The sequence below is a fragment of the Pseudoalteromonas sp. SR41-8 genome (assembly GCF_014163915.1).
GTDB classification, from domain to species: domain Bacteria; phylum Pseudomonadota; class Gammaproteobacteria; order Enterobacterales; family Alteromonadaceae; genus Pseudoalteromonas; species Pseudoalteromonas rhizosphaerae.
Map to the genome: position 1 here is coordinate 1 of NZ_JACJEE010000018.1, position 57,671 is coordinate 57,671.

52 protein-coding genes (1 of these 52 running past the window's edge) are annotated in these 57,671 nt (G+C 40.4%); 31 read left to right on the forward strand and 21 right to left on the reverse strand.

Annotation, left to right across the window (positions count from 1 at the left end; translation table 11 throughout):
* Positions 1-650: 650 nt before the first annotated feature.
* The 8 genes from dkgB to H5162_RS13060 all read left to right on the forward strand — a co-directional run bounded on the left by dkgB (position 651) and on the right by H5162_RS13060 (position 10,969).
* A complete protein-coding gene (dkgB, locus tag H5162_RS13025) occupies positions 651-1,478 on the forward strand; it encodes a 2,5-didehydrogluconate reductase DkgB (protein WP_145241103.1) in 828 nt (275 codons plus the stop codon).
* A 55-nt stretch (positions 1,479-1,533) separates the two neighbouring features.
* Positions 1,534-1,821 (forward strand): putative quinol monooxygenase, encoded by a 288-nt coding sequence (locus H5162_RS13030; protein ID WP_149982864.1) that lies wholly within the window; start codon positions 1,534-1,536, stop codon positions 1,819-1,821.
* Between the two features lie 434 nt (positions 1,822-2,255).
* Positions 2,256-4,958 (forward strand): TonB-dependent receptor, encoded by a 2,703-nt coding sequence (locus tag H5162_RS13035; RefSeq protein ID WP_182778717.1) that lies wholly within the window; start codon positions 2,256-2,258, stop codon positions 4,956-4,958.
* 76 nt (positions 4,959-5,034) lie between these two features.
* A complete protein-coding gene (locus H5162_RS13040) occupies positions 5,035-5,811 on the forward strand; it encodes a family 16 glycosylhydrolase (RefSeq protein ID WP_145241097.1) in 777 nt (258 codons plus the stop codon).
* Between the two features lie 49 nt (positions 5,812-5,860).
* Complete coding sequence (locus tag H5162_RS13045; RefSeq protein ID WP_182778719.1) at positions 5,861-8,383, forward strand: glycoside hydrolase family 3 protein; 2,523 nt, start codon at positions 5,861-5,863, stop codon at positions 8,381-8,383.
* A 61-nt stretch (positions 8,384-8,444) separates the two neighbouring features.
* On the forward strand, positions 8,445-9,500 hold the full coding sequence (locus H5162_RS13050; RefSeq protein ID WP_246175609.1) for a sensor histidine kinase: 1,056 nt from the start codon (positions 8,445-8,447) through the stop codon (positions 9,498-9,500).
* Positions 9,497-10,288: a LytTR family DNA-binding domain-containing protein gene (locus H5162_RS13055; RefSeq protein WP_145241093.1), complete on the forward strand. Its 792-nt coding sequence runs from the start codon at positions 9,497-9,499 to the stop codon at positions 10,286-10,288. The genes H5162_RS13050 and H5162_RS13055 overlap by 4 nt, the downstream gene beginning before the upstream one ends.
* A gap of 105 nt (positions 10,289-10,393) precedes the next feature.
* Positions 10,394-10,969 (forward strand): hypothetical protein, encoded by a 576-nt coding sequence (locus H5162_RS13060; protein WP_182778721.1) that lies wholly within the window; start codon positions 10,394-10,396, stop codon positions 10,967-10,969.
* 90 nt (positions 10,970-11,059) lie between these two features.
* On the opposite strand, the gene H5162_RS13065 is transcribed toward H5162_RS13060, so the two are convergent.
* From H5162_RS13065 to H5162_RS13075, 3 genes are all read right to left on the reverse strand, one after another.
* Positions 11,060-12,031: a glutathione S-transferase family protein gene (locus H5162_RS13065; RefSeq protein ID WP_182778723.1), complete on the reverse strand. Its 972-nt coding sequence runs from the start codon at positions 12,029-12,031 to the stop codon at positions 11,060-11,062.
* A gap of 21 nt (positions 12,032-12,052) precedes the next feature.
* Complete coding sequence (locus H5162_RS13070) at positions 12,053-12,895, reverse strand: pirin family protein (RefSeq protein WP_182734950.1); 843 nt, start codon at positions 12,893-12,895, stop codon at positions 12,053-12,055.
* Between the two features lie 71 nt (positions 12,896-12,966).
* Positions 12,967-13,947 (reverse strand): YihY/virulence factor BrkB family protein, encoded by a 981-nt coding sequence (locus H5162_RS13075; RefSeq protein WP_182778725.1) that lies wholly within the window; start codon positions 13,945-13,947, stop codon positions 12,967-12,969.
* Positions 13,948-14,101: 154 nt separating this feature from the next.
* Between H5162_RS13075 and H5162_RS13080 the strand changes: the two genes are divergently transcribed.
* Positions 14,102-15,172 carry a mechanosensitive ion channel family protein gene (locus H5162_RS13080; protein ID WP_409076815.1) on the forward strand — a complete coding sequence of 357 codons (1,071 nt, stop codon included), beginning with the start codon at positions 14,102-14,104 and terminating at the stop codon, positions 15,170-15,172.
* A gap of 334 nt (positions 15,173-15,506) precedes the next feature.
* Positions 15,507-16,379, forward strand: coding sequence for an MYG1 family protein (locus tag H5162_RS13085; protein WP_145241081.1), 873 nt, complete (start codon positions 15,507-15,509; stop codon positions 16,377-16,379).
* Positions 16,380-16,438: 59 nt separating this feature from the next.
* Here the strand turns inward: H5162_RS13085 and H5162_RS13090 are convergent, their stop codons facing one another.
* Complete coding sequence (locus tag H5162_RS13090; protein ID WP_145241079.1) at positions 16,439-17,956, reverse strand: DUF3360 family protein; 1,518 nt, start codon at positions 17,954-17,956, stop codon at positions 16,439-16,441.
* A gap of 329 nt (positions 17,957-18,285) precedes the next feature.
* Positions 18,286-18,690: a YkgJ family cysteine cluster protein gene (locus H5162_RS13095; RefSeq protein WP_145241077.1), complete on the reverse strand. Its 405-nt coding sequence runs from the start codon at positions 18,688-18,690 to the stop codon at positions 18,286-18,288.
* Positions 18,691-18,874: 184 nt separating this feature from the next.
* On the opposite strand from H5162_RS13095, the gene H5162_RS13100 reads away from it, so the two are divergent.
* A complete protein-coding gene (locus tag H5162_RS13100; RefSeq protein ID WP_182732204.1) occupies positions 18,875-19,465 on the forward strand; it encodes a LysE family translocator in 591 nt (196 codons plus the stop codon).
* A 10-nt stretch (positions 19,466-19,475) separates the two neighbouring features.
* Here H5162_RS13100 and H5162_RS13105 read toward each other — a convergent pair whose 3' ends face one another.
* Together H5162_RS13105 and H5162_RS13110 are read right to left on the reverse strand one after the other, a co-directional pair.
* Positions 19,476-20,312, reverse strand: coding sequence for an AraC family transcriptional regulator (locus tag H5162_RS13105; protein ID WP_149982853.1), 837 nt, complete (start codon positions 20,310-20,312; stop codon positions 19,476-19,478).
* 199 nt (positions 20,313-20,511) lie between these two features.
* Positions 20,512-21,447, reverse strand: a complete 936-nt coding sequence (locus H5162_RS13110) for a LysR family transcriptional regulator (RefSeq protein WP_149982852.1) — start codon at positions 21,445-21,447, stop codon at positions 20,512-20,514.
* A gap of 94 nt (positions 21,448-21,541) precedes the next feature.
* Between H5162_RS13110 and H5162_RS13115 the strand changes: the two genes are divergently transcribed.
* The 6 genes from H5162_RS13115 (at position 21,542) to H5162_RS13140 (ending at position 24,408) form a co-directional block, all read left to right on the forward strand.
* Positions 21,542-21,976, forward strand: a complete 435-nt coding sequence (locus H5162_RS13115; RefSeq protein WP_145241069.1) for a DMT family transporter — start codon at positions 21,542-21,544, stop codon at positions 21,974-21,976.
* Positions 21,977-21,985: 9 nt separating this feature from the next.
* The gene (locus H5162_RS13120) at positions 21,986-22,447 is read left to right on the forward strand and encodes a DMT family transporter (protein WP_145241067.1); all 462 of its coding nucleotides are present in this window, start codon (positions 21,986-21,988) and stop codon (positions 22,445-22,447) included.
* A gap of 244 nt (positions 22,448-22,691) precedes the next feature.
* Positions 22,692-23,108, forward strand: a complete 417-nt coding sequence (locus tag H5162_RS13125) for a tetratricopeptide repeat protein (RefSeq protein ID WP_182734977.1) — start codon at positions 22,692-22,694, stop codon at positions 23,106-23,108.
* A gap of 37 nt (positions 23,109-23,145) precedes the next feature.
* Entirely contained in the window at positions 23,146-23,586 is a 441-nt protein-coding gene (locus H5162_RS13130) for a GNAT family N-acetyltransferase (RefSeq protein WP_182758240.1), read from the forward strand.
* 7 nt (positions 23,587-23,593) lie between these two features.
* Positions 23,594-23,812, forward strand: a complete 219-nt coding sequence (locus tag H5162_RS13135; RefSeq protein WP_145241061.1) for a DUF6500 family protein — start codon at positions 23,594-23,596, stop codon at positions 23,810-23,812.
* 74 nt (positions 23,813-23,886) lie between these two features.
* Entirely contained in the window at positions 23,887-24,408 is a 522-nt protein-coding gene (locus H5162_RS13140; protein WP_182732200.1) for a YgjV family protein, read from the forward strand.
* Positions 24,409-24,448: 40 nt separating this feature from the next.
* On the opposite strand, the gene H5162_RS13145 is transcribed toward H5162_RS13140, so the two are convergent.
* The 4 genes from H5162_RS13145 to H5162_RS13160 all read right to left on the reverse strand — a co-directional run bounded on the left by H5162_RS13145 (position 24,449) and on the right by H5162_RS13160 (position 28,933).
* Complete coding sequence (locus H5162_RS13145) at positions 24,449-26,419, reverse strand: RICIN domain-containing protein (protein WP_182778729.1); 1,971 nt, start codon at positions 26,417-26,419, stop codon at positions 24,449-24,451.
* Between the two features lie 879 nt (positions 26,420-27,298).
* On the reverse strand, positions 27,299-27,778 hold the full coding sequence (locus H5162_RS13150) for a YchJ family protein (protein ID WP_182734944.1): 480 nt from the start codon (positions 27,776-27,778) through the stop codon (positions 27,299-27,301).
* Positions 27,779-27,818: 40 nt separating this feature from the next.
* Positions 27,819-28,253: a SulA-like leucine-rich domain-containing protein gene (locus H5162_RS13155; RefSeq protein ID WP_145241055.1), complete on the reverse strand. Its 435-nt coding sequence runs from the start codon at positions 28,251-28,253 to the stop codon at positions 27,819-27,821.
* A gap of 224 nt (positions 28,254-28,477) precedes the next feature.
* Entirely contained in the window at positions 28,478-28,933 is a 456-nt protein-coding gene (locus H5162_RS13160) for a sel1 repeat family protein (RefSeq protein ID WP_145241053.1), read from the reverse strand.
* 127 nt (positions 28,934-29,060) lie between these two features.
* On the opposite strand from H5162_RS13160, the gene H5162_RS13165 reads away from it, so the two are divergent.
* Positions 29,061-30,353 (forward strand): NCS2 family permease, encoded by a 1,293-nt coding sequence (locus H5162_RS13165; RefSeq protein ID WP_145241051.1) that lies wholly within the window; start codon positions 29,061-29,063, stop codon positions 30,351-30,353.
* Between the two features lie 343 nt (positions 30,354-30,696).
* Here H5162_RS13165 and H5162_RS13170 read toward each other — a convergent pair whose 3' ends face one another.
* A complete protein-coding gene (locus H5162_RS13170) occupies positions 30,697-31,455 on the reverse strand; it encodes a hypothetical protein (protein WP_145241049.1) in 759 nt (252 codons plus the stop codon).
* A gap of 317 nt (positions 31,456-31,772) precedes the next feature.
* Here H5162_RS13170 and cysB point away from each other — a divergent pair, with 317 nt between their 5' ends.
* Complete coding sequence (cysB, locus tag H5162_RS13175; RefSeq protein ID WP_145241047.1) at positions 31,773-32,750, forward strand: HTH-type transcriptional regulator CysB; 978 nt, start codon at positions 31,773-31,775, stop codon at positions 32,748-32,750.
* Positions 32,751-32,808: 58 nt separating this feature from the next.
* Here cysB and H5162_RS13180 read toward each other — a convergent pair whose 3' ends face one another.
* The 3 genes from H5162_RS13180 to pabB form a co-directional block, all read right to left on the reverse strand.
* The gene (locus H5162_RS13180; protein WP_145241045.1) at positions 32,809-34,185 is read right to left on the reverse strand and encodes an L-serine ammonia-lyase; all 1,377 of its coding nucleotides are present in this window, start codon (positions 34,183-34,185) and stop codon (positions 32,809-32,811) included.
* Positions 34,186-34,284: 99 nt separating this feature from the next.
* Entirely contained in the window at positions 34,285-34,878 is a 594-nt protein-coding gene (locus H5162_RS13185; protein ID WP_310736242.1) for a CoA pyrophosphatase, read from the reverse strand.
* 5 nt (positions 34,879-34,883) lie between these two features.
* A complete protein-coding gene (pabB, locus tag H5162_RS13190) occupies positions 34,884-36,230 on the reverse strand; it encodes an aminodeoxychorismate synthase component I (RefSeq protein WP_182778731.1) in 1,347 nt (448 codons plus the stop codon).
* Positions 36,231-36,395: 165 nt separating this feature from the next.
* Between pabB and H5162_RS13195 the strand changes: the two genes are divergently transcribed.
* The 7 genes from H5162_RS13195 to H5162_RS13225 all read left to right on the forward strand — a co-directional run bounded on the left by H5162_RS13195 (position 36,396) and on the right by H5162_RS13225 (position 48,822).
* Entirely contained in the window at positions 36,396-37,922 is a 1,527-nt protein-coding gene (locus H5162_RS13195) for a fumarate hydratase (RefSeq protein ID WP_145241038.1), read from the forward strand.
* A gap of 401 nt (positions 37,923-38,323) precedes the next feature.
* Complete coding sequence (locus tag H5162_RS13200; protein WP_182734943.1) at positions 38,324-39,364, forward strand: Glu/Leu/Phe/Val dehydrogenase; 1,041 nt, start codon at positions 38,324-38,326, stop codon at positions 39,362-39,364.
* A gap of 93 nt (positions 39,365-39,457) precedes the next feature.
* Entirely contained in the window at positions 39,458-40,093 is a 636-nt protein-coding gene (locus H5162_RS13205) for a CatA-like O-acetyltransferase (RefSeq protein ID WP_182732310.1), read from the forward strand.
* A gap of 175 nt (positions 40,094-40,268) precedes the next feature.
* Positions 40,269-43,163: a ligand-binding sensor domain-containing diguanylate cyclase gene (locus H5162_RS13210; RefSeq protein ID WP_182732311.1), complete on the forward strand. Its 2,895-nt coding sequence runs from the start codon at positions 40,269-40,271 to the stop codon at positions 43,161-43,163.
* 169 nt (positions 43,164-43,332) lie between these two features.
* A complete protein-coding gene (locus H5162_RS13215) occupies positions 43,333-44,565 on the forward strand; it encodes a M23 family metallopeptidase (RefSeq protein WP_182778733.1) in 1,233 nt (410 codons plus the stop codon).
* Between the two features lie 142 nt (positions 44,566-44,707).
* Positions 44,708-45,532: a M90 family metallopeptidase gene (locus tag H5162_RS13220; RefSeq protein WP_145241028.1), complete on the forward strand. Its 825-nt coding sequence runs from the start codon at positions 44,708-44,710 to the stop codon at positions 45,530-45,532.
* Between the two features lie 107 nt (positions 45,533-45,639).
* Positions 45,640-48,822, forward strand: coding sequence for an amidohydrolase family protein (locus tag H5162_RS13225; protein ID WP_182778735.1), 3,183 nt, complete (start codon positions 45,640-45,642; stop codon positions 48,820-48,822).
* A 46-nt stretch (positions 48,823-48,868) separates the two neighbouring features.
* Here H5162_RS13225 and H5162_RS13230 read toward each other — a convergent pair whose 3' ends face one another.
* A complete protein-coding gene (locus tag H5162_RS13230) occupies positions 48,869-49,450 on the reverse strand; it encodes a TetR/AcrR family transcriptional regulator (protein WP_182778737.1) in 582 nt (193 codons plus the stop codon).
* 99 nt (positions 49,451-49,549) lie between these two features.
* Between H5162_RS13230 and H5162_RS13235 the strand changes: the two genes are divergently transcribed.
* Positions 49,550-50,023, forward strand: a complete 474-nt coding sequence (locus H5162_RS13235; protein ID WP_182718429.1) for an HPP family protein — start codon at positions 49,550-49,552, stop codon at positions 50,021-50,023.
* 33 nt (positions 50,024-50,056) lie between these two features.
* Here H5162_RS13235 and H5162_RS13240 read toward each other — a convergent pair whose 3' ends face one another.
* The gene (locus H5162_RS13240) at positions 50,057-50,428 is read right to left on the reverse strand and encodes a hypothetical protein (protein WP_145241020.1); all 372 of its coding nucleotides are present in this window, start codon (positions 50,426-50,428) and stop codon (positions 50,057-50,059) included.
* A 150-nt stretch (positions 50,429-50,578) separates the two neighbouring features.
* Here H5162_RS13240 and H5162_RS13245 point away from each other — a divergent pair, with 150 nt between their 5' ends.
* On the forward strand, positions 50,579-51,331 hold the full coding sequence (locus H5162_RS13245) for a Nif3-like dinuclear metal center hexameric protein (protein ID WP_149982830.1): 753 nt from the start codon (positions 50,579-50,581) through the stop codon (positions 51,329-51,331).
* Between the two features lie 34 nt (positions 51,332-51,365).
* Here the strand turns inward: H5162_RS13245 and H5162_RS13250 are convergent, their stop codons facing one another.
* Together H5162_RS13250 and H5162_RS13255 are read right to left on the reverse strand one after the other, a co-directional pair.
* Positions 51,366-52,130 (reverse strand): ElyC/SanA/YdcF family protein, encoded by a 765-nt coding sequence (locus H5162_RS13250; protein WP_149982829.1) that lies wholly within the window; start codon positions 52,128-52,130, stop codon positions 51,366-51,368.
* Positions 52,131-52,182: 52 nt separating this feature from the next.
* Positions 52,183-53,070: a LysR family transcriptional regulator gene (locus H5162_RS13255; RefSeq protein WP_145241014.1), complete on the reverse strand. Its 888-nt coding sequence runs from the start codon at positions 53,068-53,070 to the stop codon at positions 52,183-52,185.
* 289 nt (positions 53,071-53,359) lie between these two features.
* Between H5162_RS13255 and metE the strand changes: the two genes are divergently transcribed.
* Entirely contained in the window at positions 53,360-55,633 is a 2,274-nt protein-coding gene (gene metE / locus H5162_RS13260; RefSeq protein WP_182778739.1) for a 5-methyltetrahydropteroyltriglutamate--homocysteine S-methyltransferase, read from the forward strand.
* Between the two features lie 38 nt (positions 55,634-55,671).
* On the opposite strand, the gene H5162_RS13265 is transcribed toward metE, so the two are convergent.
* Together H5162_RS13265 and H5162_RS13270 are read right to left on the reverse strand one after the other, a co-directional pair.
* Positions 55,672-55,818 carry a DUF2897 family protein gene (locus H5162_RS13265; RefSeq protein ID WP_145241011.1) on the reverse strand — a complete coding sequence of 49 codons (147 nt, stop codon included), beginning with the start codon at positions 55,816-55,818 and terminating at the stop codon, positions 55,672-55,674.
* 54 nt (positions 55,819-55,872) lie between these two features.
* Positions 55,873-56,415 (reverse strand): acyloxyacyl hydrolase, encoded by a 543-nt coding sequence (locus H5162_RS13270; protein WP_182778740.1) that lies wholly within the window; start codon positions 56,413-56,415, stop codon positions 55,873-55,875.
* Positions 56,416-56,653: 238 nt separating this feature from the next.
* Between H5162_RS13270 and H5162_RS13275 the strand changes: the two genes are divergently transcribed.
* Positions 56,654-57,250 carry a phospholipid-binding protein MlaC gene (locus tag H5162_RS13275; RefSeq protein WP_149982826.1) on the forward strand — a complete coding sequence of 199 codons (597 nt, stop codon included), beginning with the start codon at positions 56,654-56,656 and terminating at the stop codon, positions 57,248-57,250.
* A 260-nt stretch (positions 57,251-57,510) separates the two neighbouring features.
* Positions 57,511-57,671: the beginning of an ankyrin repeat domain-containing protein gene (locus H5162_RS13280; protein WP_182778743.1), read on the forward strand. Its footprint extends 1,177 nt past the window's final position; the window shows 161 of its 1,338 coding nt (coding positions 1-161); it begins with the start codon at positions 57,511-57,513; its stop codon lies off the right edge, out of view.

A 57,671-nucleotide genomic window follows, 5' to 3' on the forward strand; every position in this document is an offset into this window, starting at 1 on the left:
GCGATAACGCAGCATCAATGCCAAACACGCGCTGCCCTTAGGGTTCTTCCTAGGGGCGATTAACTCTTTGTTGCTCGATTTTTACTTAGCCCACTAGGTTACAAATCTCGCGCCGCCATTAAATCGCCCCTAGAGTGAACAAATTTTAATCCACAAAGGTCAGCACGCCCTAAAGCGCAGTAGAATAAATCGACTTTGAGCCACTACTTTCAGCGCTAACAGTGTTGAAAATAGCGGCCTTGAGAGATGCACTTTCAATTTTTTTAAAGCAGCCATTTATAAATATAATTATTAGGTTCTAGGGCCGGTTAACCTCTCTGGTTGAAGATTGTTTAATTTACAAGCTATTTAATCACCATGCTAGGTTTGTAATCTGATGGGTTAAGTAAAAAATTAAGTAAAACTTCCGTACTTTATTCAGGCTCTCTACCTACATTAATAATTCCTTATCTAAAAACCAAACATACGGATGTAAAAGTAACTGTGAAAGATAAACAGGCTCTAGCCCTTGAAACTAAGGTTAATGGCCTCATACCTTTTACGAGGTCAAAAATTTTAAATGAACAAAGTAACAGGTGTATTTCGAAAAACTTAGGTTAGAAATCTAATAAGTTTGTATTTAAACCGATTATTTTTATAAGGATAAAGTTATGACACAACGTGTAATTGAAATGCCAGACTTAGGCATGGGGACATTCCGCTTAGAAGGAAAAACAGCTTATGAATCTGTAAAAATGGCATTAGAAGTTGGCTTTCGCCATATTGATACCGCACAGATTTATGGCAATGAAGAGCAAGTTGGCCAAGCGATAAAAGACAGCAATATCCCTAGAGACGAGCTATTTATTACCACCAAAGTGTGGAATAACAAACTGAATAAAAGCGATTTTATCGCCAGTGTGAAAGAGTCTCTTAACAAGCTGCAACTCGATTCTGTCGATTTATTGTTGATCCATTGGCCTGCGCCATCAAACGATGAACCAATGAGCGAGTATTTAACTGAGTTATTAACGGCAAAGCAGCTTGGATTAACTAAGCATATTGGTGTATCGAACTTCACTATTGCGAATTTAAAAGAAGCCATGCAAACACTGGACTCACGTGAAATATTCACCAACCAAATAGAAGTACACCCTTATTTAACCAATACCAAGTTACGTGCTTTTTGTCAGCAGCATGACATTCATGTCACCGCCTATATGCCATTTGTGGTAGGTAAAGTGTTAAACGATCATACCATTATTGATATTGCTAAGAAGCATGATGCAAGCCCTGCACAAGTAGTTATTGCATGGGTAAACGCCAAGGGTATGACGACCATTCCGTCATCAACTAAGCGTAAAAATCTTGAAGATAACTTTAATGATAAAGCCGTAAAACTTGATGAAGAAGACATTGCGCGTATTGATGCTCTCGATTGCGGCGACCGTCAAGCAACCCCAAGTTTTGCACCGCAGTGGGATCAAGACACGTTTTAAGCGTGTTCAATATAAAGTGCAGTGAGTCTGCACTTTTTAATGCAAAGGAATAACTATGTTAACCGTTATAGCAATGCTGTCATGTAAAAACGCTGATGCAGCTACGTTACTTAGTGCACTTGATAACTTACAAAAGTTATCGCGCAAAGAAGTAGGGTGTTTACGCTACGAGCTGGCTGTGAAAAATAATGACACGCAAACAGATTACATTGTAACTGAACAATGGGCTACAAATGAGCACTTTGAAGAGCATAAGTTAGCGCCACATTTTAAAACGTTTGGTGAACAGGCTGGTGCTCTACTTACTCACAGTAATATTGATGTGTATAAAACGATTGGTTAATAATATAGGGGCAGTGTTTAAAGCCACGTATTTTATATCGAGCTTAGCATGTTAAGCATGGCTTTAATCACGCCTTAGCATGTGACAATGAGTGAGCCTTGATAACTTACCTAATGTATTGACCTGCGTTTTTGGGTATATAAAGTTATGCCATGGTATTTTTCATCGCTCACTGATTATATCTGCTTTATTTGTGTTTATGGCATCGGTGGTCAGTTTTACTTTCATGCAATAAATTTTTAAGTTTTTTGACTGTTGATACTAAATCAAGGAGTCAGTTTATTTATTGTCCAAGATTTAATTTCGGCTTGTATTATATCTAACTCGCCTTAGCGTATTTGACTAGTAATCAAAAAAGACCCTATGGATACTGTGAGACTGTTAAATAAAAGTAACAAAGCTTAACGTTTTACACACACATCAAAAGGTCGAATATGCACACAATAAATAAAAAAGCATTATCAATTGCCGTAGCATTAGCTTGCTCATTCCCGTTACATGCCCAACAAGCTGCTACGAATAATCCAACAAATACTAATGAAAGCAACACTGCGCAAGAACAAAGTACCTCCTTAGAGGTTATCTCTGTAACAGCAACCAAACGTAAAACAAAGTTAATGGAAACCCCTGTTGCTATTACAGCATTAACGGAGGCTGAGCTCAGGCAAAATGGCGTAAATAGTGTTAAAGATATTGCTAATCTAGTGCCAGGGTTAGATATCTCCACAGCGACGGATCAATCAGCACCTGTTATCTCGATGCGTGGCGTACGCTCTACTAATATTACCGAGCTTGGCGACCCTGCTGTTGGCGTTCACCTTGACGGTATTTATTCGCCAAGAATGCAAGGAGCGCTAGCTCTGATGTATGACATTGAACGAGTTGAGGCATTAAGGGGGCCACAAGGCACGCTATTTGGTCGAAACTCTACAGTTGGTAGCATTAATGTTATCTCAGCAAAGCCTGAATTCACTCATTTATACGGTAATGTGAACGTTGAAGCAGGAAAATACAACAGCAAAAATATTGATGGCGTAATTAATATTCCAATTAATGACGAATTTGCAGTACGGTTTTCTGGCAAAGGATTAAAACGAGATTCTTACCTTGAGGGTTACTACGATCCTAACCAATACGACTCAAGACGATTAAGCGACGATATTCTCAATGCTCCTGTTATCTCAGAGGATTCTTATCAAGGTATTGGTCAAACAGTCACGCAGCGAGAAAACTGGTGGATAGATGGCGCAGGCACAAATCCAGAGGCGCAAAAAGTTCGCCAATTAACCCCCGCAGAAAAAGACGACTTTTATAACAACGCTGATGAATACTCTTTTAGAATTAGTACGCTTTGGGAGCCGTTAGATGGTGGCTTTTCAAATCATACCGTTTTTCAAAAGTACGTTAATAACAGCAATAACAATCTCGATTTAGTTAACTGCGATAAAATTCGCGGTAGAAGTGAAGAGCTGGGCGGCGATTGCACAAACTTTTTACCCAGTGATAATACATATCAAGCTGTTGTGAATGTGCCTGGTAAGCTTAATTTAGATATCACCTATCTTAGAAATACCCTTAACTACGATATAAATGATGAATATTCGCTTGTGTGGCTACTTGGCTATGAGGATATGGAACGCTCTTCAGCACAAGATAGCGAAGTCGGCCTCGATCCTTGGGATGGGGCAACGTACTTTTTAGATGGCACTGGTGCTGAATCTTTTTCTACAGAAGTGCAATTACAATCTGACGAATACGGCGATTTTATTTGGATTGTTGGTGCTAACTATTTCCACGAAAAAACCACGACCTTAGGTTATTACGATAACCCAATGGACGATAAAGCCTTTTGGGATCAACCTGATCGCTCTACAGACGCATTCGCTTTGTTTGGCCAAGGTACATACAATTTAACTGAAAAATTACATCTAACACTTGGTTATCGTTTTAGTGATGAAACGAAAGAAGATAAAGGAGGCAAAACATACCGCTGCTCTAATGCCGATGGTTGCGCTGTTGGTTGGTTAAATAGAACAGATCTAAATAACTTACCAGTTGATTACTACGAAGATCCTTCAATTTATGCGTCATACTTTGCAAACGATAATAAAGGAAGTTGGCAGCATCATGACTTTCGTGTTGGTTTAGACTACGACATTTCACCTGAAACGATGGTTTATACCTATCTTGCCAGTGGTTTTAAAGCCGGCGGAATTGGTGATGTATATGAAGTCGTAAATGATAGAACCGGCGACGTAACACGCTTTGAAACTAAGTTCGACCCAGAAGAAGTACTTACATGGGAGCTTGGCGCTAAATCGAGCTTTTTTGATAATTCATTAAACTTAAAAGCCGCGTTTTTCTACACAGATTACACCGACATGCAATACGCATCAGTGGGCTCAATCGGTAACGTAGAACGTTTATCTGTGGTAGAAGATGAAGATGGCTCTCCCGTTTTAGATAGCAATGGCGAGCCTGTACTTGATTTTCAAAACAAGCCTGTGATTGCTTATTACACACAAAATGTTCCTAGTTCAACAATCAAAGGTATTGAGCTTGAGTTTGATTGGAAGCCATATCCAAGCGGGCGTATCACCGGTTATGTAACCTGGACCGATGCCAAAGTGACGGACGATTGGAATACTAAGTGGGATTACGATGCTGAGTATCTTTTTGATATTTCTTATGAGGAATCAAAAAATCCTGAAAATACACTGCTATCAACCAATCTTAAAGGCAATAACCTAGCGATGACGCCTAAGTTCACGGCAAACATCAGCTACACACATACATTTGATTTAGGTGAATATGGTTTTATCCATAGTTGGCTTAATGCGAGCTGGAAAGATGAATCGTACTCAACAGTATGGAATGTTGATAAACACTTAGATGATATGGACTTTAGCGTGTCGGACGAGGCGACAAAATACATTGACGATAGCCGAGATGCATTTGCAGTCTATAACGCGTCAATTAAATATGAGCCGCAAGGACAAAGCTGGTACGCAGAAGTATTCGTTAATAATGCCTCTGATGAAACTATTCAATATTGGAATAATACTAGCAAAGGAATTCCAAAAGGCAGCTTTGGCATGCCAAGGTATTACGGTGTAAGAGCTGGTTTTTCATTCTAGATAACCTAACCACAATTAAACTTCCCACAGTCAATATACCACTGTGGGAGGTGTACAATTTAAATAAGGATCAATAATGAAAACTAAGCTTATTAGCTCGTTAGTTGCAGGTTGTGTGTTTATCTCACCTTTTACATATGCCAATTATTTTAAAGATAATTTTTCATGGGGTTACGATAATACCATTTGGAATGCGCGAAGTGGCGACAATGGCTCGCCTTTTGGCTGTGAATTTGCCCCTGCAATGATTAACCCAAGCCAACAGGGGATCACGCTTTCATTATCACAAGGCGCATGTGCTGAGCTGCAAAGTAATAATTTCTATGGCTTTGGCAAGGTGCAAGGCAGTGTTAAGTCAGGGAATACGCAAGGCACTGTGTCTTCCATTTTTACTTACACATCGTGGTGGGATTCACCCGGCAGAGCATGGCAAGAGATAGATATTGAGCTTTTACCCTCCCTTGGGAACGTTGTTCATACCAATGTGATTTATCAGCCGCAAGGTGGCACTTATCAAAGCTGGGAAAAGGACATCGACTTAAGTCAATACGGACTTGATTACAGAGAAAACTTATTAACTATTGGCTTTGATTGGTCTAGCAACTCGATTCGTTGGTACCTTTACGACGCTCAAGGAAATGAGCAAACATTAAGAGTGCTCTACAAAGACAATGGCGATGGTCATTTAGCTGAAAATGAAATTCCCGCGTATGCATGGCCGATGGATAATACAAAAATAATGATTAACCAATGGAATGGTGATAACTCAACCGAAGGCTATTACTTCCCTGGTCAATACTATGGCAGCCCTTCGTGGGCGTACTATGATTTTATTGAGTACATTCCCCAATAAAATTAAGAAGTTTGTATCTATAAATAGAATTTAATCTCGAAGGTTTTTAATGTCTCAAATCAAATATTCTAAATTATTATTTTGCTTATTGCCCGTAGTTGGGGCGCTTACTTGTCAATATTCATTCAGTGCAGAGCGTGAGCAAGTCAACTGGCCTTATGTAAACACTAAACTTAAACGCGATCCCGCTGTAGAAGCGCAAATTGAACAACTACTGGCAAAGATGACCATAGAGCAAAAAGTGGCGCAAATGATTCAGCCCGAAATTGGTTATTTAAGTGTTGAACAAATGCGCAAATATGGGTTTGGTTCATACCTAAATGGCGGTAATACAGCGCCCTATGGCGACAAACGCGCTGATCAGGCCACATGGTTAAAATATGCCGATGAAATGTACCTAGCATCAATGGACTCAACGAAAGACGGTATTGCAATACCGACTATTTGGGGTACTGATGCCATGCATGGACATAGCAATGTGTATGGCGCTACGTTATTTCCGCACAATATTGGCTTAGGAGCTGCGCATGATGCCGACTTAATTAAGCGCATAGGCCAAGCAACAGCGAAAGAAGTCTCAGCCACTGGGATTGAATGGAGTTTTGCTCCTACTGTCGCTGTAGTCAGAGATGATCGCTGGGGCAGAACCTATGAAAGTTACTCAGAAGACCCTGAATTAGTTAGGCTGTATGCAGGTAGTATGGTGACAGGTATTCAAGGTGATATAGGCGCTGACTTTTTAAAAGGCAGTAACCGTATTGCAACCGCAAAACATTTTGTGGGCGATGGTGGTACAGAGCGAGGCGTTGATCGCGGAAATACGCTTATCGATGAAAAAGGATTAAGAGATATTCACAGCGCAGGTTATTTTTCGGCTATTAATCAAGGTGTGCAATCAGTGATGGCATCCTTTAATAGTTGGAATGGCAAACGTGTACATGGCGATAAACATTTATTAACGGATGTACTTAAAAACCAACTTGGTTTTGATGGGTTTGTAGTCAGTGATTGGAATGCTCACAAGTTTGTAGAAGGCTGCGATTTAGAGCAATGTGCGCAAGCAATTAACGCCGGCGTTGATGTGATCATGGTACCAGAGCATTTTGAAGCGTTTTATCATAATACTGTTAAGCAAGTGAAAGACGGTGTAATAGCCGAATCAAGAATTAACGATGCCGTTAGACGTTTTTTAAGGGCTAAAATCCGTTGGGGTGTTTTTGTTAAAGGAAAGCCATCTTCACGACCTGAATCACAACACTCACAGTGGTTAGGTGCCTCCCAGCATCGTACGTTAGCAAGAGAAGCGGTTAGGAAATCATTGGTTTTATTAAAAAACAACGATAACGTCCTGCCAATCAAAGCGAGTAGCCGCATCTTAGTTGCCGGCAAAGGCGCGAACGCAATTAATATGCAAGCGGGTGGCTGGAGTGTTTCTTGGCAGGGCACAGACAATACCAATAGTGACTTTCCAAATGCGACCTCTATTTATGCCGGCTTAAAATCGCAAGTATTAAAAGCAGGCGGTGAAATAAGCTTAAGTGAGTCTGGTGAGTATAAAACCAAGCCAGATGTAGCCATTGTTGTTATTGGTGAAGAACCTTATGCAGAATGGTTTGGTGACATCGAGATGCTTGAGTTTCAGCATGAAACTAAACATGCACTTGCGTTATTAAAGCAGCTTAAAGCTGATAATATTCCTGTAGTAACGGTATTTTTAAGCGGCCGCCCGTTGTGGGTTAATAAAGAGCTCAATGCATCGGATGCCTTTGTTGCTGCTTGGCTACCAGGCTCTGAAGGTGAGGGCGTTGCAGATGTACTATTAACTAATAGCCAAGGTAAAGCCCAGTTTGATTTCAGCGGTAAGTTGAGTTTTTCATGGCCTAAATATGATGACCAATTTACGTTAAACTTAAACGATGCTGACTATGATCCATTATTTGCTTATGGCTATGGCTTAACTTATCAGGACAAAATAAATGTGTCTGTTTTGAGTGAGAAAACCAGCCCTAAAAAAATGGTTAATAGTGACTCACATCCGCTGTTTGTAAGAAACTTAGCCAAAAATATGACTTGGCAACTGGCAGATACAAGCACAGAAAAGGTGTTAGCCAGCGGTGCATCAGCAACCAGTGGCGATAAACAAAGTTTACTTATGCAATCAGTCAATTTATCTTATCAAGAAGATGGCCGTGGCTTTAATTGGCGCGCACAAGCCGCTGTTAGCTTGAGTTACCTAGAGCCTAAACAGCTAGATAGTAAATTTAGTGCAGGTTACCTTGAATTAAAAATGCGTATAGATAAAGCTCCTGAACAAGGAGCAAACTTGCAAGTCATGTGTAGCGAAAATCATTGCTTAAGGAATATTGATTTTTCATCGTTTTCACAATTAATGACAGACAAAAGTTGGCATACTCTAGCAATCCCTTTGCACTGTGGTGATAGCGGACTTGCTGAGCAAAAAATAACAGACGCGCTGCGCATTACCAGTCAAAATTTAAGTTTAGCAATTGCTGATGTGGCGTTGACTATAAAACCGAGTAATGACTCATTATCATTAACGTGTGCAAAGTAATACCCTATGGCTGTTGATTAACGTTTATTAATCAACAGCCTATAACATTGGATTTAATAATGTGAATAGTAATAACCCTAGAAGTCAGTTGTTCTGGTTATTCCAAAGTTGTGGTTGGATTGTCTATGCAATGCTGACCGAATTAATGATAAAAATACCAAGCGAAGAGCCATGGACAATACATATACCGCATTTAATTATTGATGTAGCGTGTGGCTTTTTGATCACTTTAACGTTAAGACGATTTTACAACTGTTTTAGTCAGCAAGAGCTCAAAGTTAAAGTCGCGTTACGTATTATGCTGCTTCTAATTGCAACATTACTCTGGACGCAAATTAAATGGATTTCCTTGCAGTGGTTATATGGTAACTGGTGGCTTTCAATGTCATGGTTTGACTTTGGTACATGGACGTCAGCCTCGTTAACCATGCTTTCAACATGGACTGCCTTTTATTACGGGATCAAAATTTATTTAGATAATCTTGAGCAAACTCAAAAGGCCGCAGAAGCAACCCATTTAGCGAAAGAGTCACAGCTAAAAATGCTTCGATATCAGCTTAACCCGCATTTTATGTTCAATAGTATTAACGCCATTTGCACGTTAATATTGAAAAAAGAAAGCTTGCAGGCAGTAAACATGCTTGAAAAACTATGTGACTTATTGCGCCATAGTTTATATACCGACCCACTTGAAAAAGTAGCTATCAAAGAAGAAATCGCAATGTTAAGAACCTACCTAGATATTGAACAATGCCGATTTGCTGACAAGCTAGAGGTTAATATTAGCGTTGATGAACCATGCAACGATTTATTAATACCTTCTTTATTAATTCAACCATTGGTAGAAAACGCGTTAAAACATGGTATGCGAGCAGATCAAAAAATGGTGATCACAATTAATGTTGAAAAAACAAAATCCGCATTGCTCATTAAAGTTGCTGATACTGGTAAAGGCTTTGATGATAATAAAAAAACCAAAAGAGGCATCGGCTTGGCTAATTGTGAGCAACGCTTAAAATTAATATATGGTAATAGTCACCGAATTGAAAAAGGCAATGCGACTACCGGTGGTGCGTGGTTTTGTATCTCTCTTCCAATTAATGGTTTGCAATCATGATTCAATTAAAAACGTTACTCGTTGATGACGAATACAGTGCTATTGAAGGTTTGCGTATTCGCTTAGAAGCCTTTGCTGAAATTGAAGTGATTGGCAGTGCACAAAGTGTTGATGAAGCAATTAAAGTACTTAACGAATATGATGTAGATTTAGTGTTTCTAGATATAGAAATGCCAACAAAGTCAGGTTTTGAATTAATTAAACATTTTCAACCAGAGAGCTGCCCTGCGGTTATCTTTGTTACGGCATTTCATCAACATGCTGTTAAAGCTTTTGAGGTGAGGGCGCTGGATTATTTACTTAAGCCCGTTAAGTTAGCTCGCCTTGCAGAAGCCATTGAAAGAGTTATTAAAACAGAAAAGCTAAACAGAAAAACCGAACTTATTGAAGTGCACCAATCGCTGGTGATCAATGAATCGCAACCACTTGAAGTGGCGGGTAATTCTGACTATAAGTTTGAAGCTGAGAATTTAGTTATTCAAGATGCTAAAAACCCAATTCAAATTATTCCGTTTAAAGATATTTTATGGATTGATGCGGCGGGGGATTATATGTGTGTACACACACCTGCTGAAACACACGTAATGCGGGCGCGTTTAAAAGAGCTTGAAAAAAACACCTTGCCTGAAGATTTCCTGCGAATACATAAATCAACGATTGTAAATTTAAGCCATATAAAGCAACTTAACCCACTTAGAAACTCTGAATACACGGCTGTATTACAAAGTGGTAAAACACTTAAAGTCAGTCGTACCTATAGTAAAAATTTAAAGAGTTTGTTCAAATAATAAATATATTAATATTGAGAGTATTAAACTATAACTTTAACAGTTTGTATAATAGGCATTTGTTACGCTATCTCAGGTCATAATTTATAAGGATTTTAAATTTCTATGGCAAAACCTCAGCTTTTTTGGATTATTTTAATATTATTGATTACCTGTTTTATGCCTTGCGGTTTTTTCATCTGGTATGAAAGTGTGGATCCCGCATTTATCCCTAATGCTAATTACAATTTTATTTTAAAATGGGTTTTACCTTCGCTGACAGTGCTGACGATTGGTTACCTTTTTAGTCAGTATAAGAATTTTGCTCAAGTGAAGGAAAGCTTAGATGAGCATTTTATTGCTGAGGGACGTTTAGTTAAGTATTTTACGCTGCTTTTTAGTCCAGTGTTTATTTACTTTTACTTTTGGACATTCATTAATATCCCAATACAGTTATGGGCAAATTATCAATTGGCTGAGTATTGGTCGCAAGAATATTTATTAGTTGAGGCAACAACATGTAGTAGTGACTATGAGCCGCACTGCGTAGAATTAAAGTTTTCCGATTTAGCAAGTGAAGAAACACATTCAATAAGATGGTATTTAGATAAAGCTGAATTATTAACGCTCAAGAATAAAAGAGTAAATCTGGTTGGTGAAAAAAGTTATTTTGGTTATATTATCAATACAATACAGTGGTGAACAAAGCTTTAAAAGGCATTATTGTGATTTGTGGTGGTTATAAAAAGGCCTAAACTACCCCTGCCATTTTGCAGGGGTAGTATAAATTGGTTAACCGCGATTATGCTCGCGAGCGTAATCAATATTGGGCCCTTTAGGGACGATTTGCGTTGGGTTGATCATGGTATGACTAAAATAATAATGTCGTTTGATATGATAAAAATCAACGGTTTCTTTAACGCCAGCAACTTGATAAAGCTCACGTAAGTATTCACTCAGTGCCGGGTAATTTTCGATAGTACGCAGATTACATTTAAAATGCCCAACATACACATTGTCAAAGCGTATTAGAGTGGTAAATAATCGCCAATCTGCTTCGGTTAGGGTGTTGCCCACCAAATAGCGCTGCTTGAGTAAAATACTTTCGACTTTGTCTAATGCAGTGAATAAGTCATTAAATGCCTCTTCATAGGCTTTTTGAGTGGTCGCAAACCCAGTACGATACACGCCATTATTAATGTTGTTGTACACCAGCTCATTAATTGCATCGATTTCAGCGTGCAAGTTATTTGGGTAAAAGTCTAGTTTATTGCCAGTTAAATCATTGAAGGCGCTGTTAAACATGCGAATGATTTCAGCAGATTCATTACTGACTATTTTATTTTGCTGTTTATCCCAAAGCACAGGCACAGTTACTCTTCCGGAATAATCTGCTTTATTTTCGGTGTATATTTGATGCATAAATTGCTTATCAAAAAGTGCATCTCCAGTGCTGTGGTTGTTTTTATCAAACGTCCAACCATTATCTAACATATCTGGGCTAACCACAGAGACATCAATATAGTCTTCAAGGCCTTTTAATTTTCTAAAAATCAAGGTGCGGTGCGCCCATGGGCAGGCTAATGAAACATATAAATGATAACGGCCTTTCTGTGCCTTAAAGCCCGCCTCACCAGTTGGGCCTGCGCTGCCATCTTTGGTTACCCAGTTACGTAATTGTGCAGACTCGCGTTTAAACTCACCATCGCTTTTATCGGTGTCGTACCATTTATCTTGCCATTTACCGTTGACTAGTAATCCCATAATTGACTCCTATATCGTGTTTTAAAAGCTACCAAATTTACCGCTTTGGTAATCACTAATTGCTTCTCGTAATTGATCTTGCGTATTCATCACAAACGGGCCCATGTGAGCAATAGGTTCATTAAGCGGATCACCGGCTAAAATAAGTACCCCAGCGCCGCTTTGCGAGCTAAATTTAATATCACTACCGGGCTCTAAAATAAGTAGGCTGCCAGCCATTACTGGACCACCTTGTTCGGTGTTGATTGAGCCGGTATGAATATAAATCATCACCTTGCTTTGTGTCAGTGGTGGATGAGCAAACTCAGTGCCTACAGGTAATGTTACATCTGCTAGCATGCCATTGGCTGCTAGTTCTTGTAGGCTTGAAACCTGAGTTTGCTGGTCAAATTGCCAATTGCCAGCCAGTGCTTTTAGTTCAACACCTTGACTATTTTTATGTTCAGGTGCAGGGTGCTCAGTAGTATCTTGATATTTCGGTGCTCTGAGCTTTTCAGTGCTTGGCATATTGAGCCAAATTTGAAAGCCATGCATCCCCTCAATCGCATCGGCAAGTGGCATTTCGCTATGGATAACGCCAAAGCCGGTACTCATCCATTGCACATCACCTGCGCGAATAGCTTTTTTATTGCCCATTTGATCTTGGTGTTCAAAGCCGCCTTTAATAATGTAGGTAAAGGTTTCGATACCACGATGCGGGTGGGCAGGAAACCCACCCATAAAGTCACTGTGATCGTCGGATTTTAATTCGTCGATCATTAAAAAAGGATCTAAATGCTTACCATCAAAGCCTGGTATCCGGCTAATATTTACGCCATCACCATCTTGGGTTGCATGGCTATTGAGTTGTTTTATTACTTTCATTGCTTTGCTCCGAATCTTGTATGGTATTATTTAAACACAATAAAATTAAACAACCATGGGTAAAAATAGCACTATTCATTCGTTTTAACAGAACGTTCTGATTTTTGTTTTTTCGTTAGGTTATCCACTACAAAAGCCCCGCGATTGCCAGACTGATGTGCAGGTCCTACGGTGCTATCAACCATGGTTTGTTGTTCGGTGCTGGCATTAATCGCAGCGCCAAAAATAATGATATAGGCGCTGATATACAACCACATCAACATGATCACCACACCACCAAGTGAGCCATACGTTTCATTGTACGAGGCAAATTGTGATACATAATATGAAAACCCTAATGATGCGATGATCCAAAGTCCTGTCGCCATTACTGAACCAGTTGTAACCCAACGCCACTTTGCCGCTTTTCTATGGGGTGCATAACGATATACAAAAGCTAAAGAAAAATGAAAAGTCGCTGCTAGTAATAGCCAAGTGAGTAATTTGATCACCGTATCGATACTGTTTTCTAGACCAACAATATTGAGTGCGATAGGCAATATACCAATGATTAATAATGCGATTACTGCGACCAATATAGCGCCAATAGAGAATAGAAAGCGCACTAAAAGCGCTTTGAAAAACTGCCTTTTGGTTTGCTCATGGTAGGTAATATTGCAGGCTGTGATCAGTGCTTGGCAGCCCTTACTGCTACTCCATGTGGTTAATAACAACGTGCTTATTGCACTAACACTTAACACTTTTTGTGATTGTTGGGTAACTTCAGATACCTGTTGTAGAACGATTTCTCGGCTGCTTGGTGGCAATAAAGTAATAAACTTACTAATCTGTTCACTAACATCCGCCGTAGAGGCGAAATAAGCATACAGCGAAACACAGGCTGCCAGTGCTGGAAAAATAGCGAGTAATGCGTAAAAGGCGACACCAGCGGCAACAAAGGATAAGTTATCTTGCGACATACTTTGGTATACCCGCTTGCTGATATCCCACCAGCCCAGCAAGGGGATCTCGGTTGGTTTATCTGCTGTGTAGCCACGTGGTTTATGTGCCATATTTTATTCCTTGCTGATGGTTATTAGTCACTATTTATTAGAAGTTAGGGTGCAAGGTGCTTGCCAGCTTAAGTTGGCGTTTAATTTGCTTCTACAGAATTAATGGTTTCATCAATAAAGAGCGCATGAGTTACATATGGAAATAATGAATAGTATTAATAATCAAATTATTAGCGCATTAAAAATACAAACAACGAGTACCAACGCGGATCCTTTAGCGCCAGTATCTTGGCAAGGTATAAACTCACAAATTGTGCATTTTTTACAAAGTGCTTGGCAAATGTTACCCGCTCTCACTTTAGGTATAGCAGCAATAATCGTGTGCTATTTTTTAGCAAAGCCTGTGTCTTATTTATTAGTGAAACCTATTGGCTATGTAAGTGAAAGGCGGTTATTGCATGTTGTTGCTCGTCGCTTTATTAGTACTGTGATCATTTTGTTTGGAGTTTATTTATTTTTACGCTTAGCAGGCTTAAGTGAATTTGCCGTGGCGATAATGAGCGGTACTGGATTAGTCGGGCTAATCTTAGGTTTTGCATTTCGTGATATTGCAGAGAACTTTATATCGAGCATGCTATTAAGTGTGCAACGTCCTTTTCGTATTGATGATGTTATTGAAGTCGATGGCTGCTTAGGGGTAGTAAAAAAGGTCACTGCGCGGGCGACCACATTAGTTGATTTTGATGGTAATCATATTCAAATACCTAATGCGACTGTTTATAAAAATGTGATTAAAAACCTTACTGCTAATCCGAAAATGCGCGGTCACTATAAAATAGGCATAGGTTACGATAACGATATACGTAACACTCAGCAGTTAGCGCTGAGTTTAATGGATAAACAAGCTGCTGTGCTAAAAGATCCGGCCCCACAGGTGTTACTTGATGAATTAGGCTCAGCCACTATCAATCTCAGTATTTACTTTTGGGTTAATAGTGAGCAAAACAGCCCGGTTAAGGTAGCGTCGCAATTGATGCGTGAAATGGTTAATAGCTTTAACGCGCATGGTATTAGTATGCCTGATGATGCTCGTGAACGGATTATTTTAAATGCACCAAGTGAGCAAGCACAAAAGACTCCGGAACAACCCACTACGCAAGATCAAAAAGTCAAACCGATTGCGCATCTGGATGCTGGTATTGATGATGTGAGCAGTGATGCTGATGAAATTCGTGAACAAGCTGAGCGCTCTCGCGATCCTGAGCAAGGCAACAATATTATTTAACTTGCTCTTTAAATAATATACTTAGTTTAATGGCCGTGGGTTCGGCAATTTTATTTAGCAAAGACTGAGGTATCGCTCGAGGAGAAAGTTTTACTGAAGACAGTTCATGTATAGATTGGTTATGTTTTTACCATCAATCTACTGTTGCTTTGTTATTACTGTAGCTTATCTTCCTCTAGACGATTAATTACCACAAAGTGGTTCACTGTTTTTGTGGGCTGCTCGCCGATAGCGTATACTGTTGTGCTTGTAATTTTGACTTATCTATTTTGTGCTAACGGATCAGTTTAAATTTCGCCGTCTTCTTACTCCTTTCTAAAATGATATTAAATAAATGAATGATATAACAGTAGCAACTCATAACGGTAATTTTCATGCGGATGATGTGTTTAGTATCGCCGCACTTAGGCATATTCTTCCTACTTTTAAACTTATACGTACCCGTGATTTAGAATTAATCGCGCAAGCTGACATAGTGATTGATGTTGGCGGCGAATATGACCCAGCTGCTGGACGTTTTGATCATCACCAACGTGGCGGTGCCGGTGAGCGTGAAAATGGCATCCCATACTCATCATTTGGTTTAATTTGGCAAAAATATGGTTTAGAGCTGTGTCAGGGTGACCAAGATGTTGCGCATGCAGTTGATGCCGGTTTGGTATCGACCATTGATGCGATTGATTGCGGTCATGTTGAAGGTGTATCGAAAGGGATCAGTCTTAGCCAAACAATTTCAATGTTTAACCCAACATGGCAAGAGGAAAGTGACTTTGATCGTTGTTTTGATGAGGCGGTTGAATTTGCATCGCGTGTTTTAACACGTTTTATTGCAGCAGCCAGTGGCGGCATTAATGCTAAAGCAATCGTCGCTAAAGCGATTGATAACGCAGATGATGCAAGAGTGATTGTATTAGAGCAATACACGCCGTGGAAAAAAACCGTGCATGCTTTATCGCAAGAAGCGTTATACATGGTTTATCCATCGCATTCAGGCAAATGGATTTTGCAAACGGTGCCTGTTGAACCGGGTTCATTTGAAGACAGAAAGTCACTACCAAAAGCATGGGCTGGTTTATCAGATGCTGCATTTCAAGCGCAAACGGGCATTGATGACGCAATGTTTTGCCACAATGGCTTGTTTATCGCAGGCGCAGAATCATTTGCAAGTACCATGAAACTTGCTGCAATGGCGTTGCAAGACGAATAAAACGAAGTCACGGTTATTAAAAAGGGGGGAGCGCTGTACTGGCTTCCCCCCTTTTTGTATTAGTGCCTAAAGTTTTCTAGCAACGCTGGAATACCTGGCAGCATGCCCACCATGGCCATAACACTGGTCAATAATACAAACATAAACAGCGGAATGATCCAGCGACTCATATGGGTCAGCTCAGAGCTGCGCTCTTTACAGCCAATTAAGCCTAAGTTATCGAGCAGCATGGTCAGTGACCAGCCAAACGCTGGGTTTACTAACGTTGAAGCAAATACCACAATAGCTGCTGATTGCGTGGTTTTACCTTCGCGAGTCATTTCCATACCCGCCTCAAGCAGTGGGATAAATACACCCACTATTAACGCCACACACAGTACCGGTTGCCAAATGGCGAGATCCATTGGATAACCCCATATACCTGCAATTACACAAAAAAGTGCGGTTAAAATTGCACCCGCTGGAATAGGGCGCTTAGCAATCGCGGCAGGCACAATATACGTGCCCCATGATGAGGTGAAGTTAGACCCACCTAAAATAGAGCCAAAGGTTTGCCTAACTGATGCACTGAGCATAGTATCGTCAATGTTCATTTGCACTTTTTCAGTGCGTTTTGGGTAGCTGATCTTTTGGAATACTTGATGGCCTAAAAAGTCTGGCGACCACATGGCCACTGCCAGTATGGCAAAGGGCAATACGACTACAAAGCTTTCAAGAGTCGGCAAACCTAACATCCAACCGGTGTTTTCACCCCACCAATACATAGGGTTCATATTTGGTAACCCGGGGGCGGTTTTAAATTCAAACGGCGCACCTAAGGCAAAGGCCGTTAAACCACCAATAAGGCAGCTGAGCGGCACAGCTAACCAACGTTTTTTAAAATGTTCGAGTAGCGCGTACAGTAAAATAGTGGCCAAAATAACGATGAAGGCAATGTGGGTCATTTGAATTTGTTCAGCCCATGCAAACAGTTTCTTTACTTGCGATATAGTGCCTATGAATCCTAAGTAAAGTAATAATCCGCCGCACACCCCTTTACTGGTTAGTCGTGCCAACAAACTGCCGCCTTTACTGATGGCAAGCAGTAACCCTAAGGCGCCAATGAGTAGCCCGAATGCCATTGGGTGTCCGCCTGCTGCAACAACAATGGGAATTAATGGAATGAGTGGTCCGTGGGTTCCCGCTAAGTTAGCAGTGGGTAAAATAAAACCTGAAAACAAGATGATAAAAATAGCCACTATGAGTAACTCATAGCGTACGTTTTCTAACACAAAGGCGTCACTTAAACCAAGCGGTGCGGCAAAGGTGGCGGCAATAGCGCCTACCATAACAACTTTACCAATTGTCCCTGCCATCGCGGGAATTGTGTCTTCAAATTCGAAGCGGTAATCCCGAAAAGGCAAGTTAGGACGCCAGCGCTTTGGCTGCATAATTTGCAGTTCATGCTCGAGATAATCGTCTCGACTGGCAAACTCAGAGCTTGGTTTATGAAGATTTTTATAGCTATCGGAAACGGTTTGAGTATCGCTTACCTGCTCAGCTTGAGATGACGTGTCATCTTTTGGCGTGGTTGTCATGAATTCTCCTGCAACATTGTTGCTAACTCAAAATAAAAAAACAGCTTGTATAAAGCAATGAATATTGAATCGATAGAATAAAGTAGAGGTTTATCAATTACGATTAGGCAAAGGTCGAGCATGACGGATTAAAGTAGCTTGGCGCAGGTATAGCCAGCAGAGAAGAAAATATTCAAAAGTTAATTTCTATTGTTAATAATCAATACCTTATTTTCATATTTGTTGTTTATTGCTTTAAAAAAGCCAGTTATACGGCACGCATTAATGAATTACTGGGTGCTAAGTCTTTAGTCTAATGGCTAGGAGCTCACTCAAAGCTAAGCTCTGTTTTATTCTGTATAGCCGCCAGGGCGACTGTCTTGCATTAATAGATCAAGTTTTCTTTGTGCTTTTTTATAGTTATCTAAATCGATTACTTCAATCATTTCGCATTCGTCTCTTACCATTTCGGTGATAAGGCTAGGATAGTGGCGGCAATCTTCAGGGCGGTCTAAATAAATACTGCAGGTATATTTATTTGCGGCGAGGGGATTTATTTTTGGTGCTATTTCAAGAAAAGGGCATTGGCTTAGTTTTACTCCCGATTGTGGGTCGTGCCATATTTGGTTATTTTTAACGAACTCAAAGATTTCGGGGTTAAATATCTCCCATAGATCAATCTCTTCTTGCGTGGCGCTCAGATCGCCACCACCGTATTTAATACAGCATTTACCACATTGATTACATTCTTTCATGGTTCGCTAATTTGTAAGATGGACTAATTCTAGTGTATCACCGATTGTTTTTAGTGCAGCTGTGTTTTTGCAGGGGTAATTTGTCAGATGCTATTTTATTTACAACAAGGTCAATTTTGTTCAATACATGGCTTATTGCAACAACAGATAATAAACGCCACTTTAAATAACCTAAGTATACATTATGACTTTATCAGTGATCATCTCAATGGCACTATTTGCCTTGGCGGCGTCTATATCACCCGGGCCAGTTAACCTTGTTTCGTTAAGTAGTAGTGCGCGATATGGGGCAAAAAGAGGCTTAATATTTGTGACTGGTGCTACCTTTGGTTTCATTGCATTATTTTTGTTTATTGGTTTTAGTTTGCATTATCTCATTGCGCAATTAGCCTGGATCACTGGTGTATTACAGTGGCTCGGTATCGCTTTTTTACTTTATCTCAGTTATCAATTATTTATCGATGATGGCGGCCTCACAGCTGACGCTAAGCAAAATGCCCCTACCTTTATGACAGGTGTGATCATGCAATGGCTTAACCCTAAAGCGTGGTTGGCTTCTTTATCAGGCATTGCAGCATATAGTCCAGGGGCGCAAGGATTTGAACTGGTTACTTTTGCAAGTTTATATTTACCTATTTGTTGGTTATCACTTGGCTGTTGGGTTTGGCTAGGTATACGGCTCGGGCAGCATTTTCAAAGCCCAGCTAAAATGCGAGTGATGAATAAAATTCTTGCACTATTACTGGCTGGCAGCTGCTTTTTATTATTGATTTAGTGGTTTTAATTTACAGTGATAAAGTACGGCGATATTGCTCGGGAGTTGCCGCTACGCGTTGTTTAAAGACCCGCTGAAAATGCGCTTGATCACTAAAACCTGCACTGTGAGCGATACTTGCTATTGGCTGGCCTTGTTTTAGTGCTTGCTGACCTAATTGAATACGACGATTTAACCGATAAGCGTGCGGAGTCATATTAAAATGACGTTTAAAAGCGCGCACTAAATAACTGCTGCTAAAGCCAAAAAGTTTACTGATTGTGTTAATTGATTGGTCTTCAAAACAGTGCTCATTCAGGTAGTTCGCTACTTGATATAGCTTATTTTCAGGTAATAACGTTTGCTCGTGTAATGGCTCAACGCAATCAAGGTACGTAAATAATTGTACGAAGTAACTACTTAGCAACGTGCGCTTTTGTGCTGCGGTAAACGTATTTGTCATTAGGTTTTGGCACAAGATAACAAAGTCCTGATAAAGCTGTGGTAGTAGCACTGTATCCAAGCGACTTCCTTGCCAGTTTTGTTGCTTTGTGACGCCAGACTCGAACAATAACGCTGCTAACCAATTTTTATCTATATGCATCATGTAATAAGCCCACGCTGAGTTTTGCTTTGGATTACAGGCGTGGACTTCATCAGGGTTCATTAATACTAAATTACCATGTGTTACTTGATGTAGACGATCTTCACAAATGAATTCACTTTGCCCCGCTAAAATTGCGCCAATTGACCATTGCTGGTGGGAGTGGGGAGCATAAGTGACTTTGCGGCCATCTAATACTTGGCGCAGCTCGACAAATGGTAACTCGGGGTCGCGCCAAAAAATAGGGTGTGTTGTTGGGAGCATACTATTTTCCACAATTGAAAACCTATTTCCAGTATACCCCTAGTTGTAGTGTATAAATCTACTCTCAGAGTAAATTATTCACCAAAAAATCAGTGAGTAACTGCGTCACTTAGCTGCATGCAATTGTGTGCTGAGCGGGTGTGTTTTTTTAGGTATCACTATTGGTCTGTTTGCACCCGTTAGAGCATAACGTAGATACTTAATTTTGGTATTTCCAGTACGGCGGGTTGCCATAAACTTCACTAAAGTAATCAATACATACTCGAACATTTAACGGTGGTTGTCGTGTATTAGGGTAAATTGCAGTAATGTTTTGTGGTCCTGTTTTTATTGTTGGCGCAAATTCACTTAAGAGTGAAACAAGAGCGCCTGTTTTTAAGCTTTCACCAATTAACCAATCAGGGAATAATACAATTCCCATGTCGTTCAAAGCCCCGATAAACAGCGTTTCAGCATTGTTAGATACTAAAGTCGGTATTACACTTTGCTGCTGCCATGACGAATTAATTTTGAATAACCAACGATTTTGCCCCGATGAACCGCTATAAATTAAGCCCTGATGCTGACTAAGATCAGCCGGCACTTTTGGTGTGCCATATTTTTTCAGATAAGCAGGGGATGCGGCTAAATGATAAGTTTGCAGTCCTAATGTTTTAGCATGTAACGATGAATCTGCAAGAGATCCGATACGAAAAATCACGTCAGCGGCATCAATATGCGGATCGATAAAATCATCGGTTTGAGTCAACTCTACTTGAATTTTCGGATAGCGATTTAAAAACTCACCAAGCCAAGGCGCTATGTGTTTTTGTCCGAAAAAAACCGGCGCATTAATTCTTATTAACCCTTTGGGTTGAGTTGCTCTATCTTGCAGCTCGTTACGTACTTCGTTGAGTTGCTCGGTCATTGAGCGCGCATAATCATGAAAAATTCGGCCCGCTTCGGTTGGCATTATTGCTCTTGTGTTACGGTAAAAAAGTTGCTGACCAAGGGCATCTTCAAGTTGCAAAATTACTCTAGAGACCATAGAAGGCGATACATTTTCATGTCGAGCAACAACAGAAAAGCTTTTACATTTATACACGGCGATAAAAAATTTTAACGCTCTGATATTGATCGAACTGAAATCATTCATTTGTGCAAATCCTGCAAAAGTGTTTCTTATATAATCCCATTTTTCGCGTTAAAGCTCTAGGTTATTATTTATTCCTTATTAATAGGAGATTTGCATGCAGTTTATTTTGATTTTAATTGTCGTTATGGGAGGAATGGGGCTGTCTGTAGAAGCAGGCTTATTGGGCCCTTTAGGTGGTGAGGTTGGAGAATTATGGGCCACATTTAGTGTGTTTGGTGTTGGTGCTGCTCTTACCTTTATGTTGATGCTATTTTTTAGTCCTCGGAATAGCCCATCTTTTTTCAAACAACCATCATGGACATTGTTAGGTGGCGTGTTGGGGCCTGTTTATGTCGTTATATTGACGTTCACAGCACCTGTGATAGGTATTGCTATGACGATGATCAGTATCTTGATGGGACAAATAGCGAAAAGTTTGCTGATAGATCATTATGGTTTATTTGGTAGTCAACATCGCCAGATTGACCGTAAACGGCTTATGGCACTATTTTTTATTGTCATTGCATTAATTCTGATGGCACAAGGTTAGGGGACGCTAATGACTATAATTATGATAATTCTGGCGGTGATTGGTGGTGCAACCTTGAGTATTCAGGCTGCCATTAATGGCCAATTAGGAAGTAAAGTAGGTGTTTTTCGCTGCGCATTTTTAACCTTTTCGGTGGGTGCGTTGATCACCGGGTTACTTATCTTTTATTTTGAACCTAGGCATGCGCTAACCCTGTTGGATGTGCCAAAGTGGCAATTATTAGGGGCAATGTGTGGAGTACCCTATATCGTGATAATGGTGTTTGCTGTGCAGCGAATTGGCACCGCAGTCGCAACGGTTGCGGTAATATTCGGTCAATTATTTATGAGTATGTTAATTGATAATTTTGGTTGGCTTGGTAACGATGTGATTGCTTTTTCGCCAAGTCGTATTGGCGCTGTAATATGTTTGGGTATTGCGCTGTATTTTATTCATGCAAGTGGTAAAGATACAGCAAAAACTGAGAGTTAGCCTTGAAACAATAAAAATTTGGCTGAGGTGATAACTTGTAACAGGGGGGTATCACCTGATTTGAGCTGAGATTTTTCCCCCGCCTTAGGCTTGATACGCTTTAGAATGAATCATTTTAGTCTCGAGTGTATTAGAATAGTACGCTCTCGGCCTTGTATTTTCTTTCGTTTCGCTTTGAGTTGTTGTTCTTAGCCATGCAAGATAGTTAATTTGGCTGTAATTTCTAACAAAAGGTAATGAAAGAATAATGAATACAAAACTGTATAAATCAGTATTGAACTTAGCCGGTGAGCTAATGAATGCTGCACAGCAGCAAGATCAAGTCACGTTCGATTCACTCTATGGGCAGCTAAAAGCACTGTGTATTGAGCATGAAAATACTGAGAAAGATCATCCTGTACAGTGGGAAACGCTCGCTGATTTTACCGATGAGTTTGCCGATGCGTTGTTGATCTATGAAAAAGCATTAGCTAAAGCTAACGCCATCAATGCGAAAGATTATATGTCGTCAATTGGTTATGCGATGGCAACTATGCATGTTGAACTAGGGCAAACCGAAGCTGCTATCGTAAGTTTACAAGCTGCGCAGGTTAGCGCAAATAAAATTCCTGATAAAGCGCTGAAGGCTGAAATAGCTCAGCTACTACAACAATTACAGTAAAATTAGCTCGTTGATTATGTTTAAGAGGTCACAATAAATGGATGTTACGCTAGGCACTAGCCCTGAACTGATTGCGCAAGCGCATGCTATTCGCCACCAGGTATTTGTGATCGAACAAAGTATTCCTAAGCAGTTAGATTTAGACGGTTTCGACGAACGAGCTGTGCATGTGGTGGTAACAGATGGCGGTGCTTTAGTCGCTACTGCGCGGTTAGTGAAACGTAATCGACGGTGTGGCGTTATGGCAAGGATTGCAGTGTTAAAGCAATACCGAGGATCCGGCATTGCTAAATTGGTTATTAATGCCTTGTTATCACATGCTGGTAAAATTGGCCTTGAGATCATTGAAATTCATGCACATGCCTATTTGCAAGGCTATTACGAAAGTTATGGTTTTAAATATATTAAAGATGTTGAAATAGTTGGCGAACACCAACTTATTGAAATGCAATGCAGTTTAAAAAGTGAAGTGAGGTAACGCCGTAATGCGCGACGAATTAAGGACTAAGATCATTCAAGTTTGCGACAAAAAAATAGCGGCGAAGGGAGATAATGTTGGGCTGTCGTTTTATGCTTTTTTTGCCAACAAAAATGATGATCCAGAATTACTTATGGAAGCTGCGACATGGTGGATACAAACCCACCAATTAGATCACTTTGTTAAAGCGCGGATCATTAAAACCATGATTGAAAATAATCTGTAATAGCGTGTAGATGTTTGATTGTATATTAACCACAACAGCGGTTGAGATATTTATTTTAGTGAGGTGTAGTGCTGGTGGTTGATAGTTGGATTGCCCAAGGGTTTGGTTTACTCAGCTTTGTTTTAGCATTGGTGTGCTTTTATCAAAAGGATGATCGTCGTTTAAAAATAATGATGGTGGTGATGAATCTAAATCATGCACTGCACTTTTATTTACTCAATGCTATCACTTCATCATTGTGCTGTTTATTTTCAGCGGGGCGTACAGCCGTATCAATGCGGGTAAAATCGGTGTGGATAGCAGCCATTTTTATTATTTTAACCGTGGTTATCGGTTATCTAACAGCCCAGCAATGGACGGATTACCTTGCGATTGTTGCCGCTTGTTTGGGTTGTTTTGCACTATTTTGCTTAACGGGCATCAAAATGCGTGTTTTGCTGTTTGCAGGATCGTGCCTATGGTTGGCAAATAATATAATTGTTGGATCTATTGGCGGCGTGCTATTGGAAGCGACTGTAATTGTTATTAATATATCGACTATCTATAGACTACATAAACAACGCTTTACCCGTGAGGCGCTGACTGAACACGGTTAATAATGAAGAGCTTAACAAAGCCCTTCACAGTAAATGTTAGTTATTGTCTGGTTAACTCAAACATTTGATTTTCTGCTCCTGAGGTACATGTCCATTGCAGAATATTAGCATCATCGGCAGTTTTGCTGCCTGCGACGTCTAAGCACAACTCACTATTTCGGTTGATGATACGCCACTTACCAGAGCCGGCACTTTGCAAACGAAACTGCTGGTTATAGCTCCCTGTGTATGTCCAGATATTGATATTTTCACCCGCTGTAGTTGAATGCGTATAGACCTCTAACCCTTTAGAAGGAGCATTGACTGGTGAAATACGATGCCACACCCCATCGACTGTTGAAATATTAAATTTTTGGCAATCATTATTAAGCCAAGACCACTGCCTAACATTTGCCCCATCTTCACTTTGACAGTTAGCAATATCTAATGATGCACCACTGTGTTTTGGGGTAATGCGGTAAGTACCATTGACTTGTGTATTGGTTGGGTTGCCATTATTGCCGTCGGTATAACCATTGTAGATTTCAAACTCTGCAATTTGCGGTACGCCATTGGCGGAATGAATCACAAAACTTACTTTGGATAAGTTAGTGTTAGAAAAAGTGATTACATTTGGCACAGCACCACCGTTAGTAAGTGTTACACCTGTATCGTAGTTCACTAAAGACCAAGCTGTAATGCTTCCTTTACTGGCTGGGGTTTCAATTATTTTAATCGCATTTATGGTGGTGTTAAGGCTTTTAATATTGATCGTGCCCGTGGTAGCTGACGGTGACCAGTAAGTTGACATATCGCCGTCGTTCACATTGCCATAACTCGAGCCACTGGCTTTAGAACTGCCATCAACACCGGCACTGATAGCAAGATTTTCCCCTGATGGCGTTGGCTCAGGTATTGGATCTGGATCCGGTGTTGGATCAGTTGGGGTAGTCGAGCCACATTGGCCATTCGATGTTTGCAAGCCTTTGTTCGCGCCAGCCGTTGCTGCAATGATGTTGGGTATACACTGTGCATTATCAAGTTGATAGTTATAAGGAATGTTGATTGTTGTGGTTGAGGTCGGATTAGGGCCTGCTGGGTGAAGCTTGTTTTCTTGTTCAGACCAATCGATATTATCCCAAACATTGCCACTGACTTGCCAGTAACCCATATCATTTGTATAAAAAGTACCGAGTGGATCTTTGGAATTTTTAAAGTAGTTGTTTTCGGCGCGCATTTTACCGCCAATTCGTGGATTCATGCCCGATGACACGAGTCCATAGTAGTAGTTGTTGTAAGCATGCGCTGTCGCGTGTCTTAGTAAAGGCGTGCGAGAATTAATATTTTCATAGTAATTGTGATGAAAAGTAACAGGGCCGTTAGTATTGTCACTATCACTTGAGCCAACGAGACCACCGCGTCCAGAGTTGCGCAAAATACTGTAAGATAATGTCACGTATTTGGTATTACTCTTCATATCGAACAAAGCATCATATCCTGAACTTTCGCCACCACTGGCCTCAAGTGTAACGTGATCGACCCAAATATTTCTGACGTTTGACTCCATGCCAATCGCATCACCGCCGTTGGAGGTGGGGGAGCCTGATTTTTTGACGTTTCTAACGTGAACATTTTGAATAATGATATTTGAAGATGAACGAATATGGATGCCTAATTGGTCAAAAAGAGCACCGCTACCAACACCGATAATAGAAACATTATTAATTTCTTTTAGTTCAATTAGATCTGGCCCAGTATTGCAACTATCTCCAGATACTTTACTGGTGTTGCCATGATTTATGGTGCCTTCAACGTGGATGATAATTGGTGTGTCACTTGATGCTCGGTTACATAAAGCCTGGTGAATTTGGGTTCCAGTTGTTGCATAAACAACATCGCCACCAGCACCACCGGTTGTACCACCATTCGTTGCGGCAAAGCCTGACGCATTAGCAAGTGCACTGTTTCCATATATAGCAGTTGTTATGGCCAAAGCATGCAAAGAATATTTAAATAACGTACGTTTATTCATTGGTTGTTCCTAATTATTGTATGTTCAGATCAAAACAATCAAATAAATTAATTGTTAAAAATGTTAACACAATCAAGTCCTGTCTATGCTTGCACTGCAGTGCTACCGGTGGCATTATTGCGCTAAATATGACTTTCTGCAATGCTAATTACTGATTGATTAGTTTTAATTTCATTATTTAGTTTTGTTTTTATGCGTTTTAAATAAATATATTTAATTAAAATTAATAGGTTAGGCTTTGTTTTAATTATTTTAAAAAAATATAAAAATAATAACGATTTATTTTCTAGTTTTTATTATAGTGTTTTTTTGATACTTGAAATTTATTTAACATTTGTTCCTTTATTGTTTTTTGATATGACTAGATCTTAGCATGCTACGGGGTTGGTTCTAACGCAGTATATATATGTTTTATGGATGAGTTAGTTGTTTATAGGTGTTGTTGTGAAGTACTAGAGCATGTTGACCTTTCAGAATTAAAATTTGTTTAATCTAGGAGTGATTTAATCATGACAAGAGGTTTGTAACCTAGTTGGATCGATAACTGCTACCGCGTTATTCTACTGGCGGAAGTAATCTGAGCTTCGGATAATAAATCCATCTCCAGCGGCTATTTTTCAATGTTAACTGCGTTAAATTTACTTGTAATAGGCATGCTATTGACGCGTAAATTCGCCTTATTTTCCCTGAAAATTTCGGCTGGAGAGTAAAAGTAATATTAGTGCTTTAAATCAATGCGTTAGAAAACACATTAACCAAAATTTAGGTTAAGCAACAAATAGTTAATCGCACTTAGACAGACCACGTTGGGTCGCGATTTTTTTGAATTTATGATTATTTATAAAATACTTACGGTAAAAACTACACTCTAAGAAAGTGTTATACGCTGTGGCATTTTTTATATTTTTTACCGCTACCACACGGGCATTCATCATTGCGGCTAATTTTTATATCTGCAACAGGGAAGATATCACCATCGAGATAACGCCACTGCCCATCTTCTTTTATGAAGCTTGATTTTTCATGTAGTTGGCAAAACAAGTTTTGATAAAAATAGCTAACACAAAATTCAACACAACCAGTGTATTCTTGCTGGTCTGCACTGATCACGGCTAATTTTATAAAGCGGCAACTATTAGCAAAATCAGCAATTTCTTTGATTGGGTTTGCTGCTTGTTTTTCTTGTGCATAAGTTTGGTAAATATACTTAGCATTTTTTAAAGCATAAGCAACAAAGCGAGAGCGCATTAGTTGCTCTGGGCTTGTTGCTTGTATATTGCCTGAGTGCAATTTTTCACAGCAATCGCTATAGCTTTGTTCGCTGCCACATAAGCAAAGACTGTCAGTGAGTGAGGTCATAATTAAAATACGCTTTATTAAAAAACGGCATTTTAACAGCTTATTGTGCTAATGCTATCTCTGTAGCTTGTTGGGTTTTAGTAAAACAGTATAGTTTTGCACTCGCTTGGTCTAACTTTAATGACAGGTTAGCTATTTGATTGTCTTTCACAATGTCTGTCCAGGTGATCACCGCTGCAAAGTTACCGTTATGTAGTGCTGAATTTAGTACATACTCTAAATTAACCAGATGCTTTTGCCTAATCACTAATAGTTTACTGGTATCAATAGAACATGAATCAAGTAAAGCTTTACTTGGTACGTGATCCGGTGCAATCAGTAACGTCCATGCGTTTTTATTATTGTAATGGTGTAACACCTTTAGAAGTTCAAAAGTTGCAGAGATCTCATCTTCTATCTGAATCAAATTTACTGATGCGCTTAAATTATCTTGTTGATAGCTTTTAACTGTTCTGATGGTAATTGGCTGTAACATAAGTTTCACTCACTGGTTGTTTATACAGTACTCATATACAGTAGTTTATACAGTGTTTGTGTGCAAGTGTTTTTTGCTATCTTTTTGAACGATTTTTAAATTTATTTGATACCATCAGCTTTGAAAATGTGCAGAAAATTAAATAATACTATACAAAACAATGTATTAATTATTTAAATTGAGGTGGCAATTGATTTTAACGAAAAGGGTAGATTAGTCCCTTTTCAAGGTGAGTTGGGGATCAGGTGAGCAAACTGCTGTTGGTGTATTTGTTCATACAGTGTTGCAGCATAACACTGGGCATCTTTAAAGCGGCGGGTGGCTAGATGTTTACGTAAATCAGTTAAGGCGGTTGTTGCAGGCTCATAGCCTTGGCTACTGGCTAAACTTAGCCATACTGCGCCATGAAAAACACTAGTAGGTACGCCTTGGCCTTTGATAAAAAATAATCCTAGATAAAATTGGGCTCGCTGATTACCTGACATTGCAGCTAAGCGCATCCATTTAGCAGCGAGAGGAGGTTGATCATTTTTTAAATAATACAGGGCTTTATTAACAGTGTTATCAGGAGTATCAGCTTTAACCGCACTGTGTGGGGCTTTGCTCGGTTGGGTGATAAACGATAATACGTTTTCTAACTGTTGTTCTAAATCTAAGCCAATTGGCGAGGTATCTGTCATAGTGCCACACATATTATTGTTGTCATTTACCTGCTCAGTTTAGTCTAATATCAGGTTAATTGTCCTGTTATTCTTGAAATATATGATAAAATCACGCAATTATTGTCATCTAAAATGAAACTCACTTATGCTCGACGCGTTATTTAAAATTAGCGACCACAACTCGACTGTGCGCCGCGAATGTATTGCCGGCCTCACTACCTTTATTACTATGGTTTATATTGTGTTTGTCAACCCTGCTATGTTGGCTGAAGCTGGTATGGATCAAGGTGCTGCGTTTGTGGCAACTTGTATTGCTGCGGCTATTGGCTGTTTTATCATGGGCTTTTGGGCAAATTATCCGTTAGCTTTGGCTCCTGGTATGGGGCTTAATGCCTTTTTTACTTATGGTGTTGTGTTAGGCATGGGCTATACCTGGCAAGCAGCATTAGGGGCTGTGTTTATGTCGGGCTGTATTTTCTTGTTCCTGAGTTTGTTCAAAGTCAGGGAGTGGATAATTAATGCTATTCCATTGGTGTTAAAGCAAGCCATTGCAACAGGAATTGGAGCGTTCTTAGCGTTAATTGCGCTTAAAAATGCCGGGATCATTGTGGCCAGCCCTGCAACATTAGTGCAACTGGGTGATATAACGGCTGCCGGTCCATTGTTGGCTATTTTTAGCTTTTTTGTTATTGCAGCGCTACTTTATCGTGATTTTAAAAGTGGTGTTTTGATCAGCATTTTATTAGTAACTGTGATCGCGCTAAGTCTGGGTTTGGTAGAGTATCAAGGCGTGATATCTATGCCTCCTTCAATTGCGCCTACTTTTATGCAACTTGATTTTTCAGCGGCGTTTGAGTTGTCAATGCTTAGCGTCATTTTTGCATTGTTGTTCGTTGATTTATTTGATACATCAGGCACCTTAGTTGCGGTAACTCAAAAAGCAGGTCTTGCTGATGAACAAGGTAATATGCCTCGTTTAGGACGAGCATTAAGTGCTGATAGCGCCGCAACCATTGCCGGTTCAGTATTGGGCACTTCGACCACAACCTCATATATAGAGTCAGTTGCAGGAGTATCTGTGGGTGGCAGAACCGGACTTACAGCTGTGGTTGTAGGAATGTGCTTTTTATTGATGATGTTTTTTGCACCCTTGGCGAAAATGGTGCCAGCTTATGCAACTGCGGGAGCTATTTTATATGTGTCGGTGCTAATGCTACAAAACCTCAAGTTTGTAAATTGGGATGATATGACAGATGCCATTCCAGTGAGTGTGGTATTACTGATGACGCCGCTAACATTCTCCATTGCTCATGGCATTGCACTGGGCTTTATTTCTTATACAGTCGTTAAAGTATTGTGTGGTAAACGAGAACAAGTAAGCATCAGTGTGTGGATATTGACTGCGATGTTTGTGATCAAATTTGCGTTTTTATCTTAATGAGTTACTAGGGTCTGTTGACTTTTCAAGGTTAAATTTGCAGCAGTCTGTTTGGTATTTAGGCAAGGCAGAACCTATGTGGTGTGGTCATTCCCCATAAATAGGTGATAACGCAGCATCAATGCCAAACAGGCGCAGCCCGAAGGGTTCTGCCTAGGGGCAATTAACTCTTTGTTACTTTGGATGTAAGTAAGGGGCGTGAGCAGGACGCGGAAGCTTTGCTCGGTTTTCACTTAGCCCACTAGGTTACAAACCTCGCGCCGCGATTAAATTGCCCCTAGTTTGAACAAATATTAATCCGCAAAGGTCAACAGACCCTAAGTTAATACAAAGAAAAAGTGGTTTACCACTTTTTCTTTGGTGCAAAAAGTACGTCTAAATCGTCTTGTTCTTGCTCTGCTTTTTTCTTCAGTGCTGTTGCATTAGATGCTTTAAGCTCTGTGCTTATTGCTTCTAAATAACCTTCGAGCTCTTGGCGTTTAGTGGTTATATAGTCATCGCTATAAGCGACTGCAGATACAGTAGCGTAGGCTTTTTCAAAGTATTGGCGTGCAGAACCGACCATATTCGCAGAGCGTGCGGAGATACCTCGTTTAATCTGGCTTTCAATATTAATTCGTAATTGGAGTTTTTCTAAGCGCTTGTCTTCAGCAATAAAAATTTGGCTGTCTACTTTCCCTTTGCCATGCTCTGAACGAAGTACTGCGCGTACTTTCTTAATACCTTGGATTAGTGCTATTAATTGCTTGTCGTTATCGGGTAACACTAAATTTTCTAAGTTAGTGGTGTCGATTGAGTCTCCTAAACGTTCTTTTGCTTCCTTTAAGCGATTCTTTAACTCTTTCGAATTGGGTGATAGCTGCACCATAGCGACTAAAGCATCATGAATACGCCGTTGTAGAATACGTAAAATATGTTCTGACATAGGGATGTTTGCGCTATTTAATAGAACGTCTTCTGATTCTTCAATGATTTTTTTTTGTTTGGTTAAGTCTTTGCGGCGTTCTGTTTCTTGTTTCTCTTTATGCTGTTGTACCGCACTGACCCAGAGGGCAATGACAATCAGTGCAACAATCAACATAATAATAATAGAAACGATCATGGTTTAGGTCTCAAATTTCACAAACTAATAATTTTAATCTTACATTAAATATATGCTAACAGGATAGTTTTGCGCGGCTTATGTAAAAAAGAATTCACTTTCTCATCATTTATTACTATCTGCGTATGATATTTTTTCATTTTGAGCATCAGCTTAAAAGATGGCTACCTCAAGGCGAGGGATTATGCTAGCCTAAGCAGATAACCTTATAAATACGATTCCAGACAGCCTTTTTCTATTGTTAATCAGAAAAAACTTGGCTTGACGCGATGTAGCATTTATAAATAAGCAGTATAACTACACTAAAAAATGCAGCCATGAAATTACAACAACTCAGATACATCGTCGAAGTCCAAAATCATAAACTTAATGTTTCAGCAACCGCTGAAAGTTTGTTTACCTCACAGCCAGGTATTTCTAAGCAAGTACGTATGTTGGAAGATGAGTTGGGCGTGCAGATTTTTGGGCGAAGTGGAAAACACTTAACCCATGTTACCAGCGCGGGCACTGAAATAATTAATATTTCCCGTGAGATCCTTTCTAAAGTAGAGGGTATTAAAGCGGTTGCAAATGAGCATACACTACCTGATCAAGGTAAGTTGAATATTGCCACCACACATACCCAAGCACGGTATGCACTGCCAAGTGTGATCCAAGGATTTATGAAAAAGTACCCTGCGGTGTCATTGCACATGCACCAAGGTACGCCGCAGCAAATTTCTGATGCTGCTGCTCGTGGCGATGCTGATTTTGCAATTGCCACTGAAGCACTACATTTATATTCTGATTTAGTGATGTTACCTTGCTATCACTGGAATCGCAGTATTGTGGTGGCAAAAGACCATCCACTAGCTAAAAAAGCAGAGTCGCTAACCGTTGCCGATATTGCCCAGTATCCACTTATTACTTATGTATTTGGTTTTACTGGCCGTTCAGAACTTGATAAAGCATTTAATGCGCAGGGACTTGAACCACACATTGTATTTACTGCAACTGACGCCGATGTGATTAAAACCTATGTACGCTTAGGTTTAGGTGTGGGTGTTGTAGCATCAATGGCGATTGATCAAATTGCAGATACCGATTTAGTGTGTATTGATGCCAGCCATTTATTTGAAGCCAGCACCACTAAAATTGGCTTTAGAAAAGGCAGCTTTTTACGTACGTATATGTATGACTTTATAGAGCGTTTTGCACCACATCTGACCAAAGAGCGGGTTGAGCGAGCGAGTTTACTACGTAATCAAGATGACGTAGATAAGCTGTTTGAAGATATAGAATTACCGGTTAAGTGACTTTAATCTGTTGAAAACAAAAAAGCCGCATATTGCGGCTTTTTTAATGACTATAAACCTAACACTCAATTATATTTACAGCTAAGCCACCGCGAGCGGTTTCTTTATATTTAGTTTTCATATCGTTACCAGTATCAAGCATGGTTTTAATAACTTTATCCAATGATACTTTTTGCTCGCCACTGCCACGAATAGCCAAACGCGATGCATTTATTGCTTTAATAGCTCCCATAGCATTACGTTCAATGCACGGCACTTGTACTAATCCACCGACAGGGTCGCAGGTTAACCCTAAGTTATGCTCCATGCCAATTTCCGCGGCATTTTCTACTTGTAATACACTGCCACCGACAATTTCAGTCAGTGCACCAGCAGCCATTGAACATGCGACGCCAACTTCGCCTTGGCAACCAACTTCAGCACCTGAAATTGAGGCATTCTTTTTATATAAGATGCCAATTGCGGCGGCAGTTAATAAATAACGAGTTGCAATATCGCGGTCTATTTCTTTAATGAATGTGTGGTAGTACATTAATACCGCAGGTAAAATACCTGCTGCGCCATTAGTTGGTGCTGTAACTACACGGCCACCTGCAGCGTTTTCTTCATTAACAGCAAGGGCAAATAAATCCACCCAGTCCATTGCGCGAAGGGGGTCATTGCTGACTTCAATATTGAGCTTTAAGTACAGGCTAGGGGCGCGACGTTTTACTTTTAAACCACCAGGTAAAATTCCTTCGGTGCGCATACCGCGTTCAATACAGGCTTTCATTACTTGCCAAATATTGAATAGTTCATCTTTTATTTCATCTTCTGTGCGTAAGGTTTTTTCATTTTTCATCATCAAGCTTGATACGCTATAACCTGACTCCTTACACATTTCTAATAATTCTTTGGCACTGCCAAATGGAAAGGGGGCTGGGTTTTCTTCACGGACAGTGAGCGCAGCTTGTTTTTCGTTTTCAAATTCTTCATCGGTAACAATAAAACCGCCGCCAATTGAATAGTAAACTTTACTATGGAGTTTTTCGTCGCCTTTAAAAGCAATGATCTCCATTGCATTTGAGTGTTTTGGCAAAGTTTTACGACGGTGGAATACAATCGCTCCTTGTTTTGGAAACTTTGCTTGATGCACTTGATTTAAGTGGATCACTTGTTCATTTTCAATTTTAGCGAGAATATCGTCTACTAAATCGGCATCAATGGTTTCCGGATCATAACCCGCAAGTCCGAGGATAACTGCTTTGCCTGAGCCATGGCCGATACCTGTTTGTCCCAATGAGCCATATAGCTCAACTTTAATGCTGGTGACATCGGTTAACAAGTTTTGTTGTTGTAGTTCGTTAACAAATAAACGCGATGCGCGCATTGGGCCGACGGTGTGTGATGATGACGGGCCAATGCCAATACTAAACATATCGAATGCACTGATCATAATAACTTTACTCTACTTTTACTCAGCACGATTGCTGCCTTTGAACGGTCGCACATAATAACGCGTAATTGTACCCTTGTAACCCTTTGCAATAGAGATTTAAACTGGTATGGCAAGCTGTTTTGTAAAGTTTTTTATAATGCTAGCAGTGGCTCCCCAAAGTAGTCCGTAAGGAGTTGAAAAACCTTGTAAAGTAATAGTTTTGCCAAAGCGATGAAAAGGTAAGGGTTGCCAATTGTTTACATCAGCGAGTGCGCTGACGGGCAGCAAAAAACTGGCGGCCACTTCATTTTGGTCTGCATGCCAATGTGTATCTGGGGCTAATACACCAACAAACGGTGTAATCGTAAAGCCGGTAAGAGTAGAGTAATCGCCTAATTGACCGATGACAGTGACATTTGATGGGGCGATATTTAGCTCTTCACTTAGTTCACGCAGTGCAGTATGGCGTAAGTTTGCATCGCTCAACTCATGCTTACCGCCTGGTAAGCAAATTTCCCCAGGATGGTGATTTAAGAACATTGGGCGTTTGCATAGTAATATGTGCGCGCTGTTATCTACATCAATCAGCGGTAACATAACGGCACTGGCTCGTTGAGGACGTTGTTTAAAATGTCTCTTATCAGCTGGCTGTATATACTCATTGGCAGGCGCAGTTAGCTGAAAACGAGCCATAAGCTGTTTGCTATTCACACAGGTTACTTCAATAAAGGTAAGATTTTATTTACTTTATCGTAAGTTTCTTGGTATTCCAAATCCACTTGTGAATCAGCAACAATGCCGCCGCCAGCCCAACAATAAATATGCTGTTTGTGACACACTAAAGTTCGGATGGTAATACTGGTATCCATATTGCCACAAGCGCTTAAATAACCGATTGAACCACAGTAAATACTGCGCCGATGCGGTTCTAATTCTTCAATGATTTCCATCGCACGAATTTTGGGTGCACCGGTGATTGACCCTCCCGGAAAAGCAGCATACAACTGATCAACCGCAGTTTTATCGTCAGCTAACTGCGCTGTCACGGTACTGACTAAGTGGTGTACTGCAGGAAAACTCTCAATCGCAAAGAGTGACGGGACTTGCACGGTACCAGGTTTGGCAACTTTACCTAAGTCGTTGCGCAGTAAATCAACAATCATCACATTCTCAGCGCGATCTTTCGCTGAATTTTGTAATCGAGTTGCTTGTAACGCATCTTCTTTTTTATCAAGACACCGTGGCAGCGTTCCTTTGATTGGCTTGGTTTCAACCTGATTATCATTAATGGCAATAAAGCGCTCAGGGGAAATAGATAAAATAGCGCCATCAGGATGATTAATAAAACTTGAAAATGGTGCTTTGTTAGCTTCGCGCAAAGTACAATAAGCATGCCACGGTGAGCCTTGATACTGCGCTGTAAAACGCTGTGCTAAGTTAATTTGATAACAATCGCCACTTTTTAAATATCCCTGAATTCTTGCAAACTTAGCGCTGTATTGTGCGCGGCTCATATTTGATGACCAGCCTCGGGTGATTTCAAATGGCGAGGTAATTGGAGAGGCGTGAGCTAACTCCTGTAGATACATTGCTGATCTATCAACATCAGGCTGTGCGACATAAAACCAACTGTGCAGCTTTTTATCATAGATAAGTGCATCCAGATAGAGACCAATAGCTAGTTGTGGCATATCGATATCATCGATAGCTTGGCTGGGAAGTTTTTCAATGACTCGGCCAAGGTCGTAACCAAAATACCCGAGCCAGCCGCCACTAAAAGGTAGGTTAGGCTTAGTTTTACTGCTATCTAGAGTATTTAGCTGTGCTTTAATGATGCTAAAACAATCTTGTTCAGTTGCCTTGTCATCAATAAACGTGTGGTTATTTTTAACTTCTAGGCGCATTTTTGGCGCAATAGCAATCAGATCGTAACGACTATTTATATGGTCGCTGTTGGCTGAATCCAGCAGAACGGCATAAGGTAAATGGGCAAAATAGGCGAAAACCTCTAGGCAGTTGAGCGAAATGTCTAATTGAATACAGGTTTTTTGTTGCTTTATCATCTATTTTTTTACCCTGAAGAACTGGCTCGAAACGGGCTAGGAGGGTATCATAAGTTATAATTTTTTGGCAGCGTTTAGTGACGTTGCCTAAGCGCTGTACAAACCACCGTCACTGGTTTGGCCTAGTTTACGTGTTCTCACGTAAAGGTAATTTAAGGAACCCCTATGAGTACAATTCGTCAGCAAGACTTTATTGATAGCATTGAAGATGCATTGCAGTATATTTCGTTTTATCATCCACTTGATTTTGTTCAAGCGCTCGAAAAAGCCTATAACAAAGAACAAAGTAAAGCGGCAAAAGATGCCATTGCGCAGATTTTAATTAACTCGCGGATGTCGGCAGAAGGCAAACGTCCTTTGTGCCAAGACACAGGTATTATTACTTGTTTTGTGAAAGTAGGTATGGATGTTAAGTGGGACAAAACAGATTTAACCGTACAGCAAATGGTTGACGAAGGGACGCGTCGTGCTTATTTGAATCCAGATAATCCATTACGTGCATCTATTGTTGCAGATCCTGCAGGTAGCCGTAAAAACACCAAAGATAATACGCCTTCGGTCGTGCACATTGATTTAGTGGCAGGCGGCAATGTTGAAGTAATGGTGGCAGCAAAAGGCGGCGGCTCTGAAAATAAAAGTAAAATGGTGATGCTTAATCCATCTGATGATGTGGCTGAATGGGTCGAAAAGACCTTGCCGACCATGGGCGCTGGTTGGTGTCCACCAGGCATGCTAGGTATAGGTATTGGCGGAACGGCAGAAAAAGCCGCAGTAATGGCAAAAGAATCACTTATGGATCCAGTTGATATCCATGAGCTTATGGAACGTGGCGCAGAAACCACCGAAGAGAAACTTCGTTTAGAAATATTTGAGCGCGCAAATAAGCTCGGTATTGGCGCACAAGGCCTTGGCGGTTTAACAACAGTAGTTGATGTGAAAATAAAAACCGCACCGACTCATGCGGCCTCAAAACCTGTGGTTATGATCCCTAATTGTGCTGCGACTCGCCATGTACATTTCACATTAGATGGTTCAGGTCCTGCAAACTTAAAAGCGCCAAAACTTGAAGATTGGCCAGAAGTCACATTTGAAGTGGGTGAGGGCACGCGTCGTGTTGACTTAAATACGCTAACTAAAGAAGACACGCATGAATGGAAAATGGGCGAAACAGTATTACTGTCAGGGACTATATTAACTGGTCGTGATGCAGCGCATAAACGTCTGCAAGATATGATCAATTCTGGTGAAGGGTTACCTGCAGGTGTTGATTTTGATAATAAGTTTATTTACTACGTTGGCCCAGTTGACGCGGTACGTGATGAAGCAGTGGGCCCAGCGGGTCCTACAACAGCAACTCGGATGGATAAATTCACTGACATGATGCTAGAAAAAACCGGCATTATTGGCATGATTGGTAAAGCGGAACGTGGCCCTGCAACGGTTGAGTCTATCAAAAACAATAAATCTGTGTATTTGATGGCCGTAGGTGGAGCAGCTTATTTAGTATCTAAAGCTATCAAAAAAGCCCGTGTAGTGGCATTTGAAGATTTAGGTATGGAAGCTATCTATGAATTTGAAGTAGAAGATATGCCAGTCACTGTCGCAGTGGATAGTGAAGGCGCAAATGCGCATACCCAAGGCCCAGCAATTTGGAAAGCTAAAATTGCAGAGTTAGACGCTAAATTAAAATAAGTATTCGCTTTATTATGCGGTATTTGAGTTTTCTCAGATACCGCTTATCAGCTCTGACCAGTTGGATGTAAACCACCTAACCTCCCGCAAAGACCCATCATTACTCTCTTGTTGCTGTTTATTGCCTTGTAATTTAAACTTTACAATAATATTTAAATTGACGTTCACGTAAACGTTATCATGCTATGTTTTTAGTTAAGTTAATTAACTATTCTAAAAAGTGACTATTTTTGAATTTAAAATGTTTAAAATTGCGATAATTTAGCTTGTTCATTACGGCGCCTGATATTGATAGGTTTTATCATCTCATATAGTGGCAAGCTGTAATATGAAGTGGTAGAGTCTCGGCAATTTCAGCGTGTATACCCTCTCACGGGTTACAAATTTCGGAGTAAGATAAAGTGGCTGTGTTCAATCGAGTTGATTTTGATAACCACGAACAAGTGGTTTTTTGTTCAGATAAAGAATCAGGCCTTCGTGCAATTATTGCCGTTCATAATACTAATTTAGGTCCTGCTGTTGGTGGTTGCAGAATGTGGGATTACGCAAGTGATGACGACGCTGTTGTCGATGCGCTTCGTTTATCAAAGGGTATGACCTACAAAAATGCGGTAGCACGTTTACCATTTGGTGGTGGTAAATCTGTGATCATTGGAAATGCCAAAGAAATTAAGTCTGAACAATTATTCCGTGCATTTGGTCGCCAATTAGAGCGCTTAAATGGTAGTTATTATTCCGCTGAAGATGTAAACATCACCTGTGATGATGTGGCTATCATGAATAAAGAAACTAACTATGTATTAGGCCTTGAAGGTAAAAGTGGTAACCCATCACCATTTACAGCGTATGGCACATTTTTAGGAATTAAAGCGGCGTTACAACATCAACGTGGTCACCAAGACTTGAGTGGCATTAAAGTGGCAGTACAAGGCTTAGGCGCTGTTGCTTATGGCTTGTGTAAACATTTGCATGACGCGGGTGCGACCTTGTTTGTAACTGATATCAACCAAGTGGCAATTGATCGAGTCGTGAATGATTTTGCAGCGACTGCTGTAGGCATTGATGAAATATACGACCTTGATGTCGATGTATATGCACCGTGTGCACTTGGTGCAACAGTAAATGATGCGACTATTCCACGCATTAAAGCGACAATTATTGCTGGTTGTGCAAATAACCAATTAGCCGAGTCTCGTCACGGTGAGATCATTCGTGAAAAAGGTATTTTATACGCACCAGATTATGTGATTAACGCAGGTGGTATTATTAATGTTTATTATGAAACAGCGCCAGAAGGTTACAGTGCTGAGGCATCAAATAAACATGTTGAGGGGATCTTCAAAACCTTAACTGAAATTTTTTCGCGAAGTGAGAAAGAGCAAAAATCAACGCATTTGATCGCAGACGAACTCGCACAAGAGATCATCAAAAACGGTTTATAATAAACGCGTTATAGGCGTGCAATTGCACGCCTTTACATTATTCAGTAAATCCCTCACGATACGGTCAACCTGACCTGTATAGTTTTTAAAGATATGACGCCCATCGATTTAGCCACATGGCCACGCGAACAACATTTCTCACTGTTTAAAGAGTTTACGCAACCCTACTTTAATGTATGTGTACAATTAGATATGGGGGCGCTGTATCAGCATTGTAAATCACAGCAATGCTCTTTTTTTCATGCCTATATCTATGCGACATTGCAGGCAAGTAATGCTTATCAACCAATGTTACTGAGGATCATTGACGGTGTACCTTGGCAACTAGCTGCTCAACGTGCCAGTGTTGTAGAGCTTGCTGATGATGATACCTTTAGGTTTAGCTACTTTTCACAACAAGCTACGTTGAACGACTTTCAAATACATGCAAACAGAGTTAGCTTAGCGGCAAAGCAACAGCCATTATTCTCAACTGCTTTTGCGCAAACCGAAGGTCAGACTGATTTGATCCATATTTCGGTTTTACCGTGGTTGAACTTTACAAGCTTCTCTCATGCACATACACAAGGTAATCATTTCGGCATTCCTAAATTAGTGTTTGGACAGTTTGATGCACAAAAGGGGACAATGCCTATCTCAATAGATGTGCACCATGCATTGATGGATGGTTTACATGTAGCGAAGTTTATTGAACAGCTGCAGCAGAGTATAGACGCTCTGTGTGCTTAGCGTGGCCGTAAACGAATTGTGTTATTTAGTTAATGAAAATAAAACTCAGACTATGTTAGTATAATTCATATACAAGAAAACATAATGATAGTTAACTACTGGAAAATCATTATCTATTTAATTTGCGTTCATGCTAAGTTGTTAGCTCGCCATAATTACGAAGGCGTTTAGTATAATGATTCGTTTAGGTCTTTGCTTTTTCTTTTTTGTTGTTTTTAGTTGCTTTGCTGCTGAGCAAACCCGCTTACCTCTTAATGACTACTTTGCTGAAACCTGGAATACCCGTTCTGGTTTGCCTCATAATAGTATCAATAGCGTGGTACAAACAAATGATGGTTACGTGTGGATTGCCACTTGGGAAGGATTAGCCCGATTTAATGGCCGAGAGTTTAAACTGTTTACACGTACGGAAATAACTGGTTTACCAGATTCTGGTTTACGTAGTTTAGCCCCACAAGCTGATGGCGGTCTATACATAGTGGGCGCTCGAGGGGGGATCAGTCATTTATATCAAGGGCAATGGCATGCCAAGCCAAATGCGACTGCGATGGTAAATCACGTATTAAAAACGCCTTCAGATGAAACTTGGTTAGCCCTTGAGGGCCAAGGTGTTGTATATCGAGAGTTTGATAGTGCGCCGGACACGGCGATTTTAGAAAACCTCAGTGCTTATCGTCTAATAGAAGACAATGCAGGTATTATCTGGGTTGCAACCAGCAATGGCTTGTATCAAATTAATAATAAAACAGCGCGTTTAATCACTCCCGATTCCGGTTTACCACAAAGCCCAATATACACCTTGTATTTGACCCGCCAAGGTGAGCTCATAGTCGGCAGTGAACAAGGTGCATGGAAACAGGTAAACAACCGTTTTATCAGTATTCATGCTCAACTTAAAAATGAGGCTATCTCAAGTATTTTACAAGATGACCATGATGATCTTTGGTTTGGTACGATCAATAAAGGGGTGTTTCGATTAAGCCCGTTAGGACTTGAACAACTTGATGCTGACGCTGGTTTACCTGCAAATCGGATTTTATCGTTATTACAAGATCGTGAAAATAGTATTTGGGTTGGCACAAATGGCGGTTTATACCGATTGCGTGAAGCCGCTTTTTCGACTTGGACCACAAAACGAGGGTTGACAGGCGATTATGTCCGTACCGTGTTGTCGCATTCTGATGGTAGCTTATGGGTAGGCAGCAGCCTTGGTTTAAATCGCATTGAAGATAATAAAGTAAACACATTCCCTCCTGCTTATGGGAATGATCCGTTATCGGTTTTAAGTTTAGCCGAAGATGCGCAAGGTCAAATTTGGCTCGGGACCTATACCTCAGGTTTGATGCGGATTATCAATGGTAAAGTTTATCCTGTTCTGGATCGTCAAAATGGCTTAGCCAGTAATGAAGTTAGGGCGTTGTTATTTGATAGTGCAGGGCGCTTATGGGTGGGAACTGCAGCAGGTTTGACACGAATAGACGTGGATGGCTCTCTGAAGCAGTTTTCAAGTACAGATGGTTTACCTGGTGATTTTATTATAGCCCTTAGTGAAGACAATTATGGCAATGTATGGATTGGAACCGGCGTTGGAGTAGCATCTTTTAGCCCAAATTTAGAAAAATTTACGGCTAAAGTGTTTCCTGCCCATTTTGATGCTGAATATGCTTTTGGTTTTTATGCTGAATCTGAATATATTTGGATGGCGACAGACCGTGGTCTTGTCCGGTGTCATATCCCAACTGGAGAAATGAGTATTCTTGGGCGTGAACAAGGCTTGCCAGTTGATAAGTTGTTTCAAGTTGTGGCACAGGGAGATTCGTTTTGGTTATCTAGTAATCGCGGTGTGATCCAAGTAAATCAAAAACAGGTCAAACAGCGGCTAGCGCAGTTAGCACAAAATAATGCGTTGCCAATCCAGTATCAGCTATATGATGAAGGAGATGGCATGCTAAGCGCTCAGGCTAATGGCGGGTCTAATCCTTCTGCAGTGCTGCACAAAGATGGCAGTATTTGGATTGCTACAGCGCAAGGGGCAAGTACTATCGTCCCTGAACGATTAAAGCAAGCTACAAAGAAAACATTACCGACAATTATTGAGGCAATGTATGTAGATGGCAAAATGACCCCCTTGGTGCAGCAAGATGAAGAAATTATTTTACCGCTTGGTGTTTCGCGGCTCTCTTTTCATTATGCTGGCCTAAGTTTTATTATGCCTCATCGGTTGAATTACCAGACCCAATTGACTGGTTATAATAATGTGTGGGTTAATCGTAATCAATTAACCATTACGGAATACACTAATTTACCACCGGGAAAGTATACTTTTAAGGTACGTTCGGGCTACCCTAATGGGCAATGGCAAAATAATGATAAAACCTTAACGTTTGTGATTCAGTCATATTTTTGGCAAAAAACTACTTTTAAAATAATGGTTTTTATCGGTTTATTAGCATTAGTCTACGGGCTTTATAGATACCGGCTTTATCATTATAAAAAAATAGAGATAGAGCTGATTAAGCGGGTTGAGCAACAAACTAATGATCTGCAACAACAAACAGATGCCTTTGCTCATCAAGCAACCCATGATCAACTAACTGATTTACCAAACCGTCGTGCCTTTGACTGTTGGCTTGCGGACAATTTTGCTGATTTTAAACAGCATGGTTCACCTCTCGCTATTGCGATTATGGATATTGATCATTTTAAGCGAATTAATGATGGGTGGTCACATATTGTTGGCGACCGTGTAATTTGTGTGGTTGCTCATATGCTAGGAGAGCTCAATGAGAGTGATGATAGTCAAGTTGCTCGCTGGGGAGGTGAAGAATTTACATTACTATTCCCTCATAAAACCGCGCAACAAGCCGCTCAATTATGTGAAGAATTACGTGTGCAAATTGCAAACTACGATTTTTCAAACATCGCTAGCGGGTTATCGGTAACGGTTAGTTTTGGAGTCGCTGATTCATTGGCAGTTAATGACTATGACAGGTTACTGGCGCAAGCTGACCAAGCGCTTTATCAAGCAAAAAGTAATGGGCGAAATCGAGTCGAAGTTATAACACTCTAAAAGTTATAGTAGAGTATTTGGGAAAACACGCTACAGGCCATTGCTTTTCGGGTACATAATATATACTAATACATATATTAAAACATTTTATTAACATTTGATTGGGTTTGATGCTATACCTTTTGTTCCCGCTTCGGGGTCTTTTTGATGTAAACAGAAGGAACAAAAGATGAAAAGTAAGATGATATATGTAGCATTAGCAGGTGTTTTAGGTGTGTCGCCAGCGGTGTTTGCACAAGGCCATAAGCATAATGATTTTAACTTTACTGCACAGTCTATTGAGTCACTTAAGTTAACCTCCTTGGTGGCTGTGGACGATACTCAGTTTGTGTTCAATAATGACTTGTTGCGTGAAGATTGGGATAATTTCTTTGCTCTGCATGCGCCAGTACTGGAAGATAAAAAAGAGCGTGTTTTGCACTGGGCAGGTTATACAAGTATCAACCCTAAAGTTATCTTAGCGTTGATTGAGCTGCAAAGTGGCTTACTTTCTGATCCTGATGCAGATATTAATAATGCTTTTGCAGGTTTATCGGACGAACACGGTTTTGATGCCCAGCTAGAAAATGTGGTAATGATGTTAAGTCAACGTTTTTATGCATATAAACAGTGGCAAGATAGCCAAGCCACCCCGGAAACATCAAAGTATGCGGGCGAGGAAATCACTAATAGAGTCAATACCAACAGCAGTACTGCAGCGACAGTAGCATTGGTCAGTGTTCTTAAAAAACAAGCATTAAGCAAAGATGATGTTAATTACGCTAAGAGCGATCTGACCGGCTTTTTAGCGACGTTTGAGCGTCTATTCCCTGATAGTCGCGCTCAGTTAGAAAGATCCTCTAAAAGTGCACTACAAAGTAGCAATCAGCAGTTTGCTGCGGCTAGTTTTTCAATGAACTTACCATGGTCATCAGGTTATTATTGGTACAGCGGTGGGGCTCACTCTAATACTGGCTCTGGTTATCCATATTCATCGCTTGATTTTAATAATGGCTCTGGTGGTTGGGGCGCAAATACACCATATGTTCAAGCGGCGCATGGTGGTACTATCACACGTTTTTCGTCATGTAATATCCGCGTAACGCATTCGAGTGGTTATTCAACCAACTATTATCATATGTCTAATCTGCAGTATAGTAGCGGTGATTTTGTGCAGTCAGGTGCATGGCTCGGTCGTTATGCGAACAATTATTACCAAGCACTATGTGAAGGGGGACAATCATCAGGTCCTCACGTGCATTTTACTTTGTTGTATAACGGCCAGCAGGTGTCATTACATAATCAATATATTAGTGGTCATCGTATTGATGTCGGCAATAGCAACTACGATGACAATTGTAATAACTTTTACTTTGAACGTAATGGTTACCGTACTTGTGCTTGGGACCGTTTATATCGTTAATATAATTGATTTTACGAAATAATATAGCTGACCGCCTATAACATAGTTATGGGCGGTTTTTTTAGCTGTTGCTAGGCTAGATGATTGAATTTTATCCTCACAGGACATATTAATAAGCTACACCTGTTGATAGGACCTTTTAATGGTAAATGGATTATTAATATTTGCGCTGATTGCGTTTGTAGTTGTTTATTGGCGTTGGCCGGTTATTCAAAACCGCTTGTGGCAAAAAAAGTATCAAGATTATCGTTTAGATGAAAAGCAAAAAACATTATTGTTACGGTATATGCCTATTTATCAAAAAATGACGGATGCTGATCGGGAAAAATTAGAGCGTCATATTGTCTGGTTTCTAAATGAAAAACGCTTTATTGGTTGTGATGGTTTAATTCTTAACGAGAGTATGAAGTTAATAATTGCTGCGGATGCGTGTGTGTTGGTGCTTAATAAACCATGGCCACTTTATCAAAATGTGAAAGAAATTTTGCTGTACCCAAGTGCTTATTACGCGCCGCAGACATCTCGTGATAGTGCCGGATTAGTAAGCTATCATAATACTGTTCGTCAAGGCGAGTCATGGCCTGGAGGGACTTTAGTGCTGAGCTGGCACGATGTGCTTGAAGGGAACCGCTTACCCAGTGACGGACATAATTTAGTGTTTCATGAATTTGCTCACCAACTCGATCAAGAAACAGGTAAAACCACAGGCACGCCTATATTAGCTAAAGAAGTAGATTATAAACAGTGGGGGCGTGTTTTTAGCCGCGCTTATAATCAGTTAAAAACGCATGTTGCGTATAATATGCCGCATGTTATTCATAGTTATGGTGCAACAAATGAAGCCGAATTTTTTGCCGTGATCACCGAAACTTTTCTCGAAAAGCCCAGTGAGCTGCGCCATTATGATCCTGAAATATACAGTTTATTGGTCGGCTATTATCAGTTTGATCCAATAAAATGGCATTAACCGCCAAATAACGACGCTTTATCAGATATCGCTGGTAAGTTGCTGCCGTTTTTGTTGCAATCATGTTTATAAGATGAAAAACCGCAATAAAAATAAGCGAGAAGGCGATGAAAAAAATGCTTCATACAGCAATGGCTGTAGCTGTGTCACTGGCGCTATATGGTCAGGCTCAGGCACAAGATAATGATGACAAAAAATGGCAAGTGGATGCGCCACAAGGGCAATTTGTTGATGCTAATATTAGTGTCTCTCAAGGCACTTGGATGAATATCGATGTCAGTCCTGATGGCAAAACCATTGTGTTTGATTTGCTGGGCGATATTTACACTATGCCGATGGCTGGTGGCACTGCCACTCAACTGACCTCTGATATCGCATGGCAAATGCAACCGCGTTTTAGTCCTGATGGTAAACATATTGCGTTTACCTCTGATCAAGGTGGCGGCGATAATATCTGGTTGATGGATTTAAACGGTGAGAATCAAACCGCGGTAACCGATGAAACGTTTCGCTTATTGAACAGCCCAGCATGGAGTCCCGACGGCGACTATATTGTTGCTCGTAAGCATTTTACAGCGAGCCGTTCATTAGGCGCAGGTGAAGTATGGCTTTATCATAAAGCGGGTGGCAAAGGTGTACAACTCACTAAACGTGAGAATGATCAAAAAGATTTAGGTGAGCCGATGTTTTCACCTGATGGCCGATATGTTTATTTTTCACATGATGCGACGCCGGGTAAAACCTTTCATTATTCAAAAGATTCGGTTGCTGGCATTTATAAAATCAAGCGTTACGATCGCGAAACGGGTGAGATAGAAACGATTATTGATGGTATGGGCGGCGCGATTAGACCAACCCCCTCGCCAGACGGTAAGAAGCTTGCGTATATTAAACGAGATGATTTTCAAACTAGCCTCTACCTATATGACTTAACCAGCGGTAAGCATACTAAGCTATATGACAAGCTTGAACGTGATATGCAAGAGACTTGGGCTATTCATGGCGTGTATCCAACCATTGCATGGACACCAGATAATAACCAACTGGTATTTTGGGCTGGCGGTACTATTCATAAACTTGATGTGCAAGATGGCGATGTAGAAACCGTACCATTTGAAGTAAAAACCAGTAAAAAAATTCAACAAGCAGTGCGTTTTACACAAAATATTGATAGCGATGAATTTGCTGTAAAAATGTTGCGTAATGTACAGATTTCGCCGGATGGTGAAACAGCAATTTTTGAAGCGCTAGGACATATTTATAAACGCGATTTAGAGTCAGGAAAAATAAAGCGTTTAACTAAACAAGATGACCACTTTGAGTTGTTCCCGCAGTTTTCCCGTGATGGTAAAAAAATAGTTTATGTAACTTGGGATGATAACGAACAGGGTGCTGTTCGAGTTGTCTCTGCGCGCAGTGGTCGCGGTGATGATATTACCACAGAGCCAGGTAAATATGTTGAGCCAACATTCAGCCCTGATGGCAAAACAGTGGTGTACCGTAAAGCCTCAGGAGGCAGCATTTTAAACCCTGATTGGTCACTGCATCCGGGTATTTATGCAGTGAGTAGCAAAGGCGGGAAAGCTGAGTTGATTTCTAAAAGTGGTTATCAGCCGCAGTTTGCATCAGCTAATGATCGAGTTTTTGTGATGAGCCCATGGCCTAAGCCAACGCTAAGTGTGGTTGAACTTGATTCGAAAAAAATCACTAAGCTTTATGAGTCAGAGCATGCTACTGAGTTTAGAGTATCGCCTGATGGCAAGTACCTCGCTTTTGCTGAACGTTTTAAAGTGTTTGTTACGCCATTAGTGCAAAGTGGTAAAACCATTAATATTGGTCCTAAAGACAGCCAATTTCCGATTGAGCAGTTATCTGTTCGTGCCGGTGAGAATATCAGCTGGAGCGCCAGCAGCGATAAACTGTATTGGACGCTAGGCCCAGAGCTTTATCATGCAAGTTTGGCAGGTTTATTTGATATCAATAAAGCGGATGACGCTGACTTCAAAGTAAAAAGTGGCGATAACATTGGCTTTAGTAGCAAAATGGCTGAACCAAAAGGCATGATAGCTTTAACGGGCGCACGTATTATTACCATGAAAGGTGAGCAAGTCATTGAAAATGGCATACTATTAACCGATGGTAAACATATTAAAGCCGTTGGCACAGCTGCTAATATTAACATTCCAAAAGGCGCACAGGTAATTGATGTATCTGGCAAAACAATTATGCCAGGAATTGTTGACGCGCATGCGCATGGTTCACAAGGCAGCGATGAGATCATTCCTGAGCAAAATTGGAAAAACTTAGCGGGCCTATCGTTAGGCGTCACGACAATTCACGATCCATCAAACGATACAACAGAGATTTTTACAGCCAGCGAAATGCAAAAAGCGGGGACTATTGTAGGCCCACGTATTTTCTCAACCGGTACTATTTTATATGGTGCCAATATGCCAGGTTATACATCACACATTGATTCGTTAGATGATGCTAAATTTCACTTAGAGCGATTAAAGAAAGTTGGCGCGTTTAGTGTTAAATCATACAACCAACCACGACGTGAACAACGCCAACAAGTAATTGAAGCTGGCCGAGAGCTTGAAATGATGGTGGTGCCAGAAGGTGGTTCATTATTACAGCATAATTTAACGATGGTGGTTGATGGTCATACGGGCATTGAGCACTCAATTCCCGTGGCGAATATTTATGATGATATCAAGCAGCTTTGGTCACAAAGTGATGTAGGCTACACGCCAACACTTGGTGTGGCATATGGCGGCATCTGGGGAGAAAACTATTGGTATGATAAGACTGATGTGTGGAATCACCCGCGCTTAAGTAAATTTGTGCCAAAAAACCAATTACTACCACGTTCAATGCGCCGTGTTAAAGCACCCGATCACCACTATAATCACTTTAACAATGCACGGGTAGCAAAAGAGCTACAAGATTTAGGTGTTTTAGTGAATCTAGGTGCACATGGTCAGCGCGAAGGCCTTGCAGCGCACTGGGAGATTTGGATGTTTGCTCAAGGTGGTATGAGTCCACTGGAAGCTATTCGTGCGGCGACGCTTGATCCGGCCAAGTACATCGGCCTTGATCAGAATATCGGCTCATTGGAAGTCGGTAAACTGGCTGATTTAATGGTGATCGATGGTAATCCACTGACTAATATTCGTGATACAGATAAAGTTGATTATACGATGATCAACGGTCGGTTATTTGATGCCGCGACTATGAATGAAGTTGGCAAAAAAGCACGCGACAAATTGTACTTTGAAGATAAGTAATTATTAGTGTTATAACCAATCAAAAGCGGCTGAACAGCCGCTTTTTTTATATGCTACTTGCTATAAGTTGGCGTAATAATACTGGGTCTTGCATTAGTGTATTACTGGAGTGCGTCACTCTAGCCTGACAGATCATACCTTCTTTTAAGGTCATTAATAATTGTGCTAACTGTATGGTTTTTTCTAACTGACCTTTAAGTTTTTCTGTGTGTGAGAGTTTATCGAACAATAACTGTAAAACTGATTCTTTGTGTGCTTTGCAAAGCATCGCGATAGGGTGCTCGCTGTGTGGAAACTCCGCTGCGGTATTAATAAAAAAACAGCCATTAAAAGGTCCAAGCTCAGAGACTTTATTGTCTATCCAAGCGGAGAGTGCGCTAAAAAGTGCATCAGCCACTTCGAAGGGGGTATTGCAGTTTTCTAATTGTTCATACAACCACTGATTAAAGCGCTGATCTCTGAGCTCTAAACACGCACAGATCAACTCATCTTTACTGACAAAATGATTATAAAGCGTTTTTTTTGCAACACCTGCTTCTTTAAGTATTTCATTAATGCCTACCGCATGGATCCCTCTTTGATAGAACGCACTGAGTGCGGTATTAATTATCTGGGTACGTTTATCCATGGTTGCTCCTAGTCAAAAAGTAAGCTTGACATAAGTAGACCGACTTGTCTACCATCTAAATGTAGACAAGTCGGTCTACCTCTGAAGGAAGTAATATTAATGAATGATGTATTTTACAAAGCCGTTATCGCGGGTATCTTTTCAGCACTGACACTTTCGGTATTAGCATATTTAGAAAGTTTAGGGAATTATGGTGTATGGCTTATGGCACCATTTGGCGCAACTGCGGTACTGGTGTTTGGTGTACCAAACAGCCCTTTAGCAAAAGCAAAAAATGTTATTGTAGGGCATTTCATCACTGCCGTGATAGGTTTGGCTTTTATTAGTTTTATAGGCGTGGATCCGATCAGTATTGCTATTGCGACTGGATTAGCTGTGACCGTAATGATGTTGACTAACACCATACATCCTGCAGCTGGGGCCAACCCTATTTTGATTATGGTCAGTGGTCAAAGTTGGGACTTTTTGATTATGCCAGTTCTTGTTGGTACCGTGTTTATTGTTATCTGTGGGTATATATCAGGGTGGTTGAATACAAAACTCAACGTTGTTGGCCATAAAAAAACCGCTTAAAAGCGGTTTTTTTATGCTATGAGTCTAAAGTTATTACACAACACCGCGAGGTAAGCGGCAATCGTGATCTTTTTTAGCTAGGTACACAATCCAAAACTCTTCGGCAGTGTAACCTTCTTCATTAGCTGTTGTTATAGTAAATGGTGGTTTTTTAACAGCTGCTTTAGCTGGCACTGCTGATTTAGTTTTAGTTTTCTTAGCAGGTGCTGTTGCTGCAGGTTGTGCAGACGTATCGCCTGAAGTTAGCTGCTCTGTTAATTCAGCAACTTCTGCAAGGCGCAAGTTTTTGCCGCCGTCGATGCTGTACCAACCAGGTTTGCTGGTGATTTCAGGTTTCTTACCATTGGCTGCTTGGTATGCTGCTTCAAAGGCATTTAATACTTCTGTTTTGTCTAGTTTGCTCATCAGAGGCCCTATACGTTGTAAACACAGATTGAGAATATTTATTTATACCTATTTTTGACTTACTTTTCAATTTTTTGCGATTTTCCTTCCATTTTAGCCCTATAAACGCCAAAATTTGCACAAAATTTAACGCTAATCTGGAATAAAAAAATGCAGCGCAGAGAATTTAACCAATTACTAAATACCATTTTAAGACCTGATTCTATTCAAGACTTTTGCCCAAATGGGCTACAAGTCGAAGGACGTGAACAGATTAAAAAAATTGTTACAGGTGTCACTGCTAGTCAAGCATTAATCGATGCTGCAATTGCACATGGCGCAGATACAATATTGGTTCATCATGGTTACTTCTGGAAAGGTGAAGCGCAACCTATTACCGGTATGAAAAAGCGTCGCATAGCTGCGTTACTTAATCATGATATCAATTTATTTGCCTATCATTTACCTCTTGATGTGCATCCAGCAATCGGTAATAACGCGCAATTAGCACAGCTACTTGATTTAGAAATACTCGATGGTTTGGAGCCTGTAGCAAATAGTGTCGCAGTCAAAGGGCGTTTAAAAATCCCAATGAGTGGTGAGCAATTTGCACAAAAAATATCAACAGTGCTCGCTCGTGAACCTTTGGTTAGCCTAGTACGTGATGAGCTAATTGAGACCATCGCTTGGTGTACTGGAGGTGGTCAAGGTTATATTGATTTGGCTGCTAGCCAGGGGATTGATGCCTATTTAACAGGCGAGGCTTCAGAGCAGACCATTCACAGTTCGCGTGAGCAAAAGATCGATTTTTTTGCCGCAGGCCATCACGCCACCGAACGCTATGGCATAAAAGCGCTCGGTGAGTTATTGGCTGAGCAACATGGCTTTGATGTAACCTTTATTGATATAGACAACCCAGTTTGAGTTGCCAGCTACTTCACTTTAAGTGAGTGAGATGTTAAAGCGCTTCTGGATCAATCCAGCGGCGCACACTTATCCACGTACTACCGATTACTTCATGCCAATAACTTGTGACTGCCTTTAATACTTCAACACTCGGAATATATTGTTTGTGATGAGGCCACGCTGAGAAATCGTAAAAATCAGTGGCGGCGGGAATAACATCAACGCCTTGGCTATTAAATAGATCTTTTGCTCGTGCCATGTGACTTGCCGAAGTTACCAGTGCAACTTTAAAATCAACTAGAGCAGGTGCTAAAAGCCGTGCTTCATCGGCGGTATCCATAGCCGTAGGATTTTGTTTAATACGCTGCGCATCAATACCTAAACTTATCGCGGTTTGTTGCATCAAACTACTGTTGGTCACTTTATTGTAACCGCCACCTGAAACAATAAGTTGAGCTTGTGGGTACACATATGCTAAGCGCATACCTTCGATTAAGCGGCTTTTAGCACAATTACCAAGTTGGCTATTGGCGTTAAGTTTTGGGTTAGGATTTATATCACAACCAAGTACCACTATTTTATCGAGTATCGGCTGTTTACTTGTATCAAAAATATACTTTAACTGTGAATTTGGAGCAATTATTTTTTGACCAATAAAAGGGGTACTGATCAGCAATAAACTGGTGATTGCGATTAAACCAATAAATACGCTTACTTTCTTGGTACGCAGTGCGATTAATAAGCAAACAAAGCACAGTAGAGCAAACAGAGGCAATGGCATCAGCATTGCACCGAGGATTTTTTTCAGTTCAAACATCACAGTAGCACACATAAAGGGGTTTTCTGTATGCTACTGGGTTAAACCTATTTTATCGACCGTTATTTAACTTACAGGTATTTAAAAAGTGGCGATACACTGGGTTATCTTTCATATTCTTTTTCATGGCTAAATACATTGGACGGGTTAATCCCAGCGCGCCTAATGGAATCGACTTAATGAGTCCTTGGCTTTCATATGGTGTTACTAACCAATCCGGTAATGCTGCAACCCCCATTCCGGCACTGACAAGCTGAAAAATGAGCAAGCCCTGATCTACGGTTTTCAAGGTGCCATCAAAACGTGCATTTTGAATAAAATGTTTGAAGATATCCTGACGCTCTCGTGGAATAGGGTACGAAATAATCGTCTCGTTTTTCAAATCAAGTGCCGTTACATAGGCTTTTTTCGCTAGTTCATGATCTGGAGCAACAATTAATTTAAGTTTAAAATCAAATAAATGTGCGTATTCAAGTTTATCTGGTTCACGAATGTCTGAAGTGAGTACTAAATCTAATTCATCACTGAGCAGATCAGGAATAGCGTCATAACTAAAGCCGCGCTCATAATCAACTTTGATATCAGGCCAAAAGTTATTGAATTCTTTAATTGTTGGTAATAACCAATGAAAACAAGCATGGCATTCAACACTAAGTCGTAATTGTGAAATTGGTTGATTAAGACTTTCTTTTAAACGGCATTTGGTTGCTTCAACACGCGGGAGTACTTCGCTGGCAAGTTCAAGTAATAGCATACCTTGTGGGGTAAAGCGCACCGGTTGAGTTTTACGTTCAAATAGTTGGCAATCAAGTTTGTTTTCTAAATCTTTGATTTGATGAGACAAAGCGGATTGAGTCAAAAATAATTCGCGCGCAGTATTTACCAATGAACCGGTTTCTTTCAAGGTTGCGATGGTCTTTAAGTGTTTTACATCAATCATCTTTAATAATTCTCATGGTAAAGGTGAGTTTAACTCAGATTACAGCCATAATACGCCTTAAATTAAGATGCATCAACGTCTAGATGGCTATAAACCCCATTTTTTTACGTGAAATTTACAAATATACTATAGCATCATATTTGACAGCGTTGTCATTATATTTTTTGAGTTTGCAAAAAAATATTTCCATGAATTTACCTCAAGTTGAAACTGAGGAAGCATCAATTGTTTGATGTCAGGTATAGGTTTATGGTTTTAGCTATCTAAACAGCTGGAAGGGAATTTCAACATGGCACAATTACATAACTTAGGTTTTCCTCGCATAGGTAGAAAGCGTGAACTAAAATTTGCAGTAGAATCATACTGGGCTGGTAAAATCAGCCAAGCGCAGTTGCTTGAACAAGGTAAGACGATCCGCGCAGAAAATTGGGCTCTTCAAGCAGATGCTGGGATTGATTTATTACCGGTAGGTGACTTTGCTTGGTATGACCATGTGTTATCTACCTCTTTATTGATTGGCGCAGTGCCCAAGCGTCATCAAAAAGCGGATGGTAGCATTGATCTTGATACATTATTTCGTATTGGGCGTGGTCGCGCACCAAGCGGTTGTTCATGTGCAGCAAGCGAAATGACAAAGTGGTTTAATACTAATTATCATTACATAGTTCCAGAGCTAACTCATGATCAGCAGTTTCAACTAACCTGGACTGAGTTATTCGAGCAAGTTACTCAAGCACAAGCATTGGGGCACAATGCAAAAGTAGTATTGGTCGGTCCAGTCACTTATCTTTACTTAGCAAAATGTGCAGGTGAGGAGTTTGATAAACTTAGCTTACTTGAAAAACTATTAGCTGTTTATCAACACGTGTTCGCTAAATTAGCGCAGCAAGGGATTGAATGGGTACAGGTTGATGAGCCTATATTAGGTTTAGAGCTGACAGAAGATTATCAAGAGGCATTAAAAACAAGCTTTCGTGCACTTGCAGGTCAAGGCGTGAAGTTGTTACTTGCTAGTTATTTTGACTCAGTCACTGCCTACTTTGATGATATTGCAGGTTACCCTGTTGATGGCGTACATTTTGATTGTGTTGCAACAAATGTTGATGTTGCAAAACTAGATATATTATTAAGTACAGATCAAGTTTTATCATTAGGCGTAGTAAATGGCCGTAATATTTGGCGTACTGATTTAGAGGTTGTATTTAATAGCATAAAAGACATTGCGCTAAAGCGCGGTGATAATCTATGGCTTGCTCCATCTTGTTCTTTACTGCATACACCGGTTGATTTAGAGCAAGAAGAAAAGCTCGATGATGAGCTTTGTTCATGGCTTGCATTTGCAAAACAAAAAGGCCAAGAGTTGTCATTATTAAAAGCCGCGCTTGAAAGCAATGATAGCAGTGAGCTCGTTGCTTATTCAGCACCTATTAAAGCACGCTTAACCTCTACTCGTGTAAATAATACAGCTGTACAAAAGCGTGTAACTGCACTCACCGCAAAAGACGGTAAGCGTAATCATGCATTTTCTCAACGTATTGAAAAACAACATGCAGCACTTAATTTACCGCTACTGCCGACCACCACGATAGGATCATTTCCACAAACTCAAGTAATTCGTCAAGCACGCCGTGATTATAAAGCCGGTGAATTATCTGCGGATGATTATCAAAGGCAAATGAAAGCAGAAATTCGTTACGCTGTTGAAGAGCAAGAGGCGCTTGATTTAGATGTGTTAGTGCACGGCGAATCGGAGCGTAATGACATGGTTGAATACTTTGCTGAACTATTAGAAGGCTTTGCTTTTACCCAGTTTGGTTGGGTGCAAAGCTACGGCTCGCGATGTGTGAAACCACCTGTAATTTGGGGGGATGTATCACGTGAACAAGCGATGACGGTTCAGTGGACAAAATACGCACAGTCGCTGACGAGTAAGAAAATGAAAGGCATGCTAACAGGTCCTGTAACTATTCTGTTTTGGTCATTCATTCGTGATGATTTAGACAAACCCACCATCGCTAATCAAATTGCACTTGCGCTACGTGATGAAGTGGTCGATTTACAAAATGCCGGTATTGATATCATTCAAATTGATGAACCTGCATTTCGTGAAGGTATGCCGCTTAAATGTAGCCAATGGCAAGCATATTTAGAATGGGCAGCGTATGCATTTAGGGTCTCAGCAAGCGGTGTGAAAGATGAAACACAAATTCATACTCACATGTGTTACGCCGAATTTAACGGTATTATTGCCGCGATTGCAGATATGGATGCCGATGTGATCACCATTGAAACCTCACGTTCTAACATGGAACTACTTGAAGCATTTGAGAATTTTGATTATCCAAATGATATTGGTCCAGGTGTATATGATATTCACACTCCGAATGTACCGGATATTGCATGGATGAAAACGTTGATCCATAAAGCCGCACGAAAAATACCGGTTGCGCGTTTATGGGTAAACCCGGACTGTGGTTTGAAAACCCGTGGTTGGCAAGAAACGCGACAAGCTCTTGATAATATGGTTAAAGCAACCAAAGAGCTGCGTGAGGAGCTGCAGTAAGAACATCCCCTAAGATGTAAAGCCCTAACAAAACTTAGTTAGGGCTTTTTTTGTTGCTCTGATTTGAGTTCATCTTCATCGGTTGGTTTTTTAAAATCCATTTTTGCTGAGTGTTTGATCAGCAAAATATTACCGATAATGATTGCCAACACTAAGATGATGATGAGTATATGCCAAATTTGCATGGTGATCTCTAATGAGTCATTTATAAGTACTTAGTGTAGCAAAGATTTCTAGGGTTAAAAACGTCTAGAAAACGACAGCGAAATAAAATCAAGACCTGGGTTTGGTCTTTTAAACCCTGCATTTGAATAGTGTAAATAACGCACCGCAGCTTTGGTTTTTCCAAAATCAGCAACAAAGCCTAGTCGGTCTTCAAACTGGTAGTGGGTACTCACATTTTTGCCGGCGAAGTGAGTGTCATTGACTAATGAAATCCCTATGCCGGCTTCGAAATACAGAGGAATACCGCGCACTGAGCTGATCAGATGTTGAAATACCGGGGACATTGCAAGGACAACATTTGTCTGATGGCTATTATCTGCGCCGTATTCCCAAATATTAATACTTGATTCTAAGTAAATATGGGTATTTTCAATTAATGATTGTAGTGCTGGAGCATGGTATTGGTATGCCAGTTTTAAACCTTTAACATCACCTTCCCCCTGAATATAATCAATGGCATAGCCATGAGGGGAAAGTGTATAGGGCGCGCCATAAGATAGTCTGCTGAACATGGAAATAGATAATAAAATCAATACAGTTAATGTTTTAAATAACATGGTAAAGCTCTTTAGATGAAAACGTTATTTACAAAATAAGGGCGTGGGGGAGGCTAATTCAAGTGGCATAAATTCACAGACTCTGTGTGTTATTACATGAGCTTAGCTAACAATATGAAATAAAAAGATTAAATCAATTGATGCCGTGTTGGCACTAATAAGGTGCTATTTTGAGGCTTTTTAATCTCTTATGAACAGCGTAAATTACGCTACAAGATTTACTTAGGACTTATCAACAATGATTTCACTTGGTCGTTATTTATTATTAATCGCGCTAGTTTTTAGTGCTTCCTTGTTTGCGCAAACACAACAGTCACCTAATCAGTTATTAACTCAGGTAGGCGATCAGCTGTTTAGTGAAATTGGCAAAATAAACAGCCAAGGCACAGCGAGCAAAAGTGACATGGCACACATTGTTGATCAGTATTTAATGCCTAATATAGATGTTAAATTTGTTTCCTATAAATTATTAGGTAAGCACATTAAAGGTATCGATCGCCAACAAGCGACTGCATTTATAAGTGCAGTGGAGCATTACTTAACCACTACCTATGCTAGTGCATTAATGAAATATACCGGGCAAGAAATAAAATTCGAAGAAAGTAACGATGCTGCAGAGAGCGAGTTTGCCACGGTTAAGACGCAAATTATTGCAGATAATGCGCCAACGATTGACTTACACTTTAAGCTTCGCCAAGGCAAAGATGGTAGCTGGAAAGTATATGATATTGTCGCTGAAGGTATTTCGTTACTCAGTGCAAAGCAAAAAGAAGTTATTCAACGAATTTCAGAAGTTGGCCTTGACCAAGTGACAGCTGAGCTTAACAGTAAGTAATCATTTCCAAGTAAGTCTCCAACCTAAAGCACCGTGCAGTGTTAACTGCATGGTGCTTTGTTATTTTCTTTTAAAATCACACGGTTTGGCTATAGCGTGTGGTTTTGGGTATGCTAGAATAAGCGCTTACATACCCACTGGTATCACTAATTTACTGGGGTACTTAAAATTATATTAAGCGCAGTGTCAGTTTGTAGTTGTTAAACTCTTTTACTGACCTTTGTACCGAGCAAGATAGACACTGGAGTTGTGTTTTTTTAATGGAAAATGTACTTATTTGGCCTAAAGAATACCCGTTATTAGTCAAAGGACTTATTGAGCAAAACGGTGCATTTATTTTAGACGCTTTAGAAGCATGGCCGGCTTGTCGCTCGACTGAAGAAGACAATGGCGTGTGTACTACTGTGCTACCGCCTATCTA

Bases quoted from the DNA above. Each gene is read 5' to 3' on its own strand.
- H5162_RS13035 (WP_182778717.1), top strand. From the start codon at position 2,256: ATGCACACAATAAATAAAAAAGCATTATCAATTGCCGTAGCATTAGCT.
- H5162_RS13040 (WP_145241097.1), top strand. From the start codon at position 5,035: ATGAAAACTAAGCTTATTAGCTCGTTAGTTGCAGGTTGTGTGTTTATC.
- H5162_RS13110 (WP_149982852.1), bottom strand. From the start codon at position 21,447: ATGAATGATTTCAGTTCGATCAATATCAGAGCGTTAAAATTTTTTATC.
- pabB (WP_182778731.1), bottom strand. From the start codon at position 36,230: ATGATAAAGCAACAAAAAACCTGTATTCAATTAGACATTTCGCTCAAC.
- H5162_RS13115 (WP_145241069.1), top strand. From the start codon at position 21,542: ATGCAGTTTATTTTGATTTTAATTGTCGTTATGGGAGGAATGGGGCTG.
- H5162_RS13160 (WP_145241053.1), bottom strand. From the start codon at position 28,933: ATGACAGATACCTCGCCAATTGGCTTAGATTTAGAACAACAGTTAGAA.
- H5162_RS13165 (WP_145241051.1), top strand. From the start codon at position 29,061: ATGCTCGACGCGTTATTTAAAATTAGCGACCACAACTCGACTGTGCGC.
- H5162_RS13095 (WP_145241077.1), bottom strand. From the start codon at position 18,690: ATGAAAGAATGTAATCAATGTGGTAAATGCTGTATTAAATACGGTGGT.
- H5162_RS13180 (WP_145241045.1), bottom strand. From the start codon at position 34,185: ATGATCAGTGCATTCGATATGTTTAGTATTGGCATTGGCCCGTCATCA.
- H5162_RS13255 (WP_145241014.1), bottom strand. From the start codon at position 53,070: ATGATTGATGTAAAACACTTAAAGACCATCGCAACCTTGAAAGAAACC.
- H5162_RS13240 (WP_145241020.1), bottom strand. From the start codon at position 50,428: ATGAGCAAACTAGACAAAACAGAAGTATTAAATGCCTTTGAAGCAGCA.
- cysB (WP_145241047.1), top strand. From the start codon at position 31,773: ATGAAATTACAACAACTCAGATACATCGTCGAAGTCCAAAATCATAAA.
- H5162_RS13065 (WP_182778723.1), bottom strand. From the start codon at position 12,031: ATGGGATTACTAGTCAACGGTAAATGGCAAGATAAATGGTACGACACC.
- H5162_RS13195 (WP_145241038.1), top strand. From the start codon at position 36,396: ATGAGTACAATTCGTCAGCAAGACTTTATTGATAGCATTGAAGATGCA.
- H5162_RS13275 (WP_149982826.1), top strand. From the start codon at position 56,654: ATGATTTCACTTGGTCGTTATTTATTATTAATCGCGCTAGTTTTTAGT.
- H5162_RS13220 (WP_145241028.1), top strand. From the start codon at position 44,708: ATGGTAAATGGATTATTAATATTTGCGCTGATTGCGTTTGTAGTTGTT.
- H5162_RS13105 (WP_149982853.1), bottom strand. From the start codon at position 20,312: ATGCTCCCAACAACACACCCTATTTTTTGGCGCGACCCCGAGTTACCA.
- H5162_RS13060 (WP_182778721.1), top strand. From the start codon at position 10,394: ATGGCAAAACCTCAGCTTTTTTGGATTATTTTAATATTATTGATTACC.
- H5162_RS13230 (WP_182778737.1), bottom strand. From the start codon at position 49,450: ATGGATAAACGTACCCAGATAATTAATACCGCACTCAGTGCGTTCTAT.
- dkgB (WP_145241103.1), top strand. From the start codon at position 651: ATGACACAACGTGTAATTGAAATGCCAGACTTAGGCATGGGGACATTC.
- H5162_RS13170 (WP_145241049.1), bottom strand. From the start codon at position 31,455: ATGATCGTTTCTATTATTATTATGTTGATTGTTGCACTGATTGTCATT.
- H5162_RS13055 (WP_145241093.1), top strand. From the start codon at position 9,497: ATGATTCAATTAAAAACGTTACTCGTTGATGACGAATACAGTGCTATT.
- H5162_RS13100 (WP_182732204.1), top strand. From the start codon at position 18,875: ATGACTTTATCAGTGATCATCTCAATGGCACTATTTGCCTTGGCGGCG.
- H5162_RS13155 (WP_145241055.1), bottom strand. From the start codon at position 28,253: ATGTTACAGCCAATTACCATCAGAACAGTTAAAAGCTATCAACAAGAT.
- H5162_RS13235 (WP_182718429.1), top strand. From the start codon at position 49,550: ATGAATGATGTATTTTACAAAGCCGTTATCGCGGGTATCTTTTCAGCA.
- H5162_RS13145 (WP_182778729.1), bottom strand. From the start codon at position 26,419: ATGAATAAACGTACGTTATTTAAATATTCTTTGCATGCTTTGGCCATA.
- H5162_RS13245 (WP_149982830.1), top strand. From the start codon at position 50,579: ATGCAGCGCAGAGAATTTAACCAATTACTAAATACCATTTTAAGACCT.
- H5162_RS13225 (WP_182778735.1), top strand. From the start codon at position 45,640: ATGAAAAAAATGCTTCATACAGCAATGGCTGTAGCTGTGTCACTGGCG.
- H5162_RS13090 (WP_145241079.1), bottom strand. From the start codon at position 17,956: ATGACAACCACGCCAAAAGATGACACGTCATCTCAAGCTGAGCAGGTA.
- H5162_RS13210 (WP_182732311.1), top strand. From the start codon at position 40,269: ATGATTCGTTTAGGTCTTTGCTTTTTCTTTTTTGTTGTTTTTAGTTGC.
- H5162_RS13130 (WP_182758240.1), top strand. From the start codon at position 23,146: ATGGATGTTACGCTAGGCACTAGCCCTGAACTGATTGCGCAAGCGCAT.
- H5162_RS13150 (WP_182734944.1), bottom strand. From the start codon at position 27,778: ATGACCTCACTCACTGACAGTCTTTGCTTATGTGGCAGCGAACAAAGC.
- H5162_RS13205 (WP_182732310.1), top strand. From the start codon at position 39,458: ATGACGCCCATCGATTTAGCCACATGGCCACGCGAACAACATTTCTCA.
- H5162_RS13070 (WP_182734950.1), bottom strand. From the start codon at position 12,895: ATGAAAGTAATAAAACAACTCAATAGCCATGCAACCCAAGATGGTGAT.
- H5162_RS13120 (WP_145241067.1), top strand. From the start codon at position 21,986: ATGACTATAATTATGATAATTCTGGCGGTGATTGGTGGTGCAACCTTG.
- H5162_RS13215 (WP_182778733.1), top strand. From the start codon at position 43,333: ATGAAAAGTAAGATGATATATGTAGCATTAGCAGGTGTTTTAGGTGTG.
- H5162_RS13135 (WP_145241061.1), top strand. From the start codon at position 23,594: ATGCGCGACGAATTAAGGACTAAGATCATTCAAGTTTGCGACAAAAAA.
- metE (WP_182778739.1), top strand. From the start codon at position 53,360: ATGGCACAATTACATAACTTAGGTTTTCCTCGCATAGGTAGAAAGCGT.
- H5162_RS13250 (WP_149982829.1), bottom strand. From the start codon at position 52,130: ATGTTTGAACTGAAAAAAATCCTCGGTGCAATGCTGATGCCATTGCCT.
- H5162_RS13270 (WP_182778740.1), bottom strand. From the start codon at position 56,415: ATGTTATTTAAAACATTAACTGTATTGATTTTATTATCTATTTCCATG.
- H5162_RS13030 (WP_149982864.1), top strand. From the start codon at position 1,534: ATGTTAACCGTTATAGCAATGCTGTCATGTAAAAACGCTGATGCAGCT.
- H5162_RS13085 (WP_145241081.1), top strand. From the start codon at position 15,507: ATGAATGATATAACAGTAGCAACTCATAACGGTAATTTTCATGCGGAT.
- H5162_RS13075 (WP_182778725.1), bottom strand. From the start codon at position 13,947: ATGGCACATAAACCACGTGGCTACACAGCAGATAAACCAACCGAGATC.
- H5162_RS13265 (WP_145241011.1), bottom strand. From the start codon at position 55,818: ATGCAAATTTGGCATATACTCATCATCATCTTAGTGTTGGCAATCATT.
- H5162_RS13045 (WP_182778719.1), top strand. From the start codon at position 5,861: ATGTCTCAAATCAAATATTCTAAATTATTATTTTGCTTATTGCCCGTA.